Origin of the sequence: Streptomyces sp. NPDC038707, from assembly GCF_040636485.1 — a bacterium.
In the GTDB taxonomy this organism is placed as follows: Bacteria; Actinomycetota; Actinomycetes; order Streptomycetales; family Streptomycetaceae; genus Streptomyces.
The window spans coordinates 1-57,671 of the sequence record NZ_JBEZUP010000021.1; the positions used below are offsets into that span (position 1 = coordinate 1).

Below are 57,671 nucleotides of genomic sequence, written 5' to 3' on the forward strand. Positions count from 1 at the left end.
TCTGCCCAGTCCTCCACGTTCAGCACCCTCCAAGAGTCCGGAGGGGTCAAGATTCGGAGACTGCCAGGGGGTCAGTTTTCACGAAGCAGCGACAGATGCGGTGAATCGGTGTCGAGCGCCCGGTCTAGTGCTGCCTCGACCTCCAGCCGCATGATGTGCGTCCGGGAGAGCAAGGTGGTGAAGCCCGAGACTTCTTCCATCACATCGGCGATGTCGGCTCGCTGGCGGGGATCCTGGATCCCCGCCATTTCCATGTAGTGAGTCAGAGACAAGGGGAAGAGATACAGCCCTGAACTAGCAGCATCTCGCACCGCAGTGAGCGCCGGCTGGTAGGGCCCCCCAGTCCGGTGTCCCGTAGCGGCCTTGGCCAGGCTGATCCAATGGTTGAGGTCCAGATAGACGAGGCGCTGTCCCGTCTGACGTCGAACTAGGTGACTGGGCCAGGCGTATGCAGGGGCTTGCCGTCGTGTCATGGCGGCCACTCTGGCAACCCCAGGGCCGCAGGTGCCTCCGAATATGGGTGGCAGCCCCTCCTCGTGCGCGACGCAGTGGGCCTACCGTTCGCGTGTGGCTCACACGCTCCTCACACGCGAACCGTGAGGGACAACGAGAGAGGGCGAGAGCCAGTGAGACTGACTCCCGCCCTCTTCTGTCGGCATCCGCCCTGGTCAGCGCTTGATTTCTGCTGTTCCTAGGCGAGTGCCCCCGGCAGGATTCGAACCTGCGCACACGGCTCCGGAGGCCGGGGGTTTCCTGGAGGTTTCTCAGGTCAGTGAGCTGACTGATGCTGTGTCAGGCTTGTCGTCCCACGCATGTCCCGTGATGTCGAAATGTCCAGAATAGCCTTGCTTGGTGACTCCAGACTGGAGGTGGATGCACCAGTCGGCTCAGACCAGATCAAAGGAGTTCGAGGGCTTTTGGCATGCAGTCAGCAGGGCGATGCGAGCGGCTTGTCCGACTATGCCACCGCGGATCCTGACGGCGGTCCGTCGTCTGCAAGGAGTTCTGCAGCGTGACCGGCGCCCCTGATGGCATGGTCCGGGAGAAAACGGCTGGCCTTCCCGCTCCACGTGATCACCAATTCGTCGCGGGCCCGTGTGGCCGCCACGAAGAGCAACGAGCGGGAGCGCTGCTCCTCCTGCCGGTAGCGCTCCGTCTGGTCGTGCCGGTAAGTCTCGATTCGCTGATGCGGAATGAGACCCTCACTCACCCCGGCGAGAAAAACCCGTTGGAACTCCAGCCCCTTGAAACCGTGCAGCGTGCCGATGCGCACGGCATCAACCCCTGACGGGATGTCCCTGCCGATCTCGCAGGCGCGGATGCCGTACTGCTCATCGGCCAGGGTGACAGCCAACTGCGTGACCGCGTCACGCGACGGGACGCCGACTGCCATCGCCGCGTAGGGCGTTCCATAACGGTCGTGGCGTTCCCTGAGAAGCGCGGCGATCGCCCGCATCTCGGTCTGCCAGTCTGGGGCACGCCAGTACTGCGGTGCCAGGCCGGTGAGGACGGACCGGTAACCGTCGAGAGTGTCCCGGCCGTCATCGAGATCGTCGAACTGCTCGCCGGTGATGAGCCCGTGGGCGCTACCCAGGATTTCGCGCGTGGTCCGGTAGTTGAGGGTCAACCGTCGAGACGCCCGGCCGGGCGTGCTGATGCCCAGCCGCCCCAGTACCACCTGGTGGGCGTAGATCCGCTGGTGGGCGTCGCCGACCAGGAAGATGTCGTTCGGGCCGGGCGTCACCATCGCGCGCAGCATGCGCCAGTGAGAGGCGGACAGGTCCTGTGCCTCGTCCACGACCACGTGCCGGTAGCGAGGCTTGAGCCACATACCGCTCCCGGCCTCGCGGTGGATCAGGTCGAGGCCACCGTGTTCGGCCTTGTAGCGGGCCTGCGCGGTCACCTTGGCCATCCGTCGGTCCTCCGCACGGGCGGCCTCGTCGGCGATGAGCGCGTGAGTGGTGCGGTGCTCCCGGTCCAGATGCGCCCGGTAGCGCTGGACCAGCTCCCACACCTTGCGGCGCTGGGGACGCTGGAGGACGCCTCGGCCCTTGCGCTCGGCCCGGAAGTACATGCGGTCGGTGCCGCAGCCCTGGGCGAGGATGACGTGTTTGAACTCCCAGTCCAGGAACTCCGCGTCGAACGCGTACTCTTCAGCCTCGGCGCACACAGTGTGCCAGAGGCCCAGCGCCTGTTCGTCGCTCAGCGGAGGGGCAAGCGGGGCTCCGGGGCGCGTTTCCTGGACGACTTCGCGGGCAAGCCGGTCGATCGACTTCACGTCGACCCGGCGCACCAGCTCGTCCCCGCCGAGCTGGTGAAGCCTGTCCCGCAGGTCCTTGGCGAGGTTGGTGTTGAACGTGGTGAGGAGCACTGGCCTGGTGTGCCCCGGCGGTAGCCTCTCCACCAGATGACGCACCCGGTGCAGCGCCACCACCGTCTTGCCGGTCCCTGGGCCGCCGGTCACCTTGGCCGACCCCTTGAATGAGGTGGTGGCCAGGCGGTGCTGCTCGGGGTGGAGGAAAAGCCGCCAGGCTTCGAACCCGTCGCCGAGCGCGTCGAGCACGGCCGCGTCCTCGGTGCTGACCCGGGACACCGGCCGCCGTGCCGCCTTCACCCAGTCGCCGGGATCCACCTGGTCGTCGGCGCGCCAGGCCTCGGTGATGTGGACCCGGACGTCGGCGGGATCCATTCCGTCGCTCAGGGCGAGCAGGACGTCGCGGGTGAGACCCGGGAGGTTATGGCCCAGCAGAGCGTCCAGCTGCCCCCGGTCCGTGATCCGCCGAAGCGCCGGAAGCAGCGGGGCGGACACGCCAAGGCGGAGCAGTTCGGTGTCGTCGCAGCGGGCGAACAGGGGCACCGGCAGCGACCGAGGGGCCGGATGAGCGGTGCCGTAGGCCGACGTCGGCTCCCGGGGCTCGGTCTCGGCCGCACCTTCTCGGAGCGGAAGCGCGACGACCTCACGGCTGACCACGCTCTGGTCCACGATCTCGACGCCACCGGAGACCTCGTTGATCTCCACGGTGATCCTGGCCAGTTCGTCGCGCGCCGTGTCGCCGACCCGCACCGCGAGCAGGCTGAAGCGGTTCTCGTCGGTCTCCAGCAGCAGGGCCATCCCGCGGCTGTCGATCCGTGTGAGGAAGAGCCGGCCGTTGCGGCCGGTGTCCCGCAGCGAGGTGAGTCGAAGAGCACGGTTGGAGCGGTCGGCGCGCAGCCGGCGGACGAAGTCGCCGACGGCGTTCTTGTCACTGGGGGCCAGGCGTTTGATGTCCTCGTTGGCCTGCGGGGTCGGGATGACCTGTGTCCTGATCGGGGTGTTCACGCTCCGCCGCCTCCCTCGTCCGTCACGCTGGTCCGCGCCTCGCGGAGCAGGGCGGCCAGTTCGGTCTCGTCCCAGGCTGCGGCCTCCCCGACGCGCCAACCCGCGGCGTGGCACTCGGACAGGTACCCGGTGTCCTGCGCGTCCTCGGCCAGAACGACGGCGATCCTTGCCGAGGGCCAGGCCAGTTCCAGGGGGCGGGAGACTCCGCGCGTGTCCCACCCGGCCTCGGGCGGCGGTACGTCACCCCGTTCCGCGAGCGTCCGCGCCAGCTTCTCGATGGCCGGGTCGCCCATGTACGACAGTTCCCGAAGCACGAGTTGCCAGGCGGTCGTCCGCTCAAGAGCCGTGGGCGTGGTGTCGCCAGCGTGCGCGACCATCCCGTTGCCGGAGTCCGTGAGGGGGACGCCGGAGCCCCGCTCCGGTTCCGCGTCGGCCCCGGCCGAGGCCGTGCGGGCATTGGTAAGCCCGGTACCCTGCCGGTCTTCGCGCAGGGCGGTCAGGAGCCCACCGGCCTGTCCGGCCGTCGCGGCCAGCAGGCCCGCGTCGAAGGCGTCCAGCGCGGTGCGGGCCAGCTGCAGCCCGTCCGCCCGGCCCTCGCCCGACGGGTCCAGGAACTGCAGGACGTTGCCCCAGCACAGCCACGCTTTCCAGCGGCGCCGGTGCTCGGCGCCGTCACCGGCGACAGCCTCCGGACGGTCGTCAAGTACCGCCAGGGCGCTCAGCCCCTGCGGTTTGACCCGGGAGTCCCCGATCAGCAGCAGGGGCAGCCCCGAACCGTCGCGTACCGGATACAGCCGCAGCCCGCCCCCGCCGACCGCCGGGCGTTCGTCGCCGCGCAGTGCGGCCTCCACCCACGGCACCGCCGCCTCGGGCCCGGCGTCGACGACGTCCTCCCGCCGCACCATGCTCATCAGACCCGCCACGGCAAGCCGTGCCAGCACTTGCCACCGGCGCGGATCCGGATCGGCCAGGAACCCCAGCAGCGAGGGGATCGCGCCGGCGAACAGCCGGTCCATCTCCGCCGGGTCCTGCCTCTGCTGAACCCACCGGGCACGCGCCTTGCTGCCCGGCGTGCCGTCCCCGTCCACCGGGTACGGAGGCCAGGCACCCCGCGCCTGGGGCCCGGCCAGCGCCGGGGCGAGCGCCCCCGCCGCCTCGTCCGCGTCGGCGTCACCGGCGCGCCCGGACCGCTCACGCAGCTCCTTCTCCCAGGCGATGACGTCGTCCCAGGTGATCTGCCACACCAGCATGCCGTCGGCGCGCAGTCGGGCCCGCTTGGCCGCGTCCCCGGCGATCCGGTTGACGGCTTCGGAGGCGTGCCAGCGGTAGCCGTCGAGATACACGGCAACCGGCACCGGGTGCGGCCCGTCACCGCTGACCACATCGTCCGCGGGACGCAGCAGCAGGTCCGGGACCGTGCCGTGGGCGTCGAGCGGCTTCTGCGCGACGACCTCCCAGTGGACGGGCGAGCCGTCCCGCCCGCGCAGGGTGAAGCGCTTGCCCTGGCGGCCGGTCGGCGTCTCCTCGTGCTCCACTCCCGCACCGTCGGGCGCGCTCTCCAGCCACCGGTCCAGGCAGTCGATGAACCGCCGTTCCAGGTCGCTCTGCGCCTGCGCCGCGAACCGTCGGCGGTCCACGTCCCCGCCGCCTTCTCCGCCTGCGGCCCGCCCATCCGGTCCCTTGCGGACGCGGCGGACGTCCCAGCGGCTGCGTCCGTCCACGCCGAGAACGTCGTCCAGCACCCACAGGGCCTCGCGCCGGTCGAGCAGCGGGTAGTCCCGGTCCGGTGCGTAGCCGAGCAGACACAGGTGGCAGGCTCGCCGCGGCCCCTTCTCGCAGGGGCAGGCGCGCAGATACTCCTGGGCACCCGCCAGCACGGCTCGGAACTCCTCGCCGTCGTGTTCGACGAGACGCTGGAGATAGCCGGTGCCCCCGGGCAGGGAGTCGTACAGCACCAGGTGGTTGCGGGTCAGGCCGGTCGCCCGGTCCGGTTCGCTGGTCGGGGCGGACCGGATGTGCGCCGGGTCGCCGCCGTAGCGCAGGGCCAGGCCGAGGTGGAGCGCGGCGGAGAACGATGCGAGCCGCTCGGGCACGTGCAGAGTCGCGGCGGGCAGCAGGACGCGCAGGGCCTCGGTGCGGTGCTCGGCGCACGTGATCACCCGAGCGTCCGCCGCCTCCACCGGCCGGGCCCGGCGCCGAGTGGGGCACCAGGGCCGGTGGTGCGCCAGCTCGGGCCGGGCAGCGATCGCCTCGCTCACCTGCTCCTGCACGGGCGGATGGCCCGGATCCCGGTCGGTGGCCCCGCCGCACAGCGGGCACACCGTGAACGGGCTGACGGTGACCTCACGCCCGGCGAAGAACGTGTCCGGATGCTTGCCCGGCCTGGCCGGGCCCAGGTTGAAGCGGCGTACGACCGCCTCCCGTACGTGGTCGAACCCGAAGACGGCGCTCTCGTGCCGCCAGCTCTCCTTGACGGCTGCCGGGTCGACGTCGACAGCCGTCACCGTCGAGTGGTAGCGGCGGCTGCGGGACTCCTGGTCGTCGATGATCCGGGCGTCGTCCCGCCGGTCACGGGAGGTGACCTTGCGCGGCACGATCACCGAGAACCGCGCGGAACGTCCGCCGATGCCGGGCCCGGCGCAGCGCGGGCACGGCGAGGTGTCCGCCTCCGCGTCCCGCCCGGTGCGGACGTGACCGCACTCCGGGCACACCCGCCACACCGCGATCGCCGGCCGGCTTTCCTCCCCGTCCCCGGTCTGCTCGCCGTGGCGAGGACGGGCGCCGAGGTCGAATCCGTCGACCTCGTGCCGGTAGCCGAGCACGTAGTAGGAGTTGCCCGGCGCCAGTTCGGTCAGCGCGGCCTCGGCGGGCCGCTGGTACAGGCGCGTCTCGGTGCGCCACTGTGTCCCCGGCGCTCGTTCCGCCTCCGCACCCCGGGCGCGCCGGGCGGGTTCCTTGCGGGTGAGGACCGCCTCCAGCCGGACGCCGTTCTCCACGAGGGTGTAGTTGGGCAGCAGTCCCCGCTCGACGAGGAACGCCTGCGCGCCGGACTGGGCGAGGGTCTGCAACTGCCCACGTACGGCTTTGGCCTCCCGGCCCAGGGTCCGCTTCTCGCGGGCCTCGTCCTCGACGGTGTCGTGCAGGGTTTCGGCGGCCTCGTCGATCGCCGCGAGCCGGTCCACCAGCTCAGCCCGTTCCGCCTCCCAGGCTGCCTCGGCATCCCGCAGCCGCCAGGCCAGCCACCGTTCGGGCGACCGCGCCGCCGCCGTGTCGTCGGCGTCGGGCAGCGGCTCCACGTACCGGCGGAGCTCCTTGTGGGCGTCACGGGAGGCCCCCGAGTCGGGGACGCCCTCGATCTCGGGGAACAGTCGCAGGAAGTCGTCCACCAGGTCGGTCCGGCCGACGACGGCCTGTCCGAACCGCCGCAGCCAGCCGTTCCGCCCGAACAGCGCGGTCGCCCGGTCCGGCAGTGGCAGCACGCCGTCCAATTTGCCCCGCCCGGCGAGGTCGAGCAGATGGGCGGTGAACTGGCGGCGCAGCAACTCGGTGGCGGACAGGAAGCAGCCCGGCGGCAGGATCTGCCCGGCGATCAGGTGCCGCGGCTCGGCTAGGTGGTACAGGGAGCGCGGGCTGGTGTCGGCGAGGGACACCAGCAGCGCGTTGCCGGTGGAGCGCCCCGCCCGGCCGGACCGCTGGACGTACGCCGCCGTCGTCGGCGGCAGGGAGGCCAGCAGCACCGCCTCCAACTGGCCGATGTCGATGCCGAGTTCCAGGGTGGGCGTGCAGGAGAGCACATTGGGGTCGGTGTGCCGCACCCCTTCGCGAAAGCCCTTCTCGACCTGTTCCCGTTCCTTGCGGGTCAGCACGCCGGTGTGCTCGGCCGCGATCACGCTGTAGGGGTCGGCCTCCCGGTACAGGCGGCGGTAGTAGTCGCCGCGGTAGTCGCGTCCGGCCCGTCCGGCGTCCGCCGCTGGGGGCCGTCGCAGGGCGCCGGCGCAACCCTTCAGCGGGCAGGGCAGCCCCGCCCACACCCCGACCCGTTCCGGCGGCACGGTCTGCGTCCAGCCGCACTCGCGGCACACCAGCGCGGCGTCGGCCGTCTCCTCGTCGGCGAGCGGACGGACCCGGACGTGCCCGGGGGTCAGCCCGTACACCCCGGCCCGGTCCTGGCCGCGTCCGGCGTGCTGCTCGCCGGTACGCCGGTACGCCAGCGCGCCGATGCCCGGTTCGGCGAGCCGGGGCAGCAGCCTGGCCAGGTAGTCGCCGGCCAGGGCGCGGTCCATGTCCAGGCAGCGTGCCGTGAAGTCGGTGTACCAGCTCTCCCTGGTGTCGACCCGTTCGAAGTCGGTCCGGCCGGGCCGGGCGCCCACGAGGACGAACGCGGGGGCCTCGGAGCCCCGCCCGAACGCCTGCATCCCTTCCGGCCGCCCGCCCCACACGCTGTAGCGGCTGCGGCCCTCCTCGCCGATGAAGGTGTCCAGCCAGGCGTGCCGTATCCCGCCGCTGATCCTGACGTGTTCCAGCAGACCGCGTACGAACCCCTCGAAGCGGCGCAGCCGTTCGGGCCCGGCGGCGGGTACCCCGGCCACCGCGCCCGCGTCCGGGCTGCCGTCCTCGGCCTCGGGTCCACCGTCCCCGGCCTCCGGACCGGCGGGGGACTCCTCGGCCGACGTCTCCCTGAACGGCAGCTGCTGCCGCAGCACGTCCTCGTAGAGGGCCTCGGCGGTCTTCGCCGCCGCCTCCGGGTCGGGCAGGTGCACCTCGGCGGCCACGGTCCGGGTGAGTTCCAGAGTCCGGCCGAGCCGCGCGTGCAGCCCGAATTCCAGCAGCGTGTTGAACGCCAGGCGCTCACCGACCAGTTTCCACGTGCCCTTCGGCAGCCGCTTCCGTCCGGCCAGCAGCCGCCGCACCCCGTCCACGTCGTGCAGGTCCGGTGGTACGACGGAGGCCAGCAGCTTCTCTTTGTCCACCGACGCCCGGCGCACCAGCGCGGCGATCAGCTCGTTCAGCGGCACACCGTCCTTCGCGAACTTCGCCTTTTGTACCGCCTGTTCGGTCAGCTGCTCGTGCACCAGCGAGCGCAGGGAGAACTTCCAGGCCCGGCTTGCCACGAACCCGGCCAGGTGCGCGGCGTCCTGCACCGAGTCGTTGAAGATCAGGGTGCGGCGCCGGTCGTTGCCGTCGGCGTCCCTCGCGGGCAGCTCGCCGCCCGTGAACAGCTGGGTGACCGCCACCGACGCCAGCGGCGCGACGCCCGCGCCGAGGAAGCGGATGCCCTGCGCCTGACCGCAGGCGGGGCAGCGGTCCTGTCGGGCGTATTCGTCGGCGTCCGAGTTGAGATACCACAGCTTCACGAACACCCCGTTGTCCGGGGCTTCGGCGATCCGTCCGCCGGGCAGCAGCACCTCGTCCGGGTCGACGGGCCGCAGCCGCTCCCCGTTGTCCTCCAGGACGAGCACGCGCGCGTCCCGCGAGACCGTGCCGCGCCGTCGCCGGGCCCGCGCGAGGGTCCGCCGGGCCTCTTCGGCCGCCTCGGCGGGCGTCGCCGCGATCATCGCCCGCACCCGGGCCTTCCCGGCGCCACCGCCGGCGCTCAGCCGGTAGATGTCGTCGGGGGCGGTCACCAGTACGGACGGGTTGCGTTCGGGGCATACGGCGCTCCAGCCAGAGCGCCCACAGTGCCGGCAGTACGCCGACGGCAGGCGGCCCGACCGCAGCACCGAACGCCGCCGCTCCTCCTGCGCGGCCGAGGCCACGGCGGAGGCGGCGGCCTGGTCGGCGTCCGACCAGGAGAAGACCGGCCGGGGTGAGACGAACCGCAGCACCCGCGACAGCGACCGCACCCACAGATGGCTCTCGATCAGCAGCAGGGGCCGCTCCTCCCCGTTCGGGGCGTCCGGGTCGCGGGCCTCGGAGATCAGGGCCACGAACCGGGCCAGCGCCTCGACGGCCGTCACCGGGTCCTGCTCCACCGCCAGACGCCAGGGCGAACTCGCCGGGAACGCGCCCATTACCTCCTCGGAGGTGAGCGGCCGGTCCACGCCGGTGGCCAGAAGGTCGTGCGTCACCGGGTGCGCGAGCAGCCGGCGCCCCAGCTCCCGGGCGTCGGATGTGTCGCAGCCGAGGACCGTCCGGGCCAGCCGGTCCATCCCCCCGGCCGTGGCAGCCGGATCGGGCAGCGCGGCCACCTCGCCGGGCGACGGCACGGGCAGCGAGGCGTCCAGCGGTTTCAGGAAGGCGCTCAACTCCCGCCGGTCCTCGCTGATCACCGCGTCGTCGGGGAAGTACGTGCCGAACACCCGCGACGCCACGTCCAGCATGGCGCGCGCCCCGCCGCCCCCGGCGGTCTGCGGATCGGCGTCCGGCCTGGCCTCGCCCAGGGTCGCCGACGTGGCCACCGGGCACACCGACCCGAGCGGCCGTCCCTTCTCGGCCGCCCCGGCGACCGCGCCGAGCCGCCGCAGCAGCATCGCCACGTCCGTGCCCTGCGCGCCGTCGTAGGTGTGGAACTCGTCGATCACCACGTACGCGAGGTCCGCGTCCGCCCACAGCGGGGCGTCGAGCTGCCGCTGGAGCAGCAGGTCCAGCATCTTGTAGTTGGTGATCAGGATGTCCGGCGGATTGCGGCGTATCTCGGACCGGTCCACCATCACCCGCCCGTACGGCGAGGCCGTCCCGCGCGCGCTCGCCTCGCCGATGTACAGCCCGGCGGTCACCTCGGCGAGCCGCCGGTCCTCCTTCAGCAGCTTGCCGAGCCGCCCCGCCTGGTCCCCGGCGAGCGCGTTCATCGGATACAGCAGCACCGCCTTGACGCCGGCCCGTCCAGCCGCCCGCTCCCGGCGGCAGTGGTCGAGCACGGGCACCAGGAACGACTCGGTCTTCCCGGAACCCGTACCGGTCGTCACCAGCGTGGGCTGCGGCACGTGCCCGTCCTTGGTGGTGAGCCGTGCGAAGGCCTCCGCCTGGTGCGCGTACGGCCGGAAACCGTCCCTCCACCAGTCCAGGTGCCGCTCCCAGCCGCCGGGGGCGGACCGGAAGGGCCGCCGGATGCGCAGGTACGGCCCCCGGAAGAGCCCGTCGGCGGGATCCGTGAGGAAGTCGGTGAGCGCCTCCTGCGTGGCCGGTTCGGCCAGCGCGAAGGTGGTGGTCAGGTACTCGACCGCCGTGTCGCGCAGCGCCTGCGCGGCGAGTGTGGGTCTCATGGCGGTCGCAGTCCCTCCCGTACGGCCAGACACGGGACGCCCGCCGACGGTTCCCCCGGCCCCGCCGCCCCGCACACGATCTCCACCACCTTACGTCCGGGCACTGACAGCGAGGTACGAATCAGCCGGAACGGACTGGTGGGACGCCTGCGCGGGCGGCGACCCCGTTAGGAGGGGACCGGTGCCGTGTACTCCGCCCACACGGTCTTCCCGGCCCGCCACCGTCCCGGGGCCGCCAGCCCGAGCGGGCGGCGAGCGCGGCCACGATCGCCAGTCCGCGCTCGGTGTCGTCCAGCGGCCGGACCGGGCGGCTGACGGGGAGTCGTTCGCCGACGGTGTCAGTGACGGCCACGCGGAGGACGACGGGCGCCCCGGCGGGGGCGGGGTGTACACCGAGGTCCAGTGGAAGTCCTGGCCGGGGACGCGCGCGTGCCGCACGGCGTTGGCGCACAGCTCAGCGACGATCAGCGTCACGTCGTCGTGGGCGGCAGTGCCGTATGCCCATCCCCACGCGTCCAGCTACACACCGGCCAGCCGCCGGGCGAGCCGGCGGCCGCGCGGGGTGCAGCTGAACCGCATCCCGTAGTGCCGGACGGGGAGAGGGGTTCGGGGTCACCGGTGAGGGTGATGACGTCCACTGGTCGCCCTGGCCGTCACCGACGAAGCGTCTGACTCGCTGTACGGCATGAGCCCTGCCACCCATTCCGGGCGGCAGGGCTCACGCGTGCGTGGCCGAGCCCTACTCCTCTGCGTTGCCGGGAGGCTCCGTGTCGCCGGGCTCCCATCCGACGGCCCGCATCCGCCGCGTGAACTCCGCGTGTGCGGCCCGCATCTCCTTCACCCGGTCCGCCCGATACAACGGTCCTTCGTACCCCTCGGGCACCTTCGCCGCGAGCGGGAAGTCTTCATGCGAACTGAGCTGCTTCCACGCGTCCTTGGGCTGACCGTAGCCGTGCTGCTGATGCGCCTTGGCGATCCGCCGCCCCGTGGCGTCGAACCACATGTTCTCCTCGTACTGCTGAAGCACGGGGAACCGCGCCCGGTACATGGCAACCAACTCGTCCGCGCTGATTCCCAGCCAGACGGCGACGATGGCGTCGATCTCGACAAGAGCCGCACGTCGGTCGAACTCAGAGCGGAGGGGAGTTTCACGCGTCCAGTCGGGAGTGATGCCCGCTGAGAGGGCTGGCCAGCCGGACGGCCACTCATTCTTCGCTGCCCAGTCATCCTTGTCCCAGGAGGCCCGGTACAGCTTGGCCCACAGACCTGCGTAGGCGTCGGTCTGCACGTTGAGGCGCAGGGTCCGGAGGAGCAGAGATGCGGTTAGGGGGTGAGTGGGTTTGGGGAGAGGAAATACGTAGGCGTCTGAAACATCCATGTGGTTTCTGTTGGTGATTCGCAGTAGGTATTCACATGGCAGCGACGCGAGGAATCCGGCGAACAGAGAGGTTTTTTCCACGGTGCATAGGGCCATGCTGCGCACGGCGTGAACATGAGTCGGCCCTGGAGGAATAAGGCTGGCGTGGAGTACGCGCTCGTTTTTCGCTCTGTTCATCTCCCGCCAGGCCACGCGGAAGTACGCGGAGTACGGCCGCTCCGCCACCGATTCCAGGAGTGACCTCGCTGCCTCGGCGGACCCTGCCGCGACCTCGGCCGCGTGCACAGCAGCCGGGGAGTTGAGGAGCTGCGTCAGTCGTTCATGGTCAATCCAGCGGTCCTGTTTCCTCACGAACCGTGACCTTGAGGTAGTCCGGCGATAGTTGGTACGCGGTACCTCCACCTCCGACAGCCCCGCAGCATCCCAGGGCTCCATCTGAAGCGCGGTCCGCGCCCCCTCCACCGGCCGCTTCGCGAACGGCGTCGCGATGCCGAAGAACGCCCCCTGGAGGATCACGTCCTCCCATGCCTCGGCCGGGCCGGACTCCCAGGCGAAGTATCCCTTGGTCCTGTCAATCTTCTCATTGAATCCAGAGCTGATACGGGGTTTGAGCTCCCCCAGCCGGTGTGGCCATCTGGCCAGCGCCGAGATGGCGGACTCCTCGGACGCGGTCACGGGGAACAGCAGTTTGGCTTCCGAGGAGGGCGCATCTTCGTCGCCCGTCAGCTTCTGCCAGTCGGTAAGCGTCGCCTCATCCACGGTCACGACCCGCTCCAAGTGGGGGCGTTTGTCCCAAGTGCCGTCGTACTTGATGCCGGGAGCATCGCCCTTTCCGTCATGGCGCAACGAATTGGAGAGCACCAAAGGGTGGACCAGCCAGCTCAGATGCTGGAATTTGATGGTGCGCTTCCGGCCATAGACGTTTACGCTGAAGTGCGTGCTGTGGTCGACCGGCTTGGCGAAGAGGTACAACTCGTTGACGAAGTCGGCGTGCAGACGCAGATGCTGGTAGGCGGCGTGCCGCAATTGCCCCTCGTTGGCCCCTGTCAGGTGGGTGGACGGATGGATGAGCCCCACAGTCCCCCGGTTACCCGTCGCTCGCCACGAGAGCAGCATGAAGGCGCGGTACAAGTCTGGACGGGTTCCAGCGATCTCCGGGTACGTCCCCTCATCCGACAGGAAGGAGGAAACGCCGGAGACGATTTCGAGCTCACGTAGATAGAAGGTGCGGTTCCGCCCGACCTTCAAGAGTTCCGCCGCACGCTCCCGACGATCGCCCTCGGCATCCTGCTCGCCGAGTGCGAACCAGGGTTCCAATTCCGCCATTACGGCGTCCTCGTCCCACTCCTGCCGGACCCACGGCGGATTCCCCACCATCACGTCGAACCCGCCCTCCGCGAACACGTGGGCGAAGTCCAGCTCCCAATGGAAGAACCCCCGGTCCTTGGCGATCTGCGCGGCCGTCCCGTGCCACGGGAACAGGTCGCCCAGGTCGAGGAAGGACACCCAGGCCGACAGCCGGGTCATCCGCTCGTCGAGGTCCTGCTCGAAGATGTCCAGGTCCGGCAGGCCGGTCACCTTCGGCATCTCGAACAGCGAGGCCGTGCCCTTGGCCCTGGCCTCCGCCTCCGAGTCGGCGTCGACACGGCCGACGAGGGCCTCGGCAAACTCGATCCAGTCGTCCAGCGACCGCAGGGCCACCCTGCGGTCCTGGCCGCCCCGGGCGACCTTCTTCAGGTCCCGGCCGTCACGGAAGTAGTCCGGCGCCGTGCCGTCCAGCAGGGCGACCTCCTCCAGGGGCCAGAACCACAGCGCGCACCAGGCGTCCATGAGCTGCCGCAGCCGCCAGTACGGGCTGCCCTCCTGGTGGAGGGCCTGGAGCACCGCCTTACGGTCCATGACCGGCCCGCCCGTCCCACCGGCCGGCGCGTCGGCGCCCCACACGGGAACGTGCCGCGAGATCTCCCGCTCGGACAGCTCCAGGCGCAGCCGGACCAGGCCCCACAGGTACTCAACCCGCTCGGCCAGCGCCATCAGCCGCCCGGTCTGGGACCGCCCACCCGGCCTCTCGTCGTCCTCACCGCCGGCGGGGGAGGTCCGGGCGGACACCTGGGCCCGCGCCGCCCGCGCCGACGGCACGGACGCGGTCGAGGCGGCCGGGGCACCGGAGTCCCCGGAACCGCCCGAGCCCTCGGAACCGCCGAACTCCAGCCCCGGCTGTTCCCAGATCTCCAGCCCCAGGTCGAACGCCTCCTGCCCGGACCGCTCCTCCGACTTCGCGGCCCGTTCCAGCGGTGTCGCCCGCACGACCGGCGCGGCAGCCGCCGTACCCGCCCGCTTCGACGCCTTCGAGCCCTCCGGCGCCCGCCGGATGCGCGACCGCCACCGCTTCAGCGCCTCGATCCGCTCCGGCTCCAGCCAGTCGGCGACCGCCCCGGCCACCACAGTCACCGGTGTCTGGTCGGCCGCTCCCTTCTTCGGCTTGCGTACCGACACGGCCTCGGCGACCGAGCCCCAGCCCAACGCCGGCAGCAGGAACTGGTGCACCGCGCGCCCCGGCAGCTTCTCCGGGAACGGCAGCACGCGCGGCTTCTGCTGGTCACCGGCCTTCAACCAGCCCCCCTTGCTAAGCCCCTGCCCCGGGTACACCTTCCGGGAGGCGCCGACGAGCGAGTTGCCCCGGTGCAGGTGCAGCCCGTACCAGGGAGCCCGCATACCGGGGTACATGGTGTTCAGCCACAGCGAGATCTCCGCCAGCTCCACCGCCGTACGGTTCAGGTCGACGCCGTAGGCGTTGTGCAGGGCGATGTACGCCTTAACCTTCTGCAGCTCGCGTGGGTACTCCTCCGGGTCGATCTGCTCGCCACGCTCGTGCTGGGCCAGCTTCAGGTACAGCTCGGCCAGCTGGTTCACGGCCTCGTTGAGGAAGGCGCCTGACCCGAGAGCCGGTTCGCACACCCGCCAGCGCAGCACCTCGGCGGCGGTGACCCGCGACTTCTCCGGTTCGCGGGGATCGACCTTGCCCTCGTCGTCGAGCCGGAACCGCAGAGTCTGCTCCACCGTGGCCTGGGTCAGCGACTCCGGGGTGTAGTAGGAGGCGCTGGTCTGCCGCTCGCGGCCGGCCAGCCGGTAGACGTACGAACCCACCGGGTGCACCACCGAGTCCGGTACGCCGGTCTCCGGATTGATGCCCTCGGTCTTGACGAAGACGCTGTCGCCGGGCGTGTCCCGGTACAGCCCAGAACGCACCTGCGCCTGGTTGATCAGCCAGCTCCCGCCCTCGGGGTCGCCGCCCTTGGCGACCTCGTACAGCGGCTCGGTGGCGACTAAACCCGAGTACGCCATCAGGCCCTCGTACACCGCGCCGAGGTGGTTGATGCTCAAGTTGGCGTAGCTGATGAAGCCACCGCGTCCCTTGCCCTTGCCCTCCACCAGGGTCAGATGGCGCAGCACCTGGTGGAGCACCTCGTTGCGCAGGCGCAGGTCCAGCGGCTCGGACGGGGCGGGGGAGCCGTCAGGCCGCACCCGGTCCGGGTAGGGGACGCACCGGCCGACCAGCTTTATCGACTCGGGGTCAAACAGGCGGGAGCGCAGGGCCTCGACGCGGACGTCGTCGTGGCCGTCGTCCTCGGCGAGCGCCGGCGCCTCCTCCGCGAGGACGGAGGCCGAGGCGCGGTCGGTGATGGTGTCGGCCAGCGGATGCCCGTGGTAGACCCGGTCGAACAGCAGGGCGAGAGACTCGTGGAAGTGGTGGCCCCGGCGCGAGGCGCTGCCCAGCTTCTCCGGCACGACCAGTTCACGCAGCCGGGCAACGCTGTAACCGGCGGCGTACGCCTCGGACTTCACGGGCAGGATGTTCAGCTCCGGCCGGGCCTCCGCGTACAGCAGGAACAGGATCCGGTAGAGGTAGCGCAGCGACTCCTCGGTGAGCAGGCGCGGCAGGTCGCCCGGCTCCCGCAGCACGTCGGGCAGCCACTCGGGCAGGTCCTCGGGGTGCACGCCGTGCTCGGTGCGGGCCCGCGTCAGAACCTCGTTGGCGATGAGCTGCACCGATTTCTGCAGGCCGACGCGGAGTTCGGCGGTGACGCCCACCGAGTGGTCCCGGGAGGCGGCGACCAGGCGGGCGATGCCGTCGTCCGAGCCGTCCTCGCCGGGGCGCAGCGAGTCGGCCGCGAAGACGGCAGCGATCAGGTCGATCTCGTTGGCCCGCGCGCCCTTGGCGGCCTTGCGTGGCAGCGCGGTGTCCAGGTTCACCGCCAGGTACCGGCCCCGGGAGAAGGCTCGCCGGTCGGCGAGGATCACCACGCCGCCGAAGAGCAGCAGCGCGTACCGGGGCGCGTTCTCCGCGTTCAGCAGCCAGGACGCCAGCTCGCGGACGGTGGTGAGGGTCTTCGACGCGGACACCCGCACCGGCGCCGGCAGCAGGTTCGCGGTGCCGTCGCCCCGGGTGGCGTCCAGGTCCTCCGCGAACCCGCCGGTCAGGACGACGATCCCGGGCTCGTGGTGGGCGACGGGGGCGGCGATGGGGCCGGTCGGGGTGCGGACGGTGAAGTGGCCGGGCGAGGGGCTGAACCCCAGGGCGGACAGCAGTCGGCGGTGCCAGCCGTCCAGCGCCGTCCGCCAATCGTCCTCCACCGTCTCATCCGGCTCGTCCGGGCGGGGTCCGGCGGGCTGGAAGGCCGGGGGCTCGGCGTCCGCGCCGACCGATCTCAGCACCTCGGCCGCCGCAAGCTGCGCCGCCATGGCGGGCGCGTACTGCAACCGGTTGTACTTGTCGGCCTCCGGGCCGAGTACGGCCCGTACGTCCATGTACGGGCGGGTCAGGTCGCGCAGTGCCTGCCGGGGAGTGGTCACACCCTGCCGCTCCAGCGCCGCCCACTCCTTCAGCGGACCGCTCGCGAGCTCCTTGGGCAGGATGTCGTCCAGGTAGAACGAGGGGAAGTACTCGCTCTCGTTGATCAGGGAGTCGAACGTCATGCCTGCGGCTCCTGCTCGCTGCTCGGACCGGGGAAGGACAGGGGCGGTGCCGGCACCGCGGGGACGGGGAAGAGGGACACACTGGCGGCGAGATGGCAGGTGCGCGGGGAGGAGACCCCGCCCGCCCGGTGCCCGGGGGGCCGGCAGGGGACGCACCCGGTCATGAGCCGGCCTCCAGGACGGCCAGCACTCGGACCATGGGCTCGCCGGTGGTCTGCAGCCGGGCGGCGATCCGGGCCAGCCGGTCCGCGGCCTCCCGCTGCTTGGGCTTGCCGCCCTCGAAGCCCGGCAACGTCTGCTGCCGCCATTCGCCGATCCCGCGTTGGAGGTCACGCAGCGGGGAGTCCACCCGCTCCTCCGCCACCTCCCTGACCCGTTTCATCTCCCGCCGGGTCTCCTCCACGGCGAGCGGCACCAGCGGCTGCAGCGTCGCCGCCGGGTCGGACGGGGTCCAGTGGTCCGGCATGTCCGGGCCCACTCCGAGTGCGGAGAGCAGGGCGGGGGTCAGCTCACGGGTGCGGGGTGCGGAGGTGCCGAGCCGGTCGATCGCCAGCCAGGCCACTGCGGTGGGGCGGCCCTCCGCGTTGGACCACACCCCCTGCGTCAGGAACACCGGGTTCGGCGCCTTCTCCGGCCCCACCTGGAGCACCAGGGCCCGCTGACGGCCGTACTCCACCAGCACCTTGTCGGTGATCCACTCCACCACCGGGTGCAACTCACCCACGTAGTGCGCGTCCGGCCACAGCGACGTCGAACCGGCGTCCTCCCGGGCACGCCTGAGGGAGTCGGCGGCATCGTCCCGGCTGAAGGTGAGGTTGATCCGGCGAGTGATGCCCTGCTCACGGACGTATCCGGGCGGCAGGACGTCGAAGCGGTCGGCCAGGTCCCGCGGCGGCTCGAAGCTCAGGTCGGTGCCCGCGACGGTGAGTCCCGCCCGCAGCCCGCCGAGGTCCGGCAGCTCGGCGAGACCGGCCAGGACGAACTCCTGCCGGTTGCGCTCCGGGGAGGCGGAGAAAAAGCGCAGCTCCTCCACCGTGGGGATGTCCGAGGCGGGGGCCTCCGAACCCCCACCTGTGCCCGTGCTCGTACCCGCACCGCCGTCGTCATCGGTCCCGTCCCCGGCCGTCGTCGGGGCGAAGTCCCCGAAGTCGTCCAGGTCGATGTCGAGGTCCAGATCGACGTCCAGGTCGGAGGCGGTGCCCAAGGTGTTCCCGCCCTGCGTGTCGTCCACCGCCGCCGCGACGTGGGCCGGACCGCCGACGGGTGCGGGCCCGGTGCCGAACTCGCTCATCGTCAGCCGCTCGACCGGCAACGCGGCGGTGTCTGCACCCGCTGCCACGTCACCCTTGCCCGACTCGAACGCCTCCACGGGCACCGCCTCCAGGTCCGCCACGGCCTCCTCGGAGGTGGCCCGGCCCAGGAGCGCCTCCATGACCCTGTGCTCCTCGCGGGCCCCGTCGTTCTCCCGGGTGACGGCCTCCACCGCGCCCAGCACCTCGTGCACCCTGGCCTCGCGGGCCAGCACCTTCTCCGCGACGGTCCGGTCGTCGAGCGCTCCCTCGACCTCGCTGGTGAGCAGCAGGGCGCGGAACTCGGGGGGCCGGGTCTGGCCGTAGCGGTCGATACGGCCGTTGCGCTGCTCGACCCGGATCAGGCTCCACGGCAGGTCCCAGTGGATCAGGTGGTGACACTGGCGGTGCAGGTTGACGCCCTCGGAGGCGCCGTCACCGGTGAGCAGCACGCGGATGTTCCCACCCGCGCGGGCGAACTCGTCGACGTAGCCCATCTGGACCGTGTCGGAGACCTCGCTGTGCATCACCTTGACGGCCGCCTCGCCGTCCTTCGGGTCCGTCCAGCCCAGCAGCGGCGGCAGCACGGTGCCGAGCCAGTTGAGGGTTTCGCGGCGCTCGGAGAACACCACGGCACGGGCCGCGCGGCCCGGTCCCACCTTGACATGGTCCCGCAGTTCGGTGACGAGTCCGGTGAGCTTCGCGGCGGCGCCCGTGCCGTCCGCCGCCGCCCGCTCGATCCGCCGGGCCAGCTCCGTGAGCCGCAGCAGGGAGGCCACCTCGCGCGCCGGGGACTCCGTCGAACCCGCGGGAGAGGGGTCCGTCACGTACTTGTGGCCCTCGGGAAGCGCGTGCCCCAGTTTGGCCAGCTTCTCGCGGGCCGTCGCGAACAGCGCCCGGTGTGAGGAGAGGAACGACTTCAGCAGCACGTACGGGAACAGGTGCTCATCGCCCCTGGCGCCGGACCGGCCCCGCTCGGGGTTGGCCAGCCAGACCTCCGCCAGCTCGGCGAACACCTCCTCCTCCAGTTCGCTCGCCTTCACCCGTAGGGGACGGGACTCGCCGCGAGGGGCCCACTTGTCCTCCAGCACCCGTGCGACCTCGTCGCTCACCTTGGTGCGCCGCACCATCAGATGGTGCAGTTCCTCGGCCCGGGGACGGGCGGCGTCCCGCACCGCCATCGGGTCCAGGAGCCGGATCAGGCCGGTGAAGGCGCGCATGTCGCCGCTGTGTGGGGTGGCGCTCGCCAGCACCAGCGCGTCGGTCTTGTGGGCCAGCACCTCGGCGAGTTCCCGGCGGTCGCTTCCCCGGTTGAGCAGGTTGTGCGACTCGTCGATGACCACGGCGTCCCACTCGACGTCCCGCAGCCACGGCCCGTATCGCTTCTGGTTCTTCAGGGTGTCCATCGACACGATGACGCGCTTGTAGTACGTGAACGGGTTGCGTCCCACCGGAATCTTCCGCTCGATCCGCGAGATGCCCACGCTGTCCAGCCGGACCAGGGGCAGGGAGAACCGCGTCCACATCTCGTGCTGGAACTGCTCCAGGACGGGGGCCGGCGTCACCACCAGGATGCGCTCGCCGCGGCCGCGCCGGATCAGCTCACCCAGCAGGATGCCGATCTCCAGGGTCTTTCCCAGGCCCACGACGTCGCCGATCAGCAGCCGCGGCTGGAAGCGGTTGGCCAGGGCCTTCACCGCGGGTCGCAACTGGTAGTCCAGCCGGTCCAGCAGGAAGCCTTCGGTCAGCGCGAGGCCCTGCTCGCTCTGCGGCAGCGGCAGCCTGCGCCGCACGGCTTCGAGGAAGAGCCGGCTGACCCGGTATCCGTCTGACTCGTCCGTCACCAGCCTGGTGTCCTCCGGCCGCAGGACCCGTGGCATGCCGTCGAGTGCGGTGAGGAAGCGCGCGGTGTGCCCGCGGACCAGCTCGGACGCGCCGATCGCGTCAATCACGAACTCGCCCGTCCGCAGCTCACCGCTGCTGCGTACCAGCCACTCCTCGTCCCGGACCTCGATCAGGGTCCCGGCCGGGGGCGCACCGGAGGGAAGACCGGAGGCGGTCTCGGACATGGCGGACATTCCTTTCGACGGAGGCCGCACAGCGCGACGCTCGGTGCGCGGGCGCGGTCTCGGTGTGAGTGTTCCTTTGTACCGTTCGCCACTCTCCGGCCGGGCGGGCACCCCGGAATTGGTCACGGCGCTGCGGGACGAAGTGCAACGGGAAGGGCTGGCGCCGTCACGCGCCGCACGCGGCGGACGTCGCGTGGCCGAAGCTGTCGCCGACGAGCGCACCGGCTCCCGGTGTTCCCGGTGGGTGTCCGGCTCACAGCCGTCCGCTGTGTGCGTACGCTCGCCGCAGGGACTCCGCCGCTCGGAGCGCGGCCGGAGGCGGGCCGGAGGCCACGGGCTCCGCCGGCACCGGGTCCGGCGCGGGATTCGGCGGGGCCAGGCGGTAGCTGGTGACCTTGGCGGGGCTTTCGGTGGATGTCCCGGCCTCTGGTGTCTGCCGCCCCTGGTCCACGACGGTCGGTACGTACTTGGCGGGAACAGCGGGAGCGGCGGGGACCGGGGCGTCGGCGTCCTCAGCCGCCGCCGGAAGCTCCTCCGCCGCTTCTTCCCCGGCCAGGAACTCGGCGAAGAGGTCGTCGGCGGACGCCCACGGTGCGTCCGGACGATCGCCCTCGTCCACGGCCCGCTGGGCGGCCAGCTGCACCGCGGGGTCGGGCTCGTCGGCGAGAGCGCCGGCGGGCAGGACCGGGACGAGTCCGGACGCGTCGACCAGGGCCCGTAGCTGCTCGGCTGCGTCCTGGGGGGTGAGGTCGTGCTGGGCGAGCAGCTGAACGAGGCCTTGCTCGATCTCGCCGAGCAGCGGTCGCTGGACGGCGACGTGCACCAGCATGCGGGAGAGCAGCGGCACGAAGGGCGAGGGCACCCGCTCCCAGCTGGGCTCGACGGGAATCGGACCGTGGGGGAAGGCCGTCCGTCTCGTCGCGGCGAAGTAGAGCACCGCACCGAGGGAGTAGATGTCGGTCGGCTCCTGGACGTGCTTGGCGTCGGTCGCCTGCTCCAGGGACATGTAGGCCGGGGTTCCGAACCCCGTACCGGTCTTCGTCAGTGCCTCGGCGCTGTCTCGCTCGGTCAGCACCGCCAGGCCGAAGTCGAGCACCACCGGGCCGTCCGGACCGATCGCGATGTTGCCCGGCTTGAGGTCCCGGTGCAGCAGCTTCACCTCGTGGATGGCACGCAGCGCCTCGACGAGGGCGAGGCCGAGCGCCGCGTACGGACCGACCTCCAGAGGGCCGCAGGCGTGCACGAGCTGGTGGAGGGTCGGGCCGTGCACGTAGTCCATGGCCAGCCAGGGCCGGGCCGCTTCGGCGTCAGACGCGAGGAGGGACGGCACCCGGGAACTGACGACGGTCCGCATCGTCTCTATCTCCTGCCCGAACCGGGCACGTGCCTGCTGCTCAGAGTGTTCGCTGCCGTCCGTCAGCTTGTCCGGCTTGATCACCTTGACGGCGGCGAGGACAGGACCACCGTCCTGCCGCTGGTCGACGTCCGTCAGGTGATAGCCCGCTTCCAGCTCCGGAGCGAGGTCCGCCAACCGCAGCCTCCGCGCCAGATAGGTCCTGCCCATGCCTCCCTGACCGAGCACGGCGAGCAGCTCGAACGGGCCCAGCACAGCCGGGTCCTTGTCCATGTCCAACGCCTGCATGCCGCTCCGCGTCCCCCGCCCCTCGTCCCTGGATCAGATCCCGTCGGCGGCAGAGAAACGGCTCGGGAACCCGTGCGGTTCCCGGACGGCCGTGTCCCGCCGACCACGCACACAGCGTGGCGATCAGTGTACGGAAGCGGCAGTCGTGATCGGCCGGTTCCGGTCAGGTTCCGTCATGCCACTCGGTCCCCCGCGTGTAGTCGGGGAGGCGTTCGGATCGCGGTCCGAGCAGCGGCCTGAGTTCACGGGTCAGGAGTTCCGCGTCCGCTAGCGGAAGAGGAAGCGAGACCCGCCGCATCCGTACGCTCCAGGAGCGCTCGTCCGGAAAGACCTCCAGCCGCGGGACCAGGTCGGCGAGCACCACACCCTCGCGCACCGGCGCCAACCCCTCGACACGCAGGGAACACCCCAAGGTGAACCGTCTCTCGCCGAAGACAACCGGCTCCGGGAGCGTCTCGACGGGCGACGTGACGAGGGCCAGCCCCATGACCCGGCCGCGGTCACGCGTCGGATTCCGGTAGCAGCCCCGCGTCGTGTAGAGGAGGGCCTGGTCGCCCTCGGCGGGCAGCCCGGTCGCGGCCCGGCCGGCCGGGAAGGCCATCCGCTGGGTCCTCAACACCCATGCCAGCGGTTCACGGTCGCTGATGATCACCAGATGAGTCGCCATACCCTGTTCCCGCACCGTGCGGTCGGCTCCGCGCCGCACCTCGTCGACCGGCAGGTACCGACGGCACACCACCTTAACGGTGTCACGCTCGGCCAACGGGATCTTCACATCCAGGCCCAACTCCATGAAGGGAGTGCTATATCCGGTGTAGGGCACAGGAGTGTGGTCGGGACCACACGGTCTCGAAGTCTCCGAGAGGTGCTCGTTATCTCACAGGAGAACGCACTTGATAGCACTCGGTTCCACCCTAACCCTGAAGCACGCTCGCAGCTACGTGCCCAAGCAGGGCTCCACGATGTCGGGCGTACAGGACGTGGGATTCGCCACCGAATGGCACCTGGAGGCCGTCGGCCGCCCGCGGCTCACCATCCGCGACACGCGGCGGGACAGTGGTGAGAGGGACGTGGTCCTCCAGCAGGTTCCGCTGTTACCGGAGATGCCTGCCGGACTGGCCAACCTGCACGGCCGGCACCGGGTCGGAATCGCCGAGGTGTCCGCGGAGCGCCGACGGATCACGGCCTTCCTCCCTCTGCCCCAGCCGGACGGGAGACCGCGGCAGAAGCGGGCCCTGACCACCGCGCAGCTGGCGGAAGCCTGCGGAAGGGCGTTGCTGTGCGAACTGGTGGCTCGCCCCGGCGTGTCACTCACCCCGCCCTTCGATCCGGCGGACCCGCAGGACATCGAGCGCTGCCAGCACGCGGTCGTCTTCGAGGACGAGGACCGGGAAACACCCGTCATCGCCTACACTCACCCGGCTCATGCCGACGCTGCGGCACACCGGCTGGGGCGGCGACGAATGAGCGACCGGCTCGATCCGCGCCGCCGAGTGCGGCTTCCCGGGCAGCGCTACCGGCGGTCGGACACGTCCTCGCGGGGCCTCCTCGGTGGGACACCGGTCCGCCACAACGCGGCGCTCGGATGCGCCCGCCCGGCCCAGACCAACCCGGACGAAGCCTCGGCCCGTCCCTCGACGAACTCAACTGGCAGGACATCAGGATGAGCGGTGTGAAGCATCTGTCGATGAGGGTTCCGTGGCGGGACCGCTCCTGGGATCAGTTCATCTGTGACGATCCGTCAGGCAACTCCTCGTGCACCTTGCTCGCGGCGATCGGCAAGGGCCGCCAGGACGACTTCGAGGCAGAACACGCGGGCGCTCCCATCGGAAGTCTGGACCCGAACCGACTGCCTTGCCTGAGCGAGCGGGCCACCTTCATGTCGCCGGTCGGGTACACCGTCGTCAAGCGGCACCCCTACAGCCGCAATCCCGCGCTCCGTGACTACCTGCGCGACAGCCCCGTCAGCGTGCCCGGGTACGCGTTCGAGGCCATCCCCTTCCGCTGGATGAACCGCGGTTCTCTGAACGAGGAGATCGGTCACGCCAGGGTGCCCGCGTTCGATCAACTCGCCGAGGACCACACCGACCGCGTCCTGAAGTCCCAGCCGCCGTGGGTGATGGACGGCGGCAACCAACAGGCAGTCATCCAAGCGTTCTTCGAGCCGGTCGTGCGGAGGGACAGCCTGGTGTTCGTCTACCTCAAGCACTCCCCGCTGCAGGAGCAACGCACCGACCGTCTGCTGGTCGGGGCCGCACACGTAACGGGCGTGACCACGCCACCGATGTGGAACCAGAACGGGAAACCGCCGTTCGGCTCCTCCATGTGGGAGACGATCGTGGAGCACTCCCTGCGTCCCGACATGGCGGAGGGCGTCCTGCTGCCCTACCAGGAGCTCCTGCCGCTCATGGACGAGGGCGCCGACATCGACAGGGCACTGGCCTGGGCGCCCGAAGGCCGGGACGTCGAGTTCTCCTACGTCACGGAACACCTCTCCGACGACGCCGCCATCGAGTCCCTGGCATCCCTGAAGTCGGCGGCCGACGGCATGCGTGAACTCGGCCTCGCCATTCCCGAGTCCGCGATGACATGGCTGACGGAGCAGACCGAACGGCTCTGGCAACTCCGTGGCCCGGTCCCCGGCCTGCCCGGTGTCCTCGCCCGCATCGGAGTGCAGCAGCCCTACGTCGCCGCACGGGCGGTGCTCACAGAAGCCGGCGAGGCCACCGACCCCTGGGAGCTGCTGCAGGGCGTCGTCGCCGACCCCGCGCGCGCCCCGCATGCACTGAAGCCTCATATCGGACCCATCCAGGCACGGGTTTGGAACAAGCTCCCGGCCGCGCGCCAAGCGGTCCTGCGCTTCCTGTCCGGACTCGACATCAGCCCGGAGCAGGTGCGCATGCTGCTCGACGGCAGCACCGAGGTCGAGATGGCTGCCAAGGAACTCCTCGACAACCCGTACTACGCCGCGACCTGCACTTACGGCTCACCTCTCCACGTCCCGTTCACCGCCGTCGACCGCGCGATGTTCCCACCGGCGCACGTCACGTGGCGACCGCCCGTTCCGGACGAGGTAGGCCTCGACGCCCCCTTGGACCGCCGACGGATCGAAGCCCTCCTCACCGAGGTGCTGGAGCGCCAGTGTCTCCGGGGAGACACCCTCGTTCCCCTCGACGAAGCGCTGGAGCACTCCCGCCTCGTGGCGCCCGACCAGCTTCCGGCCCTGACGCCCGACATCCTCACCGGCCTCGACCTGGAGCACGACGCGATCGTCGAGTGGCCGCACTGGTCACCGCTGACCAGCGTCCGCCTTGCTAACGGAACCCCCGCCTACAAGCTCGACCGGCTCGAGGAGACCGCGAACGTCATCCGCGACTGGGTGGCGGAGCAGCAGGCGCTTCCCCGGCTGGGCGAGATCACCGACGCCCGCGCCGTGCTCGACGCCGTGCTCGACCGGAACCAGGACGGCACAACAGACGGCGCGCACGCCGACGAACTCGAGGAACGAGCCCGGGTGGAGAAGGCCGCGGGACTCGCCGCTCTGCACGATGCACGCCTGTCCGTCCTCATCGGACCGGCCGGGACGGGCAAGACGACCCTGCTGCGCGCCCTCGTCGACTACCCCGGCGCGGCCGTCGGGGACGTCCTTCTCCTTGCTCCCACGGGCAAGGCGAAGGTACAGCTGGAGACGAAGGTCGAACGGCCGGCGAAGACCCTGGCCTCCCACCTGAGCACCACCGGCCGCTATGACGCCGAGACCGGCCGGTATCTGGTGTTGGGTGACCAAGGCCCCCGACGCGGCTACGGCCTCGTCGTGATCGACGAGGCGTCGATGCTGACGGAAGAGATGCTCGCCGCGACGCTGGACTCGTTCACCGGCGTCAAACGGCTGATCCTGGTGGGCGACCCGCGCCACCTGCCTCCGATCGGAGCCGGACGGCCGTTCGTCGACCTGGTCAACAATCTGCGCCCGGGGGACTTCCCTACCGCGGTGAGGGTCGCCCACGGGTACGTGGAACTGCAGGTGCCCAGGCGCCAGCTGCCGGACGGCAGCCACGGCACCCGCCATGACCTTGAACTCGCCGCCTGGTTCGGCGACGGCACCCGCGGCGCCGGCGACGAGGCGATCTGGGACGAACTGGCCACAAACCCGCACCTCCCCACCCTCCAGTACGTTCCCTGGGGCGGTAGCACCGCAGTGCAGGCCCTCACGGACGCCCTCGACGAAGTCCTCGGTTTGGGCGCGGCGGACGACCCGGTGCGGGCGTTCGCTCTCACCTACGGGGGCAGCGTCAACGGCGAGTACGTCAACTGGCAGCGAGGCGCGGGCGTCCGGGCCGAGAAGTGGCAGATTCTCTCGCCCACCCGCTCTCGTGCCTTCGGGACAGTCGAGCTCAACCGGCACATCAAACGCATGTACCGGGCCGACGACACCTCCTGGGCTCAGCAGAACCGGGGTTGGAACATCCCCGCGCCGATCGGACCGGAGCAGATCGTGCGCGGAGACAAGGTCATGCAGACGACCAACAAACGCATGAAGGCGTGGCCGCGGGACAATGCGACGAACTACGTCGCCAACGGTGAGATCGGTGTCGCCATCGCGTGGCCCACATCCGCCGCGAAGAGGCGGAAGAACGCACTGAAGCTAGGCGTGGAGTTCTCCTCTCAACCCGGCTATGAGTACAGCTACTGGCCGTCGGACAAGGACGATACCCTGCTGGAGCTGGCGTGGGCCGTCACGGTGCACAAGTCGCAGGGCTCGGAATTCGGTACGACCTTCCTTGTCCTGCCCGCCCGGGCCAACCTGCCCCGGGAACTCATGTACACGGCGTTGACCCGGCAGAAGGACAAAGTCGTCATCCTCCACGAGGGCACGCTGGCAGACCTCCGTACCTTCGCTCACCCGAGCAACAGCGAAACCGCCCGCAGGCTGACCGACCTCTTCGAAACCCCGCATCCGTTCGCATTCGACGTGCGGGGCCAAGCCCGCAGGTTCGACCGCAAGCTGATGCACGTGTCCGCCGACGGCACGCCGATGGCTTCGAAGAACGAGGTCATCATCGCGGGTCTCCTCGACCGCCTGACACCGGGACGGTGGCTCTACGAGGAGCCGCTCACCGGCAGGGACGGCCGCGTCGCCCGTCCCGACTTCACCGTGGCCACGAAGGACGGCCGCACGGTCTTCTGGGAACACGCCGGCATGCTCGACCTTCCCGACTACGCGCGGAAGTGGGAGCGCAAGAAGGACTGGTACGCGGAGAACGGCATCGAGCCATGGGACAAGGGCGGCGGTCCGAACGGCACCCATATGTGGACCGACGACCTCGACGGCGCGGACGCCCGAGCCTGGCTCACGCTCGCCTCCCAGGTCCTGAACGCCGAGCCGACGGACCCCGGGACCGCAGTTGTACCTGCGCGGAGAGCGGCGAAGAAGACCGCTGCTCGATGCCCAAGGCCATGAGCGAGTGCGTGTTCGGCGACGAACGACCGGCCCGGCCACCTCTGCCTGACGCGCCCCGCTCCGGACTCCGGCGTTCCATACACGCCGTCAGACCTTGATCACTGTGACATGCCCGCCGCACAGCACTGTGATGTCCTCAGGGTCGGAGGTGAGGACGGTGACGGGGCCGGGCGCGGTGAGGGCGGTGGCGCTGAGCATGGCGTCGATGGCGTACTTGTGGCCGTGGAGGCCGGCGTCGGCGAGGAGAGTGGCGGCGCGCCGGGCGATCGACTCGGTGACCGGTTCGACGACGAGGCGGGAAAGGGTCCACTCCAGCGCCGGGCGGTTGATCCGGGGATGAACTACTTCCACGAGGGTGGCCGCCGAAGTGATCACGCGCAGGTCGTCGGCGCGGGCCAGGGCGAGCCAGCCGGTCACTGTGCGGTCGCGCAGGACAGCCTTGGCCAGCCCTTCGCTGTCGAGGACCAGGGTGCCGCCGGGGACGGCGGGTGAACGGGTCACGCCGCGTTCGCCCCGCCCTGCGTCTGCTGCTCGCGTGCCTGGTGGAGCTGGTCCCGCAGGGACTGGATCTCTTCTTCTGTGACGGGTCCGTGCTCGGCCTCGGCCACTTGGATCAGCTCGTTGAGGTTGTCCCGTTCGATCTGGCGGGCGACGGCCGCAGCCACATAGGCGGACAGACCGGAGGGGCCGCTGCGGGCCTTGGCGGCTTCGGCGATGTCGCGCGGCATGGTGATCGAGTACTTGCCGGTAGGCTCACTCATGCTACTGATCCTACCTCTTATGCTCCTCGTGGGATTAATGCGCTCTGCCTCTCCGGCCTTGCGCTGCATGTGATGCGTTGACCTTGAGAGAGGCGGTGGAGGTCATCCGGAGTGCGACAGGTCCGGCGCGCGGTGCTCTCAGGAGGAGGCGTGGGCCCCGAAGGGAGATTGCAGCGCAGCCCTACCGAGGACGGGCTGCGGGAGACAGGGCGGACATCAGGGCGCTGGCCGACGAGCTCGGGTCCTCGTTGGTCAGAGCCGTCAGTGATAGCTGCCGCTGATGACCCTGGCCGACTAGGGAGAGGGCGCGGTCCGGCTTCCATCAGCTGGTACGCCTTCGCGCTCAAGTACCTGGAGACGCGCTGGGGGCAGGCCGCGGCGAAGACTCGCAGCGAGATCAATGAAACCCTGAGTGCGATCACGAGGGGCCAGCCCCGAGGAGCACGAGGGCGTCCGAATGATGCACTGTTGCGGCGGGCGTTAGGTGACTGGGCGTTCGTCATGCCCCGGCCTGATGCACGCACGGAGCCCTGCGGAGACCCGGCTGGCTCTGGACTGGGGCGCTCGGGCTTCACGTCCGTTGGGTAACCTGCTGCACCCGGTCGTGATGCGGAGTGTGCTGCAGGCCCTCCGCGTGCAACGGGACGGCACGGTTGCGGCCGCCGAGACACAGCGGCGCAGGCGCATGACGATCGTGAATGCGGTGCGGCAGGCGATCGAGCGGGGCAAGCTCCCCGCTGACCCCTGTCCAACGCGAGCTGGCGGATCACCCAGAGACCGTCAAGCAGGGACCCCGGGTGGTCGTCAACCCCGTACAGGCGCCCGAAACCTGCTCTACGCGGTCTCCTGGGTCGGCGGGCACCGGCGGGTACCGGCGGGTATCGGCGGGTCAGACCGTCGGTACCAGGAGCATCGCGGCGCTGCTGGACGAATACGGTTGAGGGCCGGTCAGCTTCCCCATCTCGAGGTCCCTGCCGTAGGTGCCGGGGCGAGTTGCTTGCCCAGGTAAGCCGGGCGCCACCTGAGGCCAAGCAGGTAGGAGCGGAGGAGGGGACGCTTCCACTGTGCTCGGGTACGACCTCCCCAAGTGCAACGGCCTGCGCCTCCGTCTGCCGTGGTCTGCGGTCGATCGGTGAACCTGGAGGTAGGAGTACTCCTGTCCCTCAAGCGGGCGTTCCGTGTGGAGCTCATGTCCCGCGTATGTCCCGCGAGCCTGCGTTTCGCGGGATCGAACATACGGGAGCTCGAGGGTTTGCCGCGGTAAATGGCCAGGTCAGGGCGATTTTCCCGAGAGAAGTGACAGCAAGGTAGGCCGTGTGTGTTTTGGCATGCAGAAGAAAGGCCCTGACCGGCGTTTCCGCTGGTCAGGGCCTTGATTTCCGGTGCCCCCGGCAGGATTCGAACCTGCGCACACGGCTCCGGAGGCCGTTGCTCTATCCCCTGAGCTACGGGGGCGTGTCGGGCGCTGAGCTTCTCGCTCGCGGCGACGGGTAGAACACTAGCAGGTCCGGAGGGGTGATCAGCAATTCGGTTCCCGGGGTGGGGGCGGGCCGGCCCCCTGTAGGGGGTGGAAGTGGGGAAAACCCGGACGCGGTGGCCGGTCCACACCTACTCTCGACTTGTGCCAGGCGCCTCGGGCCGCGTGCTTGTTGTGGACGACAACAAGGTCATCCGGCAGCTGATCAGGGTCAACCTCGAGCTGGAAGGGCTGGAGGTCGTGACCGCGGCCGATGGTGCCGAGTGTCTGGATGTGGTGCATGAGGTGCGGCCCGATGTCGTGACGCTCGATGTCGTCATGCCCCGGCTCGACGGCATCCGCACCGCCGCCCGCCTCCGCGCCGATCCCCGTACGCACCACCTTCCCGTCGCCATCATCAGCGCCTGTACGCAGTACGAGGTCGAGGCCGGCCTCGACCTGGGCGTGGACGCCTTCCTCGCCAAGCCCTTCGAGCCCGCCGAACTGGTCCGCCTCGTGAAGGACCTCATCGAGGGGAGGGTGGGACGGGCGGCGGCGTCCGGAGGAGACGGGGCCGATGTCAGTGGGCATGGGGAGGGAGGCGGTCAGCGGGAGGTCCTCGAGCGGGACGGGGCAGTCGATCTCGATCTCGGATCCGGGAGCGTCGAGGGCGTCGTCGGCGAGATCGAGGGAGGTGGGGGTGGAGGTGTCTCGGGCTCGTCCCCGTCCCCGTCCCCGTCCTCGTCCCCGTCCTCGTCTCCTCAAGAGGTCTCTCCCGGGCATGGGGGTGACCGCGGCGACCTCCCCGGTCATGGCGGCGGCCTCGCCGGCCAGAGCAGCGACCTGCCCGGACGCGATGGCAACCCCGCCGGCCAGGACCGCAACCTGCCCCTGCCCGGACCCGACGGCAACCCCGCCGGTCACCGCGACAGCCTCCCCGGCCACCACCGCCTGCCCGGTCTTCCCGGTCTCCCCGGGCACGACGGACTTCCCCGGCCATAACGGCGGCCCTCCCGCACCCCTGGAGCCTCGCCGCCCGCCCGGGACGCATAACCGGCTCGCCCACCCACCCCCCTCCTCCCCTACGCTTGTCCCGTGACCCCCGCCGAACTGTCCCGCACCGTGTTGCACGCGGTGTGCCGTGCTGTCGGTGACGGGGAACTGAACGTGGCCGTGCCCGAGCGGGTCGTGGTGACCGAGCCGGGGCCCGGAGGGTGCGGGGACTTCGCCACCGCCGTCGCGCTGCGGCTGGCCCGTGCGGCCGGGCAGCCCCCGCAGCGGGTCGCCGGGATACTGCGGGAACGTCTCGTCGGGGTCGAGGGGATCGAGGACGTCGTCGTCACCGGGCCGGGGTTCCTGAACATCCGGCTCGCCGGGCAGGTCGATCCCGTCGCCGCGCTGGTCGCCGAGATCCGGCGGAAGGGCGCCCGGTACGGGCACGGGGACGCCCTCGCCGGTCAGGTCGTCGCGCTCCGGGTGCCGTACGAGGTGCGGGCCGAGGTCGTCGCCGACGCGGTGGTACGGATCGTGGGCACTCAGGGCGGGCGGGCCACCGTCGAGCACGGCGAGCCCGTCAATCTGCGGCCCGTGCCCGCCCCGGAGGACCCCGCCCCGCTCGGGCCGGACGCCGCCCGGTGGGCCCTGCTCCACCCCGCGCCGCACGACCGGCCCCGGATCACCGCCGACCACCTGGTGCAGCGTGAGGGCAATCCGCTGTTCCGGGTGCGGTACGCGCACGCCCGTGTCCGCTCCCTCGGCCGCAACGCCGCCCGCCTCGGCTTCGCCGCCGAGCCAGGCCCGCCGCGCACCGGGACCGGCGCGCCCCTGCTCACCCCCCTCGCCGACCACCCCCGCATCCTCGCCGCGGCCGCCACCCACCGTGCCCCGGACCGGCTCGCCCGGCATCTCGTCACCGTCGCCGATGCCGTGCTGCCCCTGCTGCCTTCCGTGCTTCCCGTCGGCGAGGAGAAACCCTCGGCCGCCCACCGCGCCCGGCTGGCCCTCGCCGAAGCAGCCGGGACGGTGCTGGCCGGTGGCCTGTCCCTGCTCGGCATCGACGCACCCGAACATCTCTGAGGCGCGTGAGCAGATGCGTCCCGGAGAGAGACAGAGAGCCTGAGAATTCCGTCATGAGCCGTTCCGCCCATCCCGCCGGGCCCCGCCACGCCGATGTCCTGCCCGAGGGCCACCACCCCGCGCCGCCCGCCGATCTCAACGCCCTGGACCGCAAGGTGTGGGCCCAGACCGTCACGCGCGGCGACGACGGTGTGGTCCGCGTCGCGGGGATCCCCGTCACCCGGCTCGCCGAGGAGTTCGGCACGCCCGCCTACATCCTCGACGAGGCCGACTTCCGGGCCCGCGCGCGTGCCTGGCGCACCGCGTTCGGCCCGGACGCCGATGTGTTCTACGCCGGCAAGGCATTCCTCTCCCGTGCCGTCGTGCGGTGGCTGGACGAGGAGGGGCTGAATCTCGACGTGTGCTCCGGCGGGGAACTGGCCACCGCGCTGTCCGCGGGGATGCCGCCCGAGCGCATCGCCTTCCACGGCAACAACAAGTCGGTCGAGGAGATCCGCCGGGCCGTCGAAGCCGGTGTCGGGCGGATCGTGCTCGACTCCTTCCAGGAGATCGTGCGGGTCGCCCACACCGCCCAGTCCCTCGGCAAGCGGCAGAAGGTCCAGATCCGCGTCACCGTGGGCGTCGAGGCGCACACGCACGAGTTCATCGCCACCGCGCACGAGGACCAGAAGTTCGGCATCCCGCTCGCCGGCGGTCAGGCGGCGGAAGCCGTGCGGCGGGCGCTCCAGCTCGACGGGCTGGAGCTGATCGGGATCCACTCGCACATCGGCTCGCAGATCTTCGACATGTCCGGCTTCGAGGTCGCCGCCCACCGGGTCGTCGGCCTGCTGAAGGACATCCGCGACGAGCACGGCGTCGAACTGCCGGAGATCGACCTCGGCGGCGGCCTCGGCATCGCCTACACCAGCGCCGACGACCCCCGCGAGCCGCACGAGATCGCCAAGGCGCTCACCGAGATCGTCACCCGCGAGTGCGAGGCCGCCCGGCTGCGCACGCCCCGGGTCTCCGTGGAGCCGGGGCGTGCCGTCGTGGGGCCCACGGCCTTCACCCTGTACGAGGTGGGCACCGTCAAGCCGCTCGACGGGCTGCGCACCTATGTCTCCGTGGACGGCGGCATGTCGGACAACATCCGCACCGCGCTGTACGACGCCGAGTACAGCGTCGCGCTGGTCTCCCGTGCCTCCGACGCCGAGCCGGTGCTCGCCCGGGTGGTCGGCAAGCACTGCGAGAGCGGGGACATCGTGGTCAGGGACGCGTTCCTGCCGGGGGACCTGGCACCGGGCGACCTGGTCGCCGTGCCGGCCACCGGCGCGTACTGCCGGTCCATGGCCAGCAACTACAACCACGTCCTGCGGCCGCCGGTCGTCGCCGTGCGGGACGGTGAGGCCCGGGTGATCGTCCGGCGCGAGACGGAGGAGGACCTCCTGCGTCTCGACGTCGGGTGACGCCCGCCCGAGAACGGCGGGGGCGGACAGAGCGGAAGATCTGCGGTCTTACGCCCCCGTACAAATGAAATAGATGTCTCACGATCCGGACGAAGGGCAAAAACCCCCGTCCGGTGAGTGAGACTGGACCAACCGTAGACGGTATGAGGAAACGAGGTCGGATGATGCGTACGCGTCCGCTGAAAGTGGCGCTGCTGGGCTGTGGAGTGGTCGGCTCAGAGGTGGCGCGCATCATGACGACGCACGCCGCCGACCTCGCCGCCCGCATCGGGGCGCCGGTGGAGCTGGCCGGCGTGGCCGTACGGCGCACCGGCAAGGCGCGCGAGGGCATCGACCCCGCGCTCGTCACCACCGACGCCACCGCCCTGGTCAAACGCGGGGACATCGACGTCGTCGTCGAGGTCATCGGCGGGATCGAGCCGGCCCGGACGCTCATCACCACCGCCTTCGAACACGGCGCCTCCGTCGTCTCCGCCAACAAGGCCCTGCTCGCCCAGGACGGGGCCGCCCTGCACGCGGCGGCGGAGGCGAACGGCAAGGACCTCTACTACGAGGCCGCCGTCGCCGGTGCCATCCCGCTGATCCGGCCGCTGCGCGAGTCGCTCGCCGGCGACAAGGTCAACAGGGTCCTCGGCATCGTCAACGGCACGACCAACTTCATCCTCGACAAGATGGACTCGACCGGCGCCGGCTACCAGGAGGCCCTGGACGAGGCCACCGCCCTCGGGTACGCGGAGGCCGACCCGACCGCCGACGTCGAGGGCTTCGACGCCGCCGCCAAGGCCGCCATCCTGGCCGGCATCGCCTTCCACACGCGCGTGCGCCTGGACGACGTCTACCGCGAGGGCATGACCGAGGTCACCGCCGCCGACTTCCGCTCCGCCAAGGAGATGGGCTGCACCATCAAGCTGCTCGCCATCTGCGAGCGCTCGGCGGACGGGACGTCGGTCACCGCGCGGGTGCACCCCGCGATGATTCCGCTCGGCCACCCGCTCGCCTCCGTGCGCGGCGCGTACAACGCCGTGTTCGTGGAGAGCGAGGCCGCCGGGCAGCTGATGTTCTACGGCCCCGGCGCCGGCGGCGCGCCCACCGCCTCCGCCGTCCTCGGCGACCTCGTCGCCGTCTGCCGCAACCGGCTCAGCGGCGCCACCGGGCCCGGCGAGTCGGCCTACGCCGATCTGACCGTCTCCCCGATGGGCGACGTCGTCACCCGGTACCACATCAGCCTGGACGTGGCCGACAAACCGGGCGTGCTCGCCCAGGTCGCCACCGTCTTCGCCGAGCACGACGTGTCCATCGACACGGTTCGGCAGCAGGGCAAGGACGGCGAGGCCTCTCTCGTCGTCGTCACCCACCGGGCCTCCGACGCCTCCCTCTCGGGGACCGTCGAGGCGTTGCGCAAGCTCGACACCGTGCGGGGTGTCGCCAGCATCATGCGGGTTGAAGGAGAGTAACCAGCAATGACCCACCAGTGGCGCGGAATCATCGAGGAGTACCGGGACCGGCTGCCCGTCTCCGACACCACGCCGGTCGTGACGCTCCGCGAGGGCGGCACGCCCCTCGTGCCCGCGCAGGTGCTCTCCGAGCGCACGGGCTGTGAGGTCCACCTGAAGGTGGAGGGAGCCAACCCCACCGGGTCCTTCAAGGACCGCGGCATGACCATGGCGATCAGCAAGGCCAAGGAGGAGGGGGCGAAGGCCGTCATCTGCGCCTCCACCGGCAACACCTCCGCCTCCGCCGCCGCGTACGCGGTGCGGGCGGGCATGGTCTCGGCCGTCCTGGTGCCGCAGGGCAAGATCGCCCTCGGCAAGATGGGCCAGGCCCTCGTGCACGGCGCGAAGATCCTCCAGGTCGACGGCAACTTCGACGACTGCCTCACCCTCGCCCGCTCGCTCAGCGAGAACTACCCCGTGGCGCTGGTGAATTCGGTCAACCCGGTGCGGATCGAGGGCCAGAAGACGGCCGCCTTCGAGATCGTCGACATGCTCGGCGACGCGCCCGACCTGCACGTCCTGCCGGTCGGCAACGCGGGCAACATCACCGCCTACTGGAAGGGCTACAAGGAGTACGCCGCCGACGGTGTCTCCACCCGCACCCCCCGGATGTGGGGCTTCCAGGCCTCCGGCAGTGCCCCGATCGTGCGCGGCGAGGTCGTCAAGGACCCGTCGACCATCGCCACCGCCATCCGCATCGGCAACCCCGCCTCCTGGAGTAACGCGCTGGCCGCCCGGGACGAGTCCGGCGGTCTCATCGACGAGGTGACGGACCGTGAGATCCTGCGCGCCTACCGCCTGTTGGCCGCGCAGGAGGGTGTTTTCGTGGAGCCCGCCTCCGCCGCCTCGGTGGCCGGTCTGCTCAAGGCCGCCGAGCAGGGCAAGGTCGACCCGGGCCAGCGCATCGTGTGCACGGTCACCGGCAACGGCCTGAAGGACCCGGACTGGGCCGTCGCCGGCGCGCCGCAGCCGGTCACCGTCCCGGTCGACGCCGCCACCGCGGCCGAGCGCCTCGGCCTCGCCTGAGCGCCCTGAACCGGCGGAATCCCTGACAAGGTGCACAGGGGGCTTACGACACGCATCGTGCGCCTCCTGTGCGCCCTATGTCGCCACAGAACCTTCCTTCGATAGGCTGTAGCGAACCCGCCTGCCGCATATGCCCACGCGCATGGCAGGCGCCGCGCCGTCCCCGCGGCCCGGCGGGTCTTCGCACGTCAGTCATCGGCAGTCCACCGAATGACCATCGAATCCCTCGAGCGTCATTCGACCGTCAACGCAGCTCAAGGAGAGTCTTCGAGCGATGGCCGGTCCAGCGTTCCGCGCCGCCGCCGTCCGGGTGCGCGTTCCCGCCACCAGCGCCAACCTCGGCCCGGGCTTCGACGCCCTCGGCCTCGCGCTGGGGCTCTACGACGACGTGGTCGTCAGGGTCGCCGACTCCGGGCTGCACATCGACATCGCGGGTGAGGGCGGCGAGACCCTGCCGCGGGACGAGAGCCACCTCCTCGTCCGCTCCCTGCGGACCGCCTTCGACCTGCTGGGCGGACAGCCCCGCGGTCTGGAGATCGTCTGCGCCAACCGCATCCCGCACGGCCGCGGCCTCGGCTCCTCCTCCGCCGCCATCTGCGCCGGCATCGTGGCCGCCCGCGCCGTGACCATAGGCGGCGAGGCCCGCCTGGACGACGCGGCCCTGCTGGAACTGGCCACCGAGATCGAGGGCCACCCGGACAACGTGGCCGCCTGTCTGCTCGGCGGCTTCACCCTGTCCTGGATGGAGGGCGGCACCGCCCGCGCCATCAGGATGGAGCCGCGCGATTCCATCGTTCCGGTGGTTTTCGTGCCCGGAAAGCCGGTATTGACCGAGACCGCCCGCGGTCTGCTCCCGCGCACCGTGCCGCACGTGGACGCCGCCGCCAACGCGGGCCGCGCCGCCCTGCTGGTCGAGGCCCTGACCCGGCGCCCCGAGCTGCTGCTGCCCGCCACCGAGGACCGCCTCCACCAGGAGTACCGGGCCCCGGCCATGCCCGAGAGCGCCGCGCTCGTGGAGCGGCTGCGCGCCGACGGCATCCCGGCCGTCATCTCGGGTGCCGGGCCCACCGTCATGGCCCTCGCCGACGCCGACAGCGCCGACAAGGTCTCCCACCTCGCGGGTGAGGGCTGGGCCGCCAACCGGCTGGACCTGGATGTCCAGGGAGCGAGCGTGCTGCCGCTTGCGACCTGACACACGGTTGCCGGATTTGGAGAGGGGGAATGTTTGTTGGATCCGGTAGTGTTAATCTCAAGTCTGCACCCGACCCCACCATGGCGAGGTGCCTTGTGTCCCCGTCCGGGACAGACATTCTTCCGGGAGCCTCCCGGGCCACTCCGTGTTCCGTGCGCCGTACCTGGGCAGTACGACGCATGCGGACACTGAGCGGGCCGCCCGTGGGGGTACCCCCTCTGGGGGAGCTTCGGAATCGGTGCTGCCACGCCACGTGACACTCGGTGCCACGGCTCGCGGAAGCGCCATCACCGCACATTTCTTCCGCCGCTTTGGCGGACCACCGCCCCGGCACGGTTCACAGAAGACAGGACCGTAGCCGGACAGCACAACCGGTCGCCGAGCCAGACAGGCCGACGTCCGCTCCAGGGAAGGACCCTTCGTGAGCGACACCACCGATCTGATGGGCGCACGTGTCGAGGAGACCGCTGCCGCGCCCGCCACGGACGCCTCCGCGCCTGCCACCGGTGCCGGCTCCCGGCGGCGCCGTGGTACCGGCCTCGAGGGCATGGTGCTGGCCGAGCTGCAGCAGGTCGCCTCGGGCCTCGGCATCAGGGGCACCGCGCGGATGCGCAAGAGCCAGTTGATCGAGGTCATCAAGGAGGCGCAGGCCGCCGGGGGAGCCCCCGCCGCCAAGGCCGACGCCGCCGCCGAGACCAAGCCGAAGCGCCGGGCCACCTCCCGCGCGCGCACCGGTGAGGAGGCCGCCGAGAAGAAGGCGGCCAAGGCCGTCGAGGCCCCTGCCGAGAAGGCCGCGGCCCAGCAGCAGATCGAGATTCCGGGCCAGCCGGCCGGGGGCGCCGCCGAGCGCGGGGCGGAGGACGCCCCGGCCGAGCGCCGTCGCCGCCGTGCCACGGCCGACGCGGGCAGCCCGGCCCAGACCGGCGCCGAGACCGTCGCCGCGGAGGCCCGGACCGAGCCCAAGGCCGAGACGCCCGCGGCCCAGCAGTCCCAGCAGGGCGAGGCCAAGGGCGACGCCGGTGACGGCGAGGGCCGTGGCCGCCGGGACCGCCGCGAGCGCGGCCGGGACCGGGACCGGGACCGCCGCAACAAGGGCGACGAGCAGCAGGGCGGCCAGCAGCGTCAGCAGCAGGGCCAGCAGCAGGGCGGCCGACAGGACAGCCGGCAGCAGGACGACGACGACTTCGAGGGCGGCCGTCGCGGCCGTCGCGGCCGCTACCGCGACCGCCGTGGCCGTCGTGGCCGCGACGAGATCGTCGAGCCGCAGGTCGCCGAGGACGACGTCCTGATCCCGGTCGCGGGCATCCTGGACATCCTCGACAACTACGCCTTCATCCGGACCTCCGGCTACCTGCCGGGCCCGAACGACGTCTACGTCTCCCTGGCCCAGGTCCGCAAGAACGGCCTGCGCAAGGGCGACCACGTCACCGGTGCGGTCCGCCAGCCGAAGGAGGGCGAGCGCCGCGAGAAGTTCAACGCGCTGGTCCGCCTGGACTCCGTCAACGGCATGGCGCCCGAACACGGCCGCGGCCGTCCCGAGTTCAACAAGCTGACCCCGCTCTACCCGCAGGACCGGCTCCGCCTGGAGACCGACCCGGGCGTGCTGACCACCCGGATCATCGACCTGGTCTCGCCGATCGGCAAGGGCCAGCGCGGTCTGATCGTGGCCCCGCCGAAGACCGGCAAGACCATGATCATGCAGGCGGTCGCCAACGCGATCACGCACAACAACCCCGAGTGCCACCTGATGGTCGTCCTGGTCGACGAGCGTCCGGAAGAGGTCACCGACATGCAGCGGTCGGTCAAGGGCGAGGTCATCTCCTCGACCTTCGACCGCCCGGCCGAGGACCACACTACGGTCGCCGAGCTGGCCATCGAGCGCGCCAAGCGCCTCGTCGAGCTGGGCCACGACGTGGTCGTGCTGCTGGACTCGATCACCCGTCTGGGCCGCGCCTACAACCTGGCGGCGCCGGCCTCCGGCCGCATCCTGTCCGGTGGTGTCGACTCGACCGCGCTCTACCCGCCGAAGCGGTTCTTCGGCGCGGCGCGCAACATCGAGGACGGCGGCTCGCTGACCATCCTCGCCACCGCCCTGGTGGACACCGGGTCCCGCATGGACGAGGTGATCTTCGAGGAGTTCAAGGGCACCGGCAACATGGAGCTCAAGCTCGACCGGAAGCTCGCCGACAAGCGCATCTTCCCGGCGGTGGACGTGGACGCGTCCGGCACCCGCAAGGAGGAGATCCTGCTCGGCGCCGAGGAGCTGGCCGTCGTCTGGAAGCTCCGCCGGGTGCTGCACGCGCTGGACCAGCAGCAGGCGATCGAGCTGCTTCTCGACAAGATGAAGCAGACCAAGTCGAACGTCGAGTTCCTGATGCAGATCCAGAAGACGACGCCGACGCCGGGCAACGGCGACTGAGCGTCCGTACTGCCGTGAAAGGCCGCCTTCCGTCCGCGGAGGCGGCCTTTCCGCATCCCGGCCCGTCCGGCGACGCGTCCTCCGGTCCGTCCGGCGGCGAGACGTTCGCCACAGAGGGCCCGTCGGCCACCGGCCGCCCGGCACACCCCCGGCGGCGCCGAATCCCCAGGTGAACGCGGTCCGCCCGACGCATGTGACTACGCACGGTGATCATTTCCGTACCGGTCGGGCACTGTGCGTTGTGCAACCCTGTCCCGAGTTTCTTTGTCTGACCAGGCGGAGCGACGATGGAGCGGTGACGACCGCGCCCGACCCTGACCGCAGGGGGTACCCGACCGCCGACACCTAGGAGCGATGTGGCCGCCGAGAGCACGCCCGCCATAACCGAGCCGGGCACCACCGGACCCCGCCGCCGGGGCAAGGGGCGCCGCCGCAAGGCCCCCAGCGCGGGCCGCAAGGTCCTGCGCGCCACGGCGTGGACGGCGGCGGGCGTCGTCGTGCTGGGCGGCGCCGGGGCCGGGTACGTCTACTTCAAGCTCAACGGCAACCTGCGCAGCGTCGACCTGAACCAGGCCCTCGGCACCGACCGGCCCCAGAAGGTCGACAACGGCTCCGAGAACATCCTGGTCCTCGGCTCGGACACCCGCGCCGGCACCAACAAGAAGCTCGGCGGCGGCGCGGACGACGGCACCGCCCGCTCCGACACGGCGATGATCGTCCACGTGTACGAGGGCCACAAGCGGGCCAGCGTGGTCTCGATCCCCCGGGACACCCTCGTCGACCGCCCCGAGTGCACCGACACCAAGGGCACCGCCCACCCGGCCGCCACCGGCGCGATGTTCAACGAGGCGTACTCCACCGGCGGCGCGGCCTGCGCGGTCAAGACCGTCGAGTCGATCACCGGCATCCGCATGGACCACTACCTGGAGGTCGACTTCCAGGGCTTCCAGCAGCTCATCGACGACCTCGGCGGCGTACGGATCACCACCAGCAAGGACATCCACGACCCGCAGAGCCACCTCGACCTGAAGGCCGGCCCGCACACCCTGAACGGCGAGCAGGCCCTCGGCCTGGTCCGCACCCGGCACGGCGTGGGCGACGGCTCCGACCTGGGCCGCATCCAGCTCCAGCAGGCGTTCATCAAGGCCCTCATCGACCAGGTCAAGCACGTCGGCGTCTTCACCAACCCGAAGAAGCTCTACGACCTCGCCGACACCGCCACCAAGGCCGTCACGACCGACTCCGACCTCGGCTCGGTCAACGCCCTGATCGACTTCGCGGGCGGCCTCAAGGGCATCAGCTCCTCCCACATGAAGATGGTCACGATGCCGGTCCAGTACGACCCGGCCAACCCCAACCGCGTCCTTCTGGACACCGCCAAGGCCGAGCTGGTCTGGAACGCCCTGCGGGACGACCGGCAGATCCCGGCGGCGGCCACGGAAGGCACGGCGACGGGCGAGGCCAAGGGCGTCGTCAGCGCCCCGTAGGACGCCCCGCGCACCCCCTGGAATAGAACGACCGCACCCCCGGTTTGGGTGGATGGCACCAGTCCTGGCAGACTGGTACGTCGGCTCCGGTTCACGCCTCCGCATCCCGCGGCAGCGACCCGGCGCCCTCCCGAAACCTAGGAGACACCTTGAAGCGCGACATCCACCCCGCGTACGTCGAGACGCAGGTCAGCTGCACCTGCGGCGCGTCGTTCACCACCCGCAGCACCATCGAGTCCGGCACCATCCGGGCCGAGGTCTGCTCCGAGTGCCACCCGTTCTACACGGGCAAGCAGAAGATCCTCGACACCGGTGGCCGTGTGGCCCGCTTCGAGGCCCGCTTCGGCAAGGCCGCCGGCTCCAAGAAGTAGCGAGCCCCATTCCGCCGGTCCACGGCCACATCCCGCCCACGGGCGGGTGTGCCCGGGACCGGCGTTTTTGGTCGCCGCCCTTCCCTTCACCGCAGTACAGGAGCCCAAGATGTTCGAGGCCGTCGAGGAACTCGTCGCCGAGCACGCCGACCTGGAGAAGAAGCTCGCCGACCCGTCGGTCCACGCCGACCAGGCCAACGCGCGCAAGCTCAACAAGCGCTACGCCGAGCTGACCCCGATCGTCGCCACGTACCGCTCCTGGAAGCAGACCGGCGACGACATCGAGACCGCCCGCGAGCTGTCCGCCGACGACCCCGACTTCGCCGCCGAGGTCAAGGACCTGGAGAAGCAGCGCGAGGAGCTGACCGAGAAGCTGCGCCTGCTGCTCGTCCCGCGCGACCCGAGCGACGACAAGGACGTCATCCTCGAGATCAAGGCGGGCGCGGGCGGCGACGAGTCGGCGCTCTTCGCCGGCGACCTGCTGCGGATGTACCTGCGCTACGCCGAGCGCGTCGGCTGGAAGACCGAGATCATCGACGCCACCGAGTCCGAGCTGGGCGGCTACAAGGACGTCCAGGTCGCGGTGAAGGCCCGCGGGCAGATTGAGCCCGGCCACGGCGTCTGGGCCCGGCTGAAGTACGAGGGCGGCGTGCACCGCGTGCAGCGCGTCCCGGCGACCGAGTCGCAGGGCCGCATCCACACCTCCGCGGCCGGTGTGCTCGTCACCCCCGAGGCCGAGGAGGTGGACGTCGAGATCAACCCGAACGACCTGCGCATCGACGTCTACCGGTCCTCCGGCCCCGGCGGCCAGTCCGTCAACACCACCGACTCCGCCGTGCGCATCACCCACCTGCCGACCGGCGTCGTCGCCTCCTGCCAGAACGAGAAGAGCCAGCTGCAGAACAAGGAGCAGGCACTGCGCATCCTGCGCTCCAGGCTGCTCGCCATCGCGCAGGAGGAGGCGGAGCGGGAGGCCGCCGACGCCCGCCGCAGCCAGGTCCGCACCGTCGACCGCTCCGAGAAGATCCGCACCTACAACTTCCCGGAGAACCGCATCTCGGACCACCGCGTCGGCTTCAAGGCGTACAACCTGGACCAGGTCCTGGACGGCGACCTCGACGCGGTCATCCAGGCCTGCGTCGACGCCGACTCGGCGGCGAAGCTCGCCGCCGCGTAACACCCGTACGCACGAGGACGACACGGAGGAGACGCGTGAACCTGCTGCTCGCCGAGGTGGCCCAGGCCACCCAGCGGCTGGCCGACGCCGGTGTGCCCTCGCCGCGCAACGACGCGGAGGAGCTGGCCGCGTTCGTGCACGGCGTGAAGCGCGGTCAGCTGCACTCCGTGAAGGACGCCGACTTCGACGCCCGGTACTGGGAGGTCATCGCCCGGCGCGAGCAGCGCGAGCCGCTGCAGCACATCACCGGGCGGGCCTACTTCCGCTACCTGGAGCTCCAGGTCGGTCCGGGGGTGTTCGTGCCCCGGCCGGAGACCGAGTCCGTGGTCGGCTGGGCCATAGACGCCGTACGCGCCATGGACGTCGTCGAGCCGTGCATCGTCGACCTGTGCACCGGCTCCGGCGCCATCGCGCTCGCCCTCGCCCAGGAGGTGCCGCGCTCCCGCGTGCACGCGGTGGAGCTGTCCGAGGACGCCCTCGTGTGGACCCGGAAGAACGTGGCCGGCTCCCGCGTCGACCTGCGCCAGGGCGACGCGCTGACCGCCTTCCCGGACCTCGACGGCCAGGTCGACCTGGTCATCTCCAACCCGCCGTACATCCCGCTCACCGAGTGGGAGTACGTCGCTCCGGAGGCCCGCGACTACGACCCGGAGATGGCCCTGTTCTCCGGCGAGGACGGACTCGACCTCATCCGGGGCATCGAACGCACCGCGCACCGCCTGCTGCGCCCCGGCGGCGTCGTAGTGATCGAGCACGCCGACACCCAGGGCGGTCAGGTGCCGTGGATCTTCACCGAGGAGCGGGGCTGGGCCGACGCGGCCGACCACCCCGACCTCAACAACCGGCCGCGGTTCGCCACCGCCCGCAAGGCGCTGCCGTGACCACCCCGACGACTTCCATCCCGCAGTACGTGTACGAGGAGGCCCGCTAGCCATGGCACGGCGATACGACACCAACGACGCGACCGACCGCGTGACGGGTCTGCGCGAGGCCGCGTCCGCCGTTCGCCGCGGCGAGCTGGTGGTGCTGCCGACCGACACGGTGTACGGCATCGGCGCCGACGCGTTCTCCTCGCAGGCGGTCTCCGATCTGCTCGACGCCAAGGGCCGGGGCCGCGCCATGCCCACCCCCGTCCTCATCGGCTCCCCGAACACCCTGCACGGCCTGGTCACGGACTTCTCCGAGGCGGCCTGGGAACTGGTCGACGCGTTCTGGCCGGGCGCCCTGACGCTCGTCGCCAAGCACCAGCCGTCCCTCCAGTGGGACCTCGGCGACACCCGGGGCACGGTCGCCGTGCGCATGCCGCTGCACCCGGTCGCCATCGAGCTGCTCACCGAGGTCGGGCCGATGGCCGTCTCCTCGGCGAACCTCACCGGCCATCCGGCGCCGGAGGACTGCGACGCCGCCCAGGACATGCTCGGCGACTCCGTCTCCGTCTACCTCGACGGCGGCCCCACCCCCGCCAACGTGCCGTCGTCCATCGTGGACGTCACCCGCCGGGTGCCGGTGCTGCTGCGCGAGGGCGCGCTCTCCCCGGAGGAGCTGCGCAAGGTCGTACCCGACCTCGAGGTGGCGAATTGACGGCCCCTGGGACGGGGCGCGGCATAGGCGGCGGGAGCTGGAGCGCGGAGGAGACGACGACGTTCGGGTTTCCCCGGGACACCTTCCGCATCCTCCACGTCAGCACCGGCAACGTGTGCCGCTCGCCCATCACCGAGCGGCTGACCCGCCACTTCGTCGCGGAGCGGCTCGGCGTGCTCGGCGGCGGGCTGATCGTGGAGAGCGCGGGCACGTGGGGCCACGAGGGCGCGCCCATGGAGGCCCACGCCGAGACCGTGCTGGCCGAGTTCGGCGCGGACGCGTCCGGATTCGTCGGCCGGGAGCTGCTGGACGAGCACGTGATCAGGGCCGACCTGGTGCTGACCGCCACCCGTGACCACCGCGCCCAGGTCATCTCCATGGGCCACTCGGCGGGCCTGCGCACCTTCACCCTGAAGGAGTTCACCCGGCTGGTCCGGGCGATAGATCCGGCCACCCTGCCCCCGCTGGAGGACGGCGTGGTCATGCGGGCCCGGGCACTGGTGCGCGCCGCGGCGGCCCTGCGCGGCTGGCTGCTCGCCCCGACCGCCGAGGCGGACGAGGTGTACGACCCGTACGGCGCCCCGCTGACGTTCTTCCGTTCCATCGGCGACGAGATACGGGACGCCCTGGACCCGGTGGTGACGGCGCTGACGGGGGTCCCGGCGCGGACGTAGGGCCCGACGGGCCCCGACGCGGTCTCCGGCCTACATTGGAGCTACGTCACCGCCGACCCGCCGGGAGCCCGCCATGTCGGTCACCCAGACCCTCGAGACCGACGTCCTGCGCCGGCAGGACCCGGCGATGGCCGAACTCCTGCTCGGCGAACTGGCACGGCAGTCGACCACGCTCCAGCTGATCGCCGCCGAGAACTTCTGCTCCCCGGCCGTCCTCGCCGCCCTCGGCTCCGCGTTCGCCAACAAGTACGCCGAGGGCTACCCCGGCGCCCGCCACCACGGCGGCTGCGAGATCGTCGACGTCGCCGAACGCGCCGCCGTCGGCCGCGCCAAGGGCCTGTTCGGCGCCGAGCACGCCAACGTCCAGCCGCACTCCGGCACCTCGGCCGTCCTGGCCGCCTACGCGGCCCTGCTGCGCCCCGGCGACACCGTCCTCGCCCTCGGCCTGCCCTACGGCGGCCACCTCACCCACGGCTCGCCGGCCAACTTCTCCGGCCGCTGGTTCGACTTCGTCGGCTACGGCGTCGACGCCGAGACCGGGCTGATCGACCACGACCAGGTGCGCCACCTGGCGCGCAACCACCGGCCCAAGGCCATCGTGTGCGGCTCCATCGCCTATCCCCGCCACCCGGACTACGCCTTCTTCCGGGAGGTCGCCGACGAGGTCGGGGCCTATCTGATCGCGGACGCCGGCCACCCCATCGGGCTGGTCGCCGGGGGAGCGGCACCGAGCCCGGTGCCGTACGCGGACATCGTCTGCGCGACCACCCACAAGGTGCTGCGCGGACCGCGCGGCGGGATGATCCTGTGCGGGGCCGAGCTGGCCCGGCGCGTGGACCGGGCCGTGTTCCCGTTCACCCAGGGCGGCGCCCAGATGCACACCATCGCCGCGAAGGCGGTCGCGTTCGGCGAGGCGGCGACCCCCGGGTTCGGGGCGTACGCCCATCGGGTGGTCGACAACGCCCGGGTGCTGGCCGGTCACCTGGCCGCGGAGGGGCTGGCCGTCACGACCGGCGGCACCGACACCCACCTGATCACCGCGGACCCGGCCCCGCTCGGCGTGGGCGGCCGCGATGCGCGCGGCCGGCTGCTCGCGGCCGGGCTGGTGCTGGACTGCTGCGTGCTGCCGCACGGCGACGGCCGCGGACTGCGCCTGGGCACGGCGGCGGTGACCACCCAGGGCATGGGGGAGCCGGAGATGGTGCGGATCGCGGCGCTGCTCGCGGCCGTGCTGCGCGGGGAGACCGAACCGGCCCGGGCCCGGGAGGAGGTACGCGCGCTCACCGGCCGGTTCCCGCCGTATCCGGCCTGAACGGGGGTAGAAGCGGTCCCGTACCTCCCGGTGTGGGCCGGTTCCGGCCGTGGCGTACGGCACGGGGTGCAACCCCCGCCGCTACCCGGCCGTCCTCATCCATATGCATCCGTCGCTAGGGTGTGAGGCTGTGATGGCCAGCGAGACCTGTGGGGAAGCCCGTGCGTGAATACCTGCTGACGCTCTGCATCACGGCCGCGGTGACGTATCTCCTGACGGGGCCGGTACGGAAGTTCGCGATCGTGGCCGGGGCGATGCCGGAGATCCGGGCCCGTGACGTGCACCGGGAGCCCACTCCGCGCCTCGGCGGTATCGCGATGTTCTTCGGACTGTGCGCGGGCCTGCTGGTCGCTGACCACCTGACGAACCTGAACGAGGTCTTCGCGAAGTCCAACGAGCCGCGGGCGCTGCTCTCCGGGGCCGCGCTGATCTGGCTGATCGGCGTCCTGGACGACAAGTTCGAGATCGACGCGCTGATCAAGCTGGGCGGCCAGATGATCGCCGCGGGCGTGATGGTCATGCAGGGTCTGACGATCCTGTGGCTGCCCATCCCGGGCGTCGGCAACGTCGCGCTGACCCAGTGGCAGGGCACGCTGCTGACGGTGGCCCTGGTGGTCATCACGATCAACGCGGTGAACTTCGTGGACGGCCTGGACGGGCTCGCGGCCGGCATGGTGTGCATCGCGGCGGGCTCGTTCTTCCTGTACGCCTACCGGATCTGGTACTCGTACGGCATCGAGGCGGCCGCCCCCGGCACCCTGTTCGCGGCCATCCTGATGGGCATGTGCCTGGGCTTCCTGCCGCACAACATGCACCCCGCGCGGATCTTCATGGGCGATTCGGGCTCGATGCTGATCGGCCTGGTGCTGTCGGCGGGCGCGATCTCGATCACCGGCCAGGTGGACCCGGACGCGCTGAACCTGTACGCCGGTTCGGAGAAGGCGGCGGTCCACCAGACGGTCCCGGTGTACATCCCGCTGCTGCTCCCGCTGACCATCATCGCCGTACCGGCCGCCGACCTGGTGCTCGCCATCGTCCGCCGCACCTGGCGCGGCCAGTCGCCGTTCGCCGCCGACCGCGGCCATCTGCACCACCGGCTGCTGGAGATCGGCCACTCGCACAGCCGGGCCGTGCTGATCATGTACTTCTGGTCGGCGCTGATCGGTTTCGGGGCGCTGGCGTACTCGGTCAACTCGGCGTCGATGTGGATCGTGCTGGGCGTGGTCTTCCTCAGCGCGGTCGGCCTGGTCCTGCTGCTGCTCCCGCGCTTCACCCCGCGTGTGCCGCTGTGGGCCCAGCGCTTCGTCCCGCCGCGCTACCGCAGGCGCCGTGTCCCCGGGGCCGCCGTCGACTCCGCCGCCCCGGAGGTCACGGAGAGCGAGGAGCGGGCCCCGGTCACGGCCGGCGTCTCGGGCGTCAACGGGGCGACTGCGATCGGCGCCCGTTCGCGTTTCCTCGACCGCCGTTGATACGGCCAAGGTAAGAATCTGACTAGAGCATTGCCAACTCGTGGGGGAGCAAAGCGCCCTAATACCAGACAACTGGGCGGCGTTTTTGCACAGACGGGCAGCTTCACTCTCATGTGTGACAGCCAGCACACCCAGCAGGTAAAGACCTCATCAAATAGTTTGTGATACGGTTCACGAGAACCCCGGATAGGACCGCAGAGCCTGAGTGCAACGGTCCGTAGGTGTGAGATCTCGATCACTCGGTCCGGGACTACGCTCGTCCATGACGACACCCTGCCCCCTGTGAAAGCGGAGTTGCCGCCATGCCGTCCAATGACGCCCGGATCCTGGCCCAGGCCGCAGTGCCCACGGCTGCCGTCGGTGTGATCGCCGCCGTCGTCAGCGCCGTGGTCGCCGGCGGCAAGGGGGCTGTCGGGGCCGTCGTGGCGACGCTGGTGGTCGTCGTCTTCATGGGGCTGGGCCTCTTCGTGCTCCAGCGCACCGCCAAATCCTTTCCCCAGCTGTTCCAGATGATGGGCCTGATGCTCTACGCGGCCCAGCTGTTGCTGCTGGTCATCTTCGTCGCGCTGTTCAAGAACACGACGCTGTTCAACCCGCGCGCCTTCGCCATCACGCTCGTGGTCGCCACCCTCGCGTGGATCGCCGCGCAGACGCGCGCCCACATGAAGGCGAAGATCCTCTACGTCGATCCCGATGCCTCGTCGAAGGGCGACAAGCCCACGAAGACAGGGCATTCGTCGTGAGAGGTAGGGCCGGGATAAAGGCGCACGAGAGATGCTGCTATCGTCCGGTGCCAACTGCGGCATCGCGGGCGCGGGCATCTGAGCTGACGCCTGCTCGATCGCGAGGCGAGATGCCCCACAGCCGCCCCCACATCCGTAACACCAGTCCCGTGCCGACCCGCGGCCGTGCGCCGCGCCGACACAACGAGGTTGCCGTACCTATGCGCCACGATGAAGGAGCCCGCGGTGAGTGCTGACCCGACGCAGACGCTCGCTTTCGAAACGAGCTGCCACCTGTTCGACGGGTGCGGCTTCCCGGCTCCGGGCCTGCACTCGTTCCTGTTCAAGCCGCTCTGGGGCGACGCGGACAGCAACTTGTACTTCAACAAGACGATGCTGCTGGCGCTCCTCGGTTCCATCATCATCGTGGGCTTCTTCTGGGCCGCCTTCGCCAAGCCGAAGGTCGTCCCGGGCAAGCTCCAGATGGTCGCCGAGTCGGGTTACGACTTCATCCGCCGCGGCGTCGTCTACGAGACCATCGGCAAGAAGGAAGGCGAGAAGTACGTCCCGCTGGTCGTCTCGCTCTTCTTCTTCGTCTGGATGATGAACCTCTGGTCCGTCATCCCGGTCGCCCAGTTCCCGGTGACCTCGATCATCTCGTACCCCGCCATCCTGGCCGGCATCGTCTACGTCCTCTGGGTCGGGCTGACCTTCAAGCGGCACGGCTTCGTCGGCGCCTTCAAGAACTTCACCGGCTACGACAAGTCCCTCGGCGCGGTGCTCCCGCTGTCGATGACGATCGAGCTGTTCTCGAACCTCCTCGTGCGGCCCTTCACCCACGCCGTCCGACTCTTCGCGAACATGTTCGCCGGGCACACGCTGCTGCTGCTCTTCACGATCGCCAGCTGGTACATGCTGAACGGCATCGGCATCGCCTACTCCGCCGTGTCGTTCGTGATGGTCATCGTGATGACCGCCTTCGAGCTCTTCATCCAGGCTGTCCAGGCGTATGTCTTCGTACTGCTGACCTGCAGCTTCATCCAGGGCGCGCTCGCCGAGCACCACTGAGCCACCCGATCACCCACCCAGACATCCGGTGGCCAACCCCCACCGGTCTTTGAAAGAGAAGGAAGAACCGGCATGTCCGCTCTCGAAACCCTTGCCGCCGGCGTCCAGATCAAGGGCAACCTCGGCTCCATCGGTTACGGTCTCGCCGCCATCGGCCCGGGCGTCGGCGTCGGCATCATCTTCGGTAACGGCACCCAGGCCCTCGCCCGCCAGCCCGAGGCGGCCGGTCTGATCCGCGCCAACCAGATCCTGGGCTTCGCCTTCTGTGAGGCGCTCGCCCTGATCGGTCTGGTCATGCCGTTCGTCTACCCGGCCTCCTGACCCGACCGCCGCGCACCAATAGACGAAAGGCACTGATATGAGCCCCCTGGTTCAGCTGGCGGCTGAGGAGGCCGAGAACCCCCTCATCCCGCCGATCCCAGAGCTCGTCATCGGCCTGATCGCCTTCGTCATCGTCTTCGCCTTCCTCGCCAAGAAGCTCCTCCCGAACATCAACAAGGTTCTGGAAGAGCGCCGGGAAGCCATCGAGGGCGGTATCGAAAAGGCCGAGGCCGCGCAGACCGAGGCCCAGAGCGTCCTTGAGCAGTACAAGGCCCAGCTCGCCGAGGCCCGGCACGAGGCCGCGCGCCTGCGCCAGGAGGCGCAGGAGCAGGGTGCCGCGCTCATCGCCGAGATGCGGGCCGAGGGCCAGCGCCAGCGCGAGGAGATCGTCGCCGCCGGTCACGCGCAGATCGAGGCCGACCGCAAGGCCGCCGCGTCCGCGCTGCGCCAGGACGTCGGCCGGCTCGCCACCGAACTGGCCGGCAAGCTCGTCGGCGAGTCCCTCGAGGACCACGCCCGCCAGAGCCGTGTGATCGACCGCTTCCTCGACGAGCTCGAGGAGAAGGCCGAGGCCACGCGATGAACGGAGCGAGCCGCGAGGCACTGGCAGCCGCACGGGAGCGTCTGGACGCGCTGACGGACTCCACGTCCGTGGACGCCGCGCAGCTCGCCGACGAGCTGGCGGCCGTCACCGCGCTGCTCGACCGCGAGGCCGGCCTGCGCCGGGTCCTCACCGACCCGGCGCAGCCCGGAGAGGCGAAGGCCCAGCTGGTCCAGCGGCTGATCGGCGGCCAGGTCAGCGGGACGACCGCCGACCTGCTGTCCGGGCTGGCCCGGTCCCGCTGGTCGCAGCCGCGCGACCTGGTGGACGCGCTGGAGGAACTGGCGAACATCGCCGACCTCACGGCCGCGGAGCAGACGGGCACGCTCGACGACGTCGAGGACGAGCTGTTCCGGTTCGGCCGGATCGTCTCCTCCAGCACCGAGCTGCGCGCCGCGCTCACCCACCGTGCCGCCGGCGCCCCGGCCAAGACCGAGCTGCTGCACCGGCTGCTGGGCGGACGGGCCAAGCCGGCCACCGAGCGACTGGTGACGCGCCTCGCCACCGCGCCCCGTGGACGTAGCCTGGAGGCGGGACTGGAGTCCCTGTCCAGGCTGGCCGCCGAGCGCCGGAACCGCGTGGTCGCCGTCGTCACCTCGGCGGTCCCGCTGAGCGACGGGCAGAAGCAGCGCCTCGGCGCCGCCCTGACCAAGCTCTACGGCCGTCGGATGCACCTCAACCTGGACGTCGACCCCGAGGTCATCGGCGGCATCCGGGTGCAGGTCGGCGACGAGGTCATCAACGGCTCCCTCGCGGACCGGCTCGACGAGGCCGCCCGCCGCATGGCGAGCTAGCAGCAACTCGACAGATCGGTCTTGTCGGTCTTCCGTAGAAGTCCGTAAGACGTAGTACGTACATACGGCCCTGGTTGGGCCGTGCAGAGGATTCACCTCCTGTTGGGGGGAGTCCCCATCCCCCCAAAGTGAAACTTCGGGCCCAACAAGGAGAGCAGGGAACCCAGATGGCGGAGCTCACGATCCGGCCGGAGGAGATCCGGGACGCGCTGGAGAACTTCGTCCAGTCGTACAAGCCGGACGCGGCCTCGCGCGAGGAGGTCGGTACGGTCACCCTTGCCGGCGACGGCATCGCGAAGGTCGAGGGCCTGCCCTCGGCCATGGCCAACGAACTGCTGAAGTTCGAGGACGGCACCCTCGGCCTCGCGCTGAACCTGGAAGAGCGCGAGATCGGCGCCATCGTCCTCGGTGAGTTCAGCGGCATCGAGGAGGGTCAGCCGGTCACGCGCACCGGCGAGGTCCTCTCCGTCGCGGTCGGCGAGGGCTACCTCGGCCGTGTCGTCGACCCGCTCGGCAACCCGATCGACGGCCTCGGCGAGATCGAGACCGACGGCCGCCGCGCCCTCGAGCTGCAGGCCCCCACGGTCATGCAGCGCAAGTCGGTGCACGAGCCGATGGAGACGGGCTACAAGGCCGTCGACGCGATGACCCCGATCGGCCGTGGCCAGCGTCAGCTGATCATCGGCGACCGCCAGACCGGCAAGACCGCCCTGGCCGTCGACACGATCATCAACCAGCGCGACAACTGGCGCTCGGGCGACCCCAAGAAGCAGGTCCGCTGCATCTACGTCGCCATCGGCCAGAAGGGCTCCACCATCGCGTCGGTCCGCCGCGCGCTGGAGGAGAACGGCGCGCTGGAGTACACGACCATCGTCGCCGCCCCGGCGTCCGACCCGGCCGGCTTCAAGTACCTGGCGCCGTACACCGGTTCGGCCATCGGCCAGCACTGGATGTACCAGGGCAAGCACGTCCTGATCATCTTCGACGACCTGTCGAAGCAGGCCGACGCCTACCGCGCCGTGTCGCTGCTGCTGCGCCGCCCGCCGGGCCGTGAGGCCTACCCGGGTGACGTCTTCTACCTGCACTCCCGTCTGCTGGAGCGCTGCGCCAAGCTCTCCGACGAGATGGGCGCGGGTTCGATGACCGGTCTGCCGATCGTCGAGACCAAGGCCAACGACGTCTCGGCGTTCATCCCGACCAACGTCATCTCCATCACCGACGGCCAGTGCTTCCTGGAGTCGGACCTCTTCAACGCCGGTCAGCGCCCCGCGCTGAACGTCGGTATCTCCGTCTCCCGAGTCGGTGGTTCCGCCCAGCACAAGGCGATGAAGCAGGTCTCCGGCCGCCTCCGCGTCGACCTCGCCCAGTTCCGTGAGCTGGAGGCGTTCGCCGCCTTCGGTTCCGACCTGGACGCCGCCTCCAAGGCCCAGCTGGAGCGCGGTCAGCGCATGGTCGAGCTGCTGAAGCAGGACCAGTACCAGCCGATGTCCACCGAGGACCAGGTCGTCTCCGTCTGGGCCGGCACCACCGGCAAGATGGACGAGGTGCCGGTCGCCGACATCCGCCGCTTCGAGAAGGAGCTGCTGGAGTACCTGCACCGCCAGGAGCAGGGCCTCATGACCTCCATCCGCGAGGGCGGCAAGATGTCCGACGACACCCTCACGGCCGTCGCCGACGCGATCGCGGACTTCAAGAAGCAGTTCGAGACCTCGGACGGCAAGCTGCTCGGCGAGGACGCCCCGTCCGCCGCCAAGTGACGTAAGGAAGGGACCTGACTCATGGGAGCCCAGCTCCGGGTCTATAAGCGTCGCATCCGATCCGTCACCGCGACCAAGAAGATCACGAAGGCGATGGAGATGATCGCCGCCTCGCGCGTCGTCAAGGCGCAGCGCAAGGTGGCGGCCTCCACTCCCTACGCGACCGAGCTGACGCGCGCGGTCACGGCGGTCGGTACGGGTTCGAACACCAAGCACCCGCTCACCACCGAGGCGGACAACCCGACCCGTGCCGCGGTCCTGCTCCTCACGAGCGACCGCGGCCTGGCCGGCGCCTTCAACTCCAACGCCATCAAGGCGGCGGAGCAGCTGACCGAGCGCTTGGAGCGCGAGGGCAAGCAGGTCGACACGTACATCGTCGGCCGGCGCGGTGTCGCCCACTACAACTTCCGTGAGCGCAAGGTCGCGGAGTCGTGGACGGGCTTCACCGACGAGCCGTCGTACGCGGACGCCAAGAAGGTGGCGGCGCCCCTGATCGAGGCCATCCAGAAGGACACGGCCGAGGGTGGTGTGGACGAACTCCACATCGTCTTCACCGAGTTCGTCTCGATGATGACGCAGACGGCGCTCGACGCCCGGCTGCTGCCGCTGCGCCTCGACGAGGTCGCCGAGGAGGTCAAGCCGCAGGGCGAGATCCTCCCGCTGTACGACTTCGAGCCCTCGGCGGAGGACGTCCTCGACGCCCTGCTGCCGCGCTACGTGGAGAGCCGCATCTACAACGCGCTGCTCCAGTCGGCCGCTTCGAAGCACGCCGCCACGCGGCGCGCGATGAAGTCGGCCACCGACAACGCGGGTGAGCTGATCAACACGCTCTCCCGTCTTGCCAACGCGGCCCGCCAGGCCGAAATCACCCAGGAAATCAGCGAGATCGTCGGTGGCGCGAGCGCCTTGGCCGACGCGACCGCGGGGAGTGACCGATAAATGACCACCACTGTTGAGACCGCGACGGCTACGGGCCGCGTCGCCCGGGTCATCGGCCCGGTCGTCGACGTGGAGTTCCCCGTCGACGCGATGCCGGAGATCTACAACGCCCTGCACGTCGAGGTCGCCGACCCGGCGAACGAGGGCGAGAAGAAGATCCTGACCCTGGAGGTCGCCCAGCACCTGGGTGACGGCCTGGTCCGCACCATCTCCATGCAGCCCACCGACGGCCTGGTCCGCCAGGCCCCGGTGACGGACACCGGCTCCGCCATCTCCGTCCCGGTCGGCGACTTCACCAAGGGCAAGGTGTTCAACACCCTCGGTGAGGTGCTGAACGTCGACGAGTCCTACGACGGTGAGCGCTGGCCGATCCACCGCAAGGCGCCGAACTTCGACGAGCTCGAGTCGAAGACCGAGATGTTCGAGACCGGCGTCAAGGTCATCGACCTGCTGACCCCGTACGTCAAGGGCGGCAAGATCGGTCTGTTCGGCGGTGCCGGCGTCGGCAAGACGGTGCTCATCCAGGAGATGATCTACCGTGTCGCCAACAACCACGACGGTGTCTCCGTGTTCGCCGGTGTGGGCGAGCGCACCCGTGAGGGCAACGACCTGATCGAGGAGATGTCCGACTCGGGCGTCATCGACAAGACCGCGCTGGTCTTCGGTCAGATGGACGAGCCCCCGGGCACCCGTCTGCGCGTCGCGCTGGCCGGCCTGACCATGGCCGAGTACTTCCGTGACGTCCAGAAGCAGGACGTGCTGTTCTTCATCGACAACATCTTCCGCTTCACGCAGGCCGGTTCCGAGGTCTCCACGCTGCTCGGCCGCATGCCGTCCGCGGTGGGTTACCAGCCGAACCTGGCCGACGAGATGGGTCTCCTCCAGGAGCGCATCACCTCGACCCGCGGTCACTCGATCACCTCGATGCAGGCGATCTACGTCCCCGCGGACGACCTGACCGACCCGGCCCCGGCCACCACCTTCGCCCACCTCGACGCGACGACGGTGCTCTCCCGTCCGATCTCCGAGAAGGGCATCTACCCGGCCGTGGACCCGCTGGACTCCACGTCCCGGATCCTGGACCCGCGCTACATCACGCAGGACCACTACAACGCGGCCATGCGCGTGAAGACGATCCTGCAGAAGTACAAGGACCTCCAGGACATCATCGCGATCCTCGGTATCGACGAGCTGGGCGAGGAGGACAAGCTGGTCGTCCACCGGGCCCGTCGCGTGGAGCGCTTCCTGTCCCAGAACACCCACGTCGCCAAGCAGTTCACCGGCGTGGACGGCTCGGACGTGCCGCTCGACGAGTCGATCGCCGCGTTCAACGCGATCTGCGACGGCGAGTACGACCACTTCCCCGAGCAGGCGTTCTTCATGTGCGGTGGTCTCGACGACCTCAAGAAGAACGCGAAGGAGCTGGGCGTCTCCTGAGCCCCGTGCTCGTCTGAGGGGGCGGGCGCGTCCCGCCCCCTCATCCACGCCCACTAGAATTGACCCCAACACCCGGCGCCCCTGCCGGGTGGTGACCCGAGGAGCCACTCTTGGCTGCTGAGCTGCACGTCGAGCTGGTCGCCGCCGACCGCCAGGTCTGGTCCGGCGAGGCCACCCTGGTCGTCGCGCGCACCACGTCCGGCGACATCGGCGTCATGCCCGGTCACCAGCCGCTGCTCGGTGTGCTGGAGTCGGGCCCGGTGACCATCCGTACGAGTGAAGGTGGAACGGTCGTCGCCGCGGTGCACGGCGGTTTCATCTCGTTCGCGGACAACAAGCTGTCCCTGCTGGCCGAGATCGCCGAGCTGTCGGACGAGATCGACGTCCAGCGGACGGAACGGGAGCTGGAGCGGGCGAAGGCGGAGGGCGACGCCGCCGCCGAGCGCCGCGCGGACGTCCGACTGCGTGCTGCGACGGCGCGCTGAACCAGCCGCGCGGTACGTTGACGTCACTCAGCCGCGGCCGGCCCGGAGCAATCCGGTGCCGGTCGCGGCTGAGGCAGATGTGGGTGTTTTTTCCGTTTCATTACTCAAATACAGAAGCAGTTCCCCCAACTGGAAGACGAGGAGGTCGGTGCCGATGGTCCTCGCTCTGACTGTGTGCGGAATCGTGGTCGCGCTCGTAGTGGTGGGACTGTTCCTGTTCGGGCTGCGGCGCCGGCTCATCCAGCGCTCCGGCGGCACCTTCGACTGCTCGCTGCGCTGGGACGTGCCCGAGAAACCGGACACGGGCGGCAAAGGCTGGTCCTACGGCGTCGCCCGCTACAACGGCGACCGCATCGAGTGGTACCGGGTCTTCTCCTACGCCGTCCGGCCCCGCCGTGTCCTGGAACGCTCGCAGATCGAGGTGGCCGGGCGCCGGCTGCCCGAGGGCGAGGAGGAACTGGCGCTGCTGTCCGACGCGGTGGTGCTGGCCTGTGTCCACCGGGACACCCGCCTCGAACTCGCCATGAGCGAAGACGCGCTGACCGGATTTCTCGCGTGGCTGGAAGCAGCCCCGCCCGGTCAGCGCGTCAATGTTGCGTAAGGGTTCTTACAGGTTGTCGCTGATGGCGCTCACCAGTTCGCCGTTGGCGGTGTCACCGGTGAAGTCCCAGAAGAACGCGCCGCCGAGGCCCTGGGTGTTGGCCCAGGCCATCTTCGTCTTGATGGTGGCGGGGGTGTCGTAGGACCACCAGTTGCTGCCGCAGTGCGCGTACGCGGTGCCCGCGACGGTGCCGGTGACCGGGCAGGAGGTCTTCAGGACCTTGTAGTCCTCGATGCCCTGCTCGTAGGTGCCGGCCGCCGGGCCGGTGGCGGTGCCGCCGGGGGCGTCCTGGGTGACGCCGGTCCAGCCGCGGCCGTAGAAGCCGATGCCGATGAGCAGCTTCTTGGCGGGGACGCCGATCGCCTTGAACTTGGCCATCGCGTCGGCGGTGGTGAAGCCCTCCTTCGGGATGCCGTTGTAGGAGGTCAGCGGGGAGTGCGGGGCGGTCGGGCCCTTCGCGTCCCAGGCGCCGAAGAAGTCGTACGTCATCACGTTGTACCAGTCGAGGTACTGGGCGGCGCCCGCGTAGTCCGCGGCGTCGATCTTGCCGCCGGCCGAGCCGTCGGCGGTGGTCGCGGCGGTGATCAGGTAGTTCGGGCCGAACTTGGCGCGCAGCGCGGCCATCAGGTTCTTGTAGGCCGCCGGGCCGCTGGTGTCACAGGTCAGACCGCAGGCGTTCGGGTACTCCCAGTCGATGTCGATGCCGTCGAAGACATCGGCCCAGCGCGGGTCCTCGACCAGGTCGTAGCAGGACTGCGCGAAGGCCGCCGGGTTCTTGGCCGCGTCACCGAAGCCGCCGGACCAGGTCCAGCCGCCGAAGGACCACAGCACCTTGATGTGCGGGTACTTGGCCTTCAGCTGGCGCAGCTGGTTGAAGTTGCCGCGCAGCGGCTGGTCCCACGTGTCCGCGACGCCGCTGACCGAGTTCTCGGCGGTGAACGCCTTGTCGTAGTCGGCGTAGGAGTCGCCGATCGCGCACTTGCCGCCGGTGACGTTGCCGAAGGCGTAGTTGATGTGGGTGATCTTGGCGGCCGAGCCGGACGTCACCAGATTCTTGACGTTGTAGTTGCGGCCGTAGATGCCCCACTCGGTGAAGTAGCCCATCTTCACCTTGTCACCGGTGGGCGGGGGAGTGGTGCCGCCGCCGGTGGTGTGCACCTTGACCGCGCCGCTGACCGGACCGGTCTGGTCGGCGGTGTCGCGGGCCTGCACGCTGTAGGAGTAGTCGGTGCCGGCGGTCAGGCCGGTGTCCGTGTACGACGTGGTGGTGACGGTGGCGACCTTCTTGCCGTCGCGCAGCACGTCGTAGTTCTTGACGCCCTTGTCGTCGGTGGCCGCGCTCCAGCTGAGCTTCACCGAGGTGTCGGTGACGGAGGAGGCGGTCGGGGTGCCGGGGGCGGACGGGGCGGCGTCGCCCGGCTGGGTCGAGCCGTCGCAGCTGTCGCCGTTCAGCTTGCAGTTGGACGGGGAGCCGGGGCCCGAGCCGTTGAAGCCGAAGGAGACGGAGGCGCCGGGGGCGATGGTGCCGTTCCAGCCGACGTTCTTGGCGGTCCAGTGGTCACCGGAGTTGGTGACCGTGGCGTCCCAGGCCGAGGCGACCTTGGTGCCCGAGGGGAAGTCCCACTCGATGGTCCAGGAGCTGATGCTGCTGGTACCGGTGTTCTTGACGG

General features: G+C 70.5%; 36 protein-coding genes, 1 tRNA gene and 1 pseudogene (1 of these 38 running past the window's edge). 27 read left to right on the top strand and 11 right to left on the bottom strand.

Annotated features, from left to right (window positions below; genetic code table 11):
- Positions 1-71: 71 nt before the first annotated feature.
- The 7 genes from AB0E62_RS25670 to AB0E62_RS25700 form a co-directional block, all read right to left on the bottom strand.
- Positions 72-272 carry a hypothetical protein gene (locus AB0E62_RS25670; protein WP_362198255.1) on the bottom strand — a complete coding sequence of 67 codons (201 nt, stop codon included), beginning with the start codon at positions 270-272 and terminating at the stop codon, positions 72-74.
- A gap of 686 nt (positions 273-958) precedes the next feature.
- Positions 959-3,319 carry a UvrD-helicase domain-containing protein gene (locus tag AB0E62_RS25675; protein WP_362198257.1) on the bottom strand — a complete coding sequence of 787 codons (2,361 nt, stop codon included), beginning with the start codon at positions 3,317-3,319 and terminating at the stop codon, positions 959-961.
- Entirely contained in the window at positions 3,316-10,521 is a 7,206-nt protein-coding gene (locus AB0E62_RS25680; RefSeq protein WP_362198259.1) for a DEAD/DEAH box helicase, read from the bottom strand. The genes AB0E62_RS25675 and AB0E62_RS25680 overlap by 4 nt, the downstream gene beginning before the upstream one ends.
- A 739-nt stretch (positions 10,522-11,260) precedes the next feature.
- The gene (locus tag AB0E62_RS25685) at positions 11,261-16,876 is read right to left on the bottom strand and encodes a DNA methyltransferase (protein ID WP_362198262.1); all 5,616 of its coding nucleotides are present in this window, start codon (positions 16,874-16,876) and stop codon (positions 11,261-11,263) included.
- Between the two features lie 160 nt (positions 16,877-17,036).
- Positions 17,037-20,234, bottom strand: coding sequence for an SNF2-related protein (locus AB0E62_RS25690; RefSeq protein WP_362198265.1), 3,198 nt, complete (start codon positions 20,232-20,234; stop codon positions 17,037-17,039).
- A 253-nt stretch (positions 20,235-20,487) separates the two neighbouring features.
- Positions 20,488-21,876 (bottom strand): serine/threonine-protein kinase, encoded by a 1,389-nt coding sequence (locus AB0E62_RS25695; protein ID WP_362198268.1) that lies wholly within the window; start codon positions 21,874-21,876, stop codon positions 20,488-20,490.
- 163 nt (positions 21,877-22,039) lie between these two features.
- Positions 22,040-22,699 (bottom strand): hypothetical protein, encoded by a 660-nt coding sequence (locus tag AB0E62_RS25700; RefSeq protein WP_362198271.1) that lies wholly within the window; start codon positions 22,697-22,699, stop codon positions 22,040-22,042.
- A gap of 70 nt (positions 22,700-22,769) precedes the next feature.
- On the opposite strand from AB0E62_RS25700, the gene AB0E62_RS25705 reads away from it, so the two are divergent.
- Together AB0E62_RS25705 and AB0E62_RS25710 are read left to right on the top strand one after the other, a co-directional pair.
- Positions 22,770-23,543: a hypothetical protein gene (locus tag AB0E62_RS25705; protein ID WP_362198274.1), complete on the top strand. Its 774-nt coding sequence runs from the start codon at positions 22,770-22,772 to the stop codon at positions 23,541-23,543.
- On the top strand, positions 23,540-27,337 hold the full coding sequence (locus AB0E62_RS25710; protein WP_362198277.1) for an AAA family ATPase: 3,798 nt from the start codon (positions 23,540-23,542) through the stop codon (positions 27,335-27,337). Before AB0E62_RS25705 ends, AB0E62_RS25710 begins: the two co-directional genes overlap by 4 nt.
- An 87-nt stretch (positions 27,338-27,424) precedes the next feature.
- On the opposite strand, the gene AB0E62_RS25715 is transcribed toward AB0E62_RS25710, so the two are convergent.
- From AB0E62_RS25715 to AB0E62_RS25725, 3 genes are all read right to left on the bottom strand, one after another.
- The gene (locus AB0E62_RS25715; RefSeq protein WP_362198280.1) at positions 27,425-27,838 is read right to left on the bottom strand and encodes a PIN domain-containing protein; all 414 of its coding nucleotides are present in this window, start codon (positions 27,836-27,838) and stop codon (positions 27,425-27,427) included.
- Entirely contained in the window at positions 27,835-28,098 is a 264-nt protein-coding gene (locus AB0E62_RS25720) for a CopG family transcriptional regulator (protein WP_361198305.1), read from the bottom strand. The genes AB0E62_RS25715 and AB0E62_RS25720 overlap by 4 nt, the downstream gene beginning before the upstream one ends.
- A gap of 1,383 nt (positions 28,099-29,481) precedes the next feature.
- Positions 29,482-29,553: transfer RNA gene (locus AB0E62_RS25725), tRNA-Arg, on the bottom strand.
- A 166-nt stretch (positions 29,554-29,719) separates the two neighbouring features.
- On the opposite strand from AB0E62_RS25725, the pseudogene AB0E62_RS25730 reads away from it, so the two are divergent.
- From AB0E62_RS25730 to AB0E62_RS25850, 25 genes and pseudogenes are all read left to right on the top strand, one after another.
- Positions 29,720-30,088 (top strand): annotated as a pseudogene (locus AB0E62_RS25730) (response regulator); the annotation flags it as partial.
- Positions 30,089-30,649: 561 nt separating this feature from the next.
- Complete coding sequence (gene nrtL / locus AB0E62_RS25735; protein WP_362198283.1) at positions 30,650-31,630, top strand: ArgS-related anticodon-binding protein NrtL; 981 nt, start codon at positions 30,650-30,652, stop codon at positions 31,628-31,630.
- A gap of 53 nt (positions 31,631-31,683) precedes the next feature.
- Positions 31,684-33,075: a diaminopimelate decarboxylase gene (gene lysA / locus AB0E62_RS25740; protein ID WP_362198286.1), complete on the top strand. Its 1,392-nt coding sequence runs from the start codon at positions 31,684-31,686 to the stop codon at positions 33,073-33,075.
- A 161-nt stretch (positions 33,076-33,236) separates the two neighbouring features.
- On the top strand, positions 33,237-34,529 hold the full coding sequence (locus tag AB0E62_RS25745) for a homoserine dehydrogenase (protein WP_362198289.1): 1,293 nt from the start codon (positions 33,237-33,239) through the stop codon (positions 34,527-34,529).
- Positions 34,530-34,535: 6 nt separating this feature from the next.
- Positions 34,536-35,594, top strand: a complete 1,059-nt coding sequence (gene thrC, locus AB0E62_RS25750; RefSeq protein ID WP_362198292.1) for a threonine synthase — start codon at positions 34,536-34,538, stop codon at positions 35,592-35,594.
- 274 nt (positions 35,595-35,868) lie between these two features.
- A complete protein-coding gene (gene thrB, locus AB0E62_RS25755) occupies positions 35,869-36,786 on the top strand; it encodes a homoserine kinase (protein ID WP_362198295.1) in 918 nt (305 codons plus the stop codon).
- A 421-nt stretch (positions 36,787-37,207) separates the two neighbouring features.
- Positions 37,208-39,205, top strand: coding sequence for a transcription termination factor Rho (gene rho / locus AB0E62_RS25760; RefSeq protein WP_362198298.1), 1,998 nt, complete (start codon positions 37,208-37,210; stop codon positions 39,203-39,205).
- Positions 39,206-39,561: 356 nt separating this feature from the next.
- The gene (locus AB0E62_RS25765; protein ID WP_362198301.1) at positions 39,562-40,692 is read left to right on the top strand and encodes an LCP family protein; all 1,131 of its coding nucleotides are present in this window, start codon (positions 39,562-39,564) and stop codon (positions 40,690-40,692) included.
- 149 nt (positions 40,693-40,841) lie between these two features.
- Entirely contained in the window at positions 40,842-41,063 is a 222-nt protein-coding gene (rpmE, locus tag AB0E62_RS25770) for a 50S ribosomal protein L31 (protein WP_030740744.1), read from the top strand.
- Positions 41,064-41,172: 109 nt separating this feature from the next.
- The gene (gene prfA, locus AB0E62_RS25775; protein WP_362198305.1) at positions 41,173-42,240 is read left to right on the top strand and encodes a peptide chain release factor 1; all 1,068 of its coding nucleotides are present in this window, start codon (positions 41,173-41,175) and stop codon (positions 42,238-42,240) included.
- 35 nt (positions 42,241-42,275) lie between these two features.
- The gene (prmC, locus tag AB0E62_RS25780; protein ID WP_362198308.1) at positions 42,276-43,121 is read left to right on the top strand and encodes a peptide chain release factor N(5)-glutamine methyltransferase; all 846 of its coding nucleotides are present in this window, start codon (positions 42,276-42,278) and stop codon (positions 43,119-43,121) included.
- A 52-nt stretch (positions 43,122-43,173) separates the two neighbouring features.
- Positions 43,174-43,821 carry an L-threonylcarbamoyladenylate synthase gene (locus AB0E62_RS25785; protein WP_362198311.1) on the top strand — a complete coding sequence of 216 codons (648 nt, stop codon included), beginning with the start codon at positions 43,174-43,176 and terminating at the stop codon, positions 43,819-43,821.
- Positions 43,818-44,495 carry a protein-tyrosine-phosphatase gene (locus AB0E62_RS25790; protein ID WP_362198314.1) on the top strand — a complete coding sequence of 226 codons (678 nt, stop codon included), beginning with the start codon at positions 43,818-43,820 and terminating at the stop codon, positions 44,493-44,495. The genes AB0E62_RS25785 and AB0E62_RS25790 overlap by 4 nt, the downstream gene beginning before the upstream one ends.
- Positions 44,496-44,568: 73 nt before the next feature.
- A complete protein-coding gene (glyA, locus tag AB0E62_RS25795; RefSeq protein WP_362198317.1) occupies positions 44,569-45,807 on the top strand; it encodes a serine hydroxymethyltransferase in 1,239 nt (412 codons plus the stop codon).
- Between the two features lie 161 nt (positions 45,808-45,968).
- Positions 45,969-47,276 (top strand): MraY family glycosyltransferase, encoded by a 1,308-nt coding sequence (locus tag AB0E62_RS25800; protein WP_362198320.1) that lies wholly within the window; start codon positions 45,969-45,971, stop codon positions 47,274-47,276.
- A gap of 302 nt (positions 47,277-47,578) precedes the next feature.
- Positions 47,579-48,019 (top strand): hypothetical protein, encoded by a 441-nt coding sequence (locus tag AB0E62_RS25805; RefSeq protein ID WP_362198323.1) that lies wholly within the window; start codon positions 47,579-47,581, stop codon positions 48,017-48,019.
- A 210-nt stretch (positions 48,020-48,229) separates the two neighbouring features.
- Entirely contained in the window at positions 48,230-49,066 is an 837-nt protein-coding gene (atpB, locus tag AB0E62_RS25810) for a F0F1 ATP synthase subunit A (RefSeq protein WP_362198326.1), read from the top strand.
- A gap of 72 nt (positions 49,067-49,138) precedes the next feature.
- The gene (locus AB0E62_RS25815; protein ID WP_018544514.1) at positions 49,139-49,387 is read left to right on the top strand and encodes an ATP synthase subunit C; all 249 of its coding nucleotides are present in this window, start codon (positions 49,139-49,141) and stop codon (positions 49,385-49,387) included.
- A gap of 37 nt (positions 49,388-49,424) precedes the next feature.
- Entirely contained in the window at positions 49,425-49,970 is a 546-nt protein-coding gene (locus AB0E62_RS25820; RefSeq protein WP_189998797.1) for a F0F1 ATP synthase subunit B, read from the top strand.
- Positions 49,967-50,782 (top strand): F0F1 ATP synthase subunit delta, encoded by an 816-nt coding sequence (locus AB0E62_RS25825; protein ID WP_362198331.1) that lies wholly within the window; start codon positions 49,967-49,969, stop codon positions 50,780-50,782. The genes AB0E62_RS25820 and AB0E62_RS25825 overlap by 4 nt, the downstream gene beginning before the upstream one ends.
- Before the next feature lie 167 nt (positions 50,783-50,949).
- On the top strand, positions 50,950-52,539 hold the full coding sequence (gene atpA, locus AB0E62_RS25830) for a F0F1 ATP synthase subunit alpha (RefSeq protein ID WP_030610097.1): 1,590 nt from the start codon (positions 50,950-50,952) through the stop codon (positions 52,537-52,539).
- 21 nt (positions 52,540-52,560) lie between these two features.
- A complete protein-coding gene (locus AB0E62_RS25835) occupies positions 52,561-53,478 on the top strand; it encodes a F0F1 ATP synthase subunit gamma (RefSeq protein ID WP_362198335.1) in 918 nt (305 codons plus the stop codon).
- Positions 53,479-54,915: a F0F1 ATP synthase subunit beta gene (gene atpD / locus AB0E62_RS25840; RefSeq protein WP_362198338.1), complete on the top strand. Its 1,437-nt coding sequence runs from the start codon at positions 53,479-53,481 to the stop codon at positions 54,913-54,915.
- Positions 54,916-55,025: 110 nt separating this feature from the next.
- Positions 55,026-55,400, top strand: a complete 375-nt coding sequence (locus tag AB0E62_RS25845; RefSeq protein WP_030610105.1) for a F0F1 ATP synthase subunit epsilon — start codon at positions 55,026-55,028, stop codon at positions 55,398-55,400.
- A gap of 154 nt (positions 55,401-55,554) precedes the next feature.
- Complete coding sequence (locus AB0E62_RS25850; RefSeq protein ID WP_362198342.1) at positions 55,555-56,001, top strand: DUF2550 domain-containing protein; 447 nt, start codon at positions 55,555-55,557, stop codon at positions 55,999-56,001.
- Positions 56,002-56,007: 6 nt separating this feature from the next.
- On the opposite strand, the gene AB0E62_RS25855 is transcribed toward AB0E62_RS25850, so the two are convergent.
- On the bottom strand, positions 56,008-57,671 hold the 3' portion of the coding sequence (locus AB0E62_RS25855; protein WP_362198345.1) for a glycoside hydrolase family 18 chitinase. The gene runs 157 nt beyond the window's last position; the window shows 1,664 of its 1,821 coding nt (coding positions 158-1,821); the start codon falls outside the window, past its right edge; its stop codon occupies positions 56,008-56,010.

Bases quoted from the DNA above. Each gene is read 5' to 3' on its own strand.
- AB0E62_RS25680 (WP_362198259.1), bottom strand. From the start codon at position 10,521: ATGAGACCCACACTCGCCGCGCAGGCGCTGCGCGACACGGCGGTCGAG.
- AB0E62_RS25685 (WP_362198262.1), bottom strand. From the start codon at position 16,876: ATGACGTTCGACTCCCTGATCAACGAGAGCGAGTACTTCCCCTCGTTC.
- AB0E62_RS25690 (WP_362198265.1), bottom strand. From the start codon at position 20,234: ATGTCCGAGACCGCCTCCGGTCTTCCCTCCGGTGCGCCCCCGGCCGGG.
- AB0E62_RS25695 (WP_362198268.1), bottom strand. From the start codon at position 21,876: ATGCAGGCGTTGGACATGGACAAGGACCCGGCTGTGCTGGGCCCGTTC.
- AB0E62_RS25710 (WP_362198277.1), top strand. From the start codon at position 23,540: ATGAGCGGTGTGAAGCATCTGTCGATGAGGGTTCCGTGGCGGGACCGC.
- AB0E62_RS25720 (WP_361198305.1), bottom strand. From the start codon at position 28,098: ATGAGTGAGCCTACCGGCAAGTACTCGATCACCATGCCGCGCGACATC.
- lysA (WP_362198286.1), top strand. From the start codon at position 31,684: ATGAGCCGTTCCGCCCATCCCGCCGGGCCCCGCCACGCCGATGTCCTG.
- AB0E62_RS25745 (WP_362198289.1), top strand. From the start codon at position 33,237: ATGATGCGTACGCGTCCGCTGAAAGTGGCGCTGCTGGGCTGTGGAGTG.
- thrC (WP_362198292.1), top strand. From the start codon at position 34,536: ATGACCCACCAGTGGCGCGGAATCATCGAGGAGTACCGGGACCGGCTG.
- thrB (WP_362198295.1), top strand. From the start codon at position 35,869: ATGGCCGGTCCAGCGTTCCGCGCCGCCGCCGTCCGGGTGCGCGTTCCC.
- prfA (WP_362198305.1), top strand. From the start codon at position 41,173: ATGTTCGAGGCCGTCGAGGAACTCGTCGCCGAGCACGCCGACCTGGAG.
- AB0E62_RS25785 (WP_362198311.1), top strand. From the start codon at position 43,174: ATGGCACGGCGATACGACACCAACGACGCGACCGACCGCGTGACGGGT.
- glyA (WP_362198317.1), top strand. From the start codon at position 44,569: ATGTCGGTCACCCAGACCCTCGAGACCGACGTCCTGCGCCGGCAGGAC.
- AB0E62_RS25805 (WP_362198323.1), top strand. From the start codon at position 47,579: ATGCCGTCCAATGACGCCCGGATCCTGGCCCAGGCCGCAGTGCCCACG.
- atpB (WP_362198326.1), top strand. From the start codon at position 48,230: ATGAAGGAGCCCGCGGTGAGTGCTGACCCGACGCAGACGCTCGCTTTC.
- AB0E62_RS25815 (WP_018544514.1), top strand. From the start codon at position 49,139: ATGTCCGCTCTCGAAACCCTTGCCGCCGGCGTCCAGATCAAGGGCAAC.
- AB0E62_RS25820 (WP_189998797.1), top strand. From the start codon at position 49,425: ATGAGCCCCCTGGTTCAGCTGGCGGCTGAGGAGGCCGAGAACCCCCTC.
- AB0E62_RS25825 (WP_362198331.1), top strand. From the start codon at position 49,967: ATGAACGGAGCGAGCCGCGAGGCACTGGCAGCCGCACGGGAGCGTCTG.
- atpA (WP_030610097.1), top strand. From the start codon at position 50,950: ATGGCGGAGCTCACGATCCGGCCGGAGGAGATCCGGGACGCGCTGGAG.
- AB0E62_RS25835 (WP_362198335.1), top strand. From the start codon at position 52,561: ATGGGAGCCCAGCTCCGGGTCTATAAGCGTCGCATCCGATCCGTCACC.
- atpD (WP_362198338.1), top strand. From the start codon at position 53,479: ATGACCACCACTGTTGAGACCGCGACGGCTACGGGCCGCGTCGCCCGG.
- AB0E62_RS25850 (WP_362198342.1), top strand. From the start codon at position 55,555: ATGGTCCTCGCTCTGACTGTGTGCGGAATCGTGGTCGCGCTCGTAGTG.